General features: G+C 67.7%; 58 protein-coding genes (2 of these 58 only partly in view). 22 read left to right on the top strand and 36 right to left on the bottom strand.

What is annotated here, in order from left to right; genetic code table 11:
- Both qcrC and ctaE read right to left on the bottom strand, forming a co-directional pair.
- Window positions 1-255 carry the 5' end (the start) of a cytochrome bc1 complex diheme cytochrome c subunit gene (gene qcrC, locus NI1_RS35010; protein ID WP_067830152.1) on the bottom strand. The gene continues 609 nt to the left of window position 1, outside the view, so the window shows 255 of its 864 coding nt (coding positions 1-255); its start codon is at window positions 253-255; its stop codon lies beyond the left edge, outside the window.
- An 88-nt stretch (window positions 256-343) separates the two neighbouring features.
- Window positions 344-955 carry an aa3-type cytochrome oxidase subunit III gene (ctaE, locus tag NI1_RS35015; protein ID WP_067717455.1) on the bottom strand — a complete coding sequence of 204 codons (612 nt, stop codon included), beginning with the start codon at window positions 953-955 and terminating at the stop codon, window positions 344-346.
- 176 nt (window positions 956-1,131) lie between these two features.
- Between ctaE and NI1_RS35020 the strand changes: the two genes are divergently transcribed.
- The 3 genes from NI1_RS35020 (at window position 1,132) to NI1_RS35030 (ending at window position 3,131) form a co-directional block, all read left to right on the top strand.
- The gene (locus NI1_RS35020; protein ID WP_067830154.1) at window positions 1,132-1,548 is read left to right on the top strand and encodes a hypothetical protein; all 417 of its coding nucleotides are present in this window, start codon (window positions 1,132-1,134) and stop codon (window positions 1,546-1,548) included.
- Window positions 1,549-1,572: 24 nt separating this feature from the next.
- Window positions 1,573-2,628, top strand: coding sequence for an anthranilate phosphoribosyltransferase (gene trpD, locus NI1_RS35025; protein ID WP_067830157.1), 1,056 nt, complete (start codon window positions 1,573-1,575; stop codon window positions 2,626-2,628).
- Window positions 2,629-2,783: 155 nt separating this feature from the next.
- Window positions 2,784-3,131, top strand: coding sequence for a hypothetical protein (locus NI1_RS35030; RefSeq protein ID WP_157535509.1), 348 nt, complete (start codon window positions 2,784-2,786; stop codon window positions 3,129-3,131).
- 11 nt (window positions 3,132-3,142) lie between these two features.
- Here NI1_RS35030 and NI1_RS35035 read toward each other — a convergent pair whose 3' ends face one another.
- On the bottom strand, window positions 3,143-3,418 hold the full coding sequence (locus tag NI1_RS35035; protein WP_067830162.1) for an Lrp/AsnC family transcriptional regulator: 276 nt from the start codon (window positions 3,416-3,418) through the stop codon (window positions 3,143-3,145).
- A gap of 274 nt (window positions 3,419-3,692) precedes the next feature.
- Between NI1_RS35035 and NI1_RS35040 the strand changes: the two genes are divergently transcribed.
- Entirely contained in the window at window positions 3,693-4,496 is an 804-nt protein-coding gene (locus tag NI1_RS35040; RefSeq protein WP_245663563.1) for a YdcF family protein, read from the top strand.
- Window positions 4,497-4,674: 178 nt separating this feature from the next.
- Here NI1_RS35040 and NI1_RS35045 read toward each other — a convergent pair whose 3' ends face one another.
- A complete protein-coding gene (locus tag NI1_RS35045) occupies window positions 4,675-5,316 on the bottom strand; it encodes a TetR/AcrR family transcriptional regulator (protein WP_067830165.1) in 642 nt (213 codons plus the stop codon).
- Window positions 5,317-5,380: 64 nt separating this feature from the next.
- Between NI1_RS35045 and NI1_RS35050 the strand changes: the two genes are divergently transcribed.
- Window positions 5,381-5,911 carry a VOC family protein gene (locus NI1_RS35050; protein ID WP_084524224.1) on the top strand — a complete coding sequence of 177 codons (531 nt, stop codon included), beginning with the start codon at window positions 5,381-5,383 and terminating at the stop codon, window positions 5,909-5,911.
- On the opposite strand, the gene NI1_RS35055 is transcribed toward NI1_RS35050, so the two are convergent.
- From NI1_RS35055 to NI1_RS35075, 5 genes are all read right to left on the bottom strand, one after another.
- Window positions 5,841-6,293 carry a MaoC family dehydratase gene (locus NI1_RS35055; protein ID WP_067830170.1) on the bottom strand — a complete coding sequence of 151 codons (453 nt, stop codon included), beginning with the start codon at window positions 6,291-6,293 and terminating at the stop codon, window positions 5,841-5,843. The two genes, NI1_RS35050 and NI1_RS35055, sit on opposite strands and share 71 nt — an antisense overlap.
- Complete coding sequence (locus NI1_RS35060) at window positions 6,290-7,774, bottom strand: long-chain-fatty-acid--CoA ligase (RefSeq protein WP_067830173.1); 1,485 nt, start codon at window positions 7,772-7,774, stop codon at window positions 6,290-6,292. The genes NI1_RS35055 and NI1_RS35060 overlap by 4 nt, the downstream gene beginning before the upstream one ends.
- 20 nt (window positions 7,775-7,794) lie before the next feature.
- On the bottom strand, window positions 7,795-8,952 hold the full coding sequence (locus NI1_RS35065) for an acyl-CoA dehydrogenase family protein (protein WP_067830176.1): 1,158 nt from the start codon (window positions 8,950-8,952) through the stop codon (window positions 7,795-7,797).
- Window positions 8,953-9,028: 76 nt separating this feature from the next.
- The gene (gene fabG, locus NI1_RS35070) at window positions 9,029-9,778 is read right to left on the bottom strand and encodes a 3-oxoacyl-ACP reductase FabG (protein ID WP_067830179.1); all 750 of its coding nucleotides are present in this window, start codon (window positions 9,776-9,778) and stop codon (window positions 9,029-9,031) included.
- A 26-nt stretch (window positions 9,779-9,804) separates the two neighbouring features.
- On the bottom strand, window positions 9,805-10,956 hold the full coding sequence (locus NI1_RS35075; protein ID WP_067830182.1) for an acyl-CoA dehydrogenase family protein: 1,152 nt from the start codon (window positions 10,954-10,956) through the stop codon (window positions 9,805-9,807).
- A 117-nt stretch (window positions 10,957-11,073) separates the two neighbouring features.
- Here NI1_RS35075 and NI1_RS35080 point away from each other — a divergent pair, with 117 nt between their 5' ends.
- Window positions 11,074-11,733 (top strand): TetR/AcrR family transcriptional regulator, encoded by a 660-nt coding sequence (locus NI1_RS35080; RefSeq protein ID WP_067830185.1) that lies wholly within the window; start codon window positions 11,074-11,076, stop codon window positions 11,731-11,733.
- A gap of 49 nt (window positions 11,734-11,782) precedes the next feature.
- Complete coding sequence (locus tag NI1_RS35085; protein WP_067830188.1) at window positions 11,783-12,235, top strand: flavodoxin domain-containing protein; 453 nt, start codon at window positions 11,783-11,785, stop codon at window positions 12,233-12,235.
- Between the two features lie 26 nt (window positions 12,236-12,261).
- On the opposite strand, the gene NI1_RS35090 is transcribed toward NI1_RS35085, so the two are convergent.
- Window positions 12,262-12,780, bottom strand: a complete 519-nt coding sequence (locus tag NI1_RS35090; RefSeq protein WP_067830191.1) for a winged helix-turn-helix transcriptional regulator — start codon at window positions 12,778-12,780, stop codon at window positions 12,262-12,264.
- A gap of 58 nt (window positions 12,781-12,838) precedes the next feature.
- Between NI1_RS35090 and NI1_RS35095 the strand changes: the two genes are divergently transcribed.
- The 3 genes from NI1_RS35095 to NI1_RS37605 all read left to right on the top strand — a co-directional run bounded on the left by NI1_RS35095 (window position 12,839) and on the right by NI1_RS37605 (window position 14,046).
- Entirely contained in the window at window positions 12,839-13,291 is a 453-nt protein-coding gene (locus NI1_RS35095; RefSeq protein ID WP_067830194.1) for a nuclear transport factor 2 family protein, read from the top strand.
- An 18-nt stretch (window positions 13,292-13,309) separates the two neighbouring features.
- Complete coding sequence (locus NI1_RS40205) at window positions 13,310-13,510, top strand: Rpn family recombination-promoting nuclease/putative transposase (RefSeq protein ID WP_084524205.1); 201 nt, start codon at window positions 13,310-13,312, stop codon at window positions 13,508-13,510.
- Between the two features lie 203 nt (window positions 13,511-13,713).
- Window positions 13,714-14,046: an RpnC/YadD family protein gene (locus NI1_RS37605; protein ID WP_157535510.1), complete on the top strand. Its 333-nt coding sequence runs from the start codon at window positions 13,714-13,716 to the stop codon at window positions 14,044-14,046.
- Window positions 14,047-14,066: 20 nt separating this feature from the next.
- Here the strand turns inward: NI1_RS37605 and NI1_RS35110 are convergent, their stop codons facing one another.
- From NI1_RS35110 to cysD, 7 genes are all read right to left on the bottom strand, one after another.
- Window positions 14,067-14,594 carry a hypothetical protein gene (locus NI1_RS35110; protein WP_067830200.1) on the bottom strand — a complete coding sequence of 176 codons (528 nt, stop codon included), beginning with the start codon at window positions 14,592-14,594 and terminating at the stop codon, window positions 14,067-14,069.
- Between the two features lie 103 nt (window positions 14,595-14,697).
- On the bottom strand, window positions 14,698-16,044 hold the full coding sequence (locus NI1_RS35115) for a TIGR03118 family protein (RefSeq protein WP_439957332.1): 1,347 nt from the start codon (window positions 16,042-16,044) through the stop codon (window positions 14,698-14,700).
- A gap of 77 nt (window positions 16,045-16,121) precedes the next feature.
- Window positions 16,122-17,258: a sulfotransferase family protein gene (locus NI1_RS35120; RefSeq protein WP_067830202.1), complete on the bottom strand. Its 1,137-nt coding sequence runs from the start codon at window positions 17,256-17,258 to the stop codon at window positions 16,122-16,124.
- A 9-nt stretch (window positions 17,259-17,267) separates the two neighbouring features.
- Window positions 17,268-18,062 carry an SDR family oxidoreductase gene (locus NI1_RS35125; RefSeq protein WP_067830205.1) on the bottom strand — a complete coding sequence of 265 codons (795 nt, stop codon included), beginning with the start codon at window positions 18,060-18,062 and terminating at the stop codon, window positions 17,268-17,270.
- Window positions 18,059-19,261, bottom strand: a complete 1,203-nt coding sequence (locus tag NI1_RS35130) for a hypothetical protein (RefSeq protein ID WP_067830208.1) — start codon at window positions 19,259-19,261, stop codon at window positions 18,059-18,061. Before NI1_RS35130 ends, NI1_RS35125 begins: the two co-directional genes overlap by 4 nt.
- The gene (gene cysC / locus NI1_RS35135) at window positions 19,261-21,123 is read right to left on the bottom strand and encodes an adenylyl-sulfate kinase (RefSeq protein WP_067830210.1); all 1,863 of its coding nucleotides are present in this window, start codon (window positions 21,121-21,123) and stop codon (window positions 19,261-19,263) included. The genes NI1_RS35130 and cysC overlap by 1 nt, the downstream gene beginning before the upstream one ends.
- Window positions 21,123-22,028 (bottom strand): sulfate adenylyltransferase subunit CysD, encoded by a 906-nt coding sequence (cysD, locus tag NI1_RS35140; RefSeq protein ID WP_067830213.1) that lies wholly within the window; start codon window positions 22,026-22,028, stop codon window positions 21,123-21,125. Before cysD ends, cysC begins: the two co-directional genes overlap by 1 nt.
- A 262-nt stretch (window positions 22,029-22,290) precedes the next feature.
- On the opposite strand from cysD, the gene NI1_RS35145 reads away from it, so the two are divergent.
- On the top strand, window positions 22,291-23,172 hold the full coding sequence (locus NI1_RS35145; RefSeq protein ID WP_067830216.1) for a helix-turn-helix domain-containing protein: 882 nt from the start codon (window positions 22,291-22,293) through the stop codon (window positions 23,170-23,172).
- Window positions 23,173-23,218: 46 nt separating this feature from the next.
- Here NI1_RS35145 and NI1_RS35150 read toward each other — a convergent pair whose 3' ends face one another.
- Window positions 23,219-24,409, bottom strand: a complete 1,191-nt coding sequence (locus tag NI1_RS35150; RefSeq protein WP_067830218.1) for a site-2 protease family protein — start codon at window positions 24,407-24,409, stop codon at window positions 23,219-23,221.
- 108 nt (window positions 24,410-24,517) lie between these two features.
- Between NI1_RS35150 and NI1_RS35155 the strand changes: the two genes are divergently transcribed.
- Window positions 24,518-25,051 carry an NUDIX domain-containing protein gene (locus tag NI1_RS35155; protein WP_067830441.1) on the top strand — a complete coding sequence of 178 codons (534 nt, stop codon included), beginning with the start codon at window positions 24,518-24,520 and terminating at the stop codon, window positions 25,049-25,051.
- A gap of 1 nt (window position 25,052) precedes the next feature.
- On the opposite strand, the gene NI1_RS35160 is transcribed toward NI1_RS35155, so the two are convergent.
- Window positions 25,053-25,796, bottom strand: a complete 744-nt coding sequence (locus NI1_RS35160; RefSeq protein ID WP_067830444.1) for an SDR family oxidoreductase — start codon at window positions 25,794-25,796, stop codon at window positions 25,053-25,055.
- An 86-nt stretch (window positions 25,797-25,882) separates the two neighbouring features.
- Here NI1_RS35160 and NI1_RS35165 point away from each other — a divergent pair, with 86 nt between their 5' ends.
- On the top strand, window positions 25,883-26,722 hold the full coding sequence (locus NI1_RS35165; RefSeq protein ID WP_067830221.1) for a helix-turn-helix transcriptional regulator: 840 nt from the start codon (window positions 25,883-25,885) through the stop codon (window positions 26,720-26,722).
- Here NI1_RS35165 and NI1_RS35170 read toward each other — a convergent pair.
- Window positions 26,695-27,270, bottom strand: a complete 576-nt coding sequence (locus tag NI1_RS35170; RefSeq protein ID WP_067830224.1) for a TetR/AcrR family transcriptional regulator — start codon at window positions 27,268-27,270, stop codon at window positions 26,695-26,697. The two genes, NI1_RS35165 and NI1_RS35170, sit on opposite strands and share 28 nt — an antisense overlap.
- Before the next feature lie 104 nt (window positions 27,271-27,374).
- Between NI1_RS35170 and NI1_RS35175 the strand changes: the two genes are divergently transcribed.
- Window positions 27,375-28,547: an FAD-dependent oxidoreductase gene (locus NI1_RS35175; protein ID WP_067830226.1), complete on the top strand. Its 1,173-nt coding sequence runs from the start codon at window positions 27,375-27,377 to the stop codon at window positions 28,545-28,547.
- An 85-nt stretch (window positions 28,548-28,632) separates the two neighbouring features.
- Here the strand turns inward: NI1_RS35175 and ybiA are convergent, their stop codons facing one another.
- Entirely contained in the window at window positions 28,633-29,175 is a 543-nt protein-coding gene (gene ybiA, locus NI1_RS35180) for a riboflavin biosynthesis intermediates N-glycosidase (RefSeq protein WP_245663564.1), read from the bottom strand.
- 94 nt (window positions 29,176-29,269) lie between these two features.
- Complete coding sequence (locus NI1_RS35185) at window positions 29,270-30,757, bottom strand: flavin monoamine oxidase family protein (RefSeq protein ID WP_067830231.1); 1,488 nt, start codon at window positions 30,755-30,757, stop codon at window positions 29,270-29,272.
- 203 nt (window positions 30,758-30,960) lie between these two features.
- Between NI1_RS35185 and NI1_RS35190 the strand changes: the two genes are divergently transcribed.
- The 3 genes from NI1_RS35190 to NI1_RS35200 all read left to right on the top strand — a co-directional run bounded on the left by NI1_RS35190 (window position 30,961) and on the right by NI1_RS35200 (window position 34,796).
- Entirely contained in the window at window positions 30,961-32,538 is a 1,578-nt protein-coding gene (locus NI1_RS35190; protein ID WP_067830445.1) for an alkaline phosphatase D family protein, read from the top strand.
- Between the two features lie 54 nt (window positions 32,539-32,592).
- Entirely contained in the window at window positions 32,593-33,852 is a 1,260-nt protein-coding gene (locus tag NI1_RS35195) for an FAD-binding oxidoreductase (protein ID WP_067830233.1), read from the top strand.
- A gap of 125 nt (window positions 33,853-33,977) precedes the next feature.
- A complete protein-coding gene (locus tag NI1_RS35200; protein WP_067830236.1) occupies window positions 33,978-34,796 on the top strand; it encodes an SDR family NAD(P)-dependent oxidoreductase in 819 nt (272 codons plus the stop codon).
- A gap of 125 nt (window positions 34,797-34,921) precedes the next feature.
- Here NI1_RS35200 and NI1_RS35205 read toward each other — a convergent pair whose 3' ends face one another.
- Both NI1_RS35205 and ctaC read right to left on the bottom strand, forming a co-directional pair.
- Window positions 34,922-35,338, bottom strand: coding sequence for a cytochrome c oxidase subunit 4 (locus tag NI1_RS35205; protein WP_067830238.1), 417 nt, complete (start codon window positions 35,336-35,338; stop codon window positions 34,922-34,924).
- Window positions 35,339-35,351: 13 nt separating this feature from the next.
- On the bottom strand, window positions 35,352-36,347 hold the full coding sequence (gene ctaC / locus NI1_RS35210; protein ID WP_067830241.1) for an aa3-type cytochrome oxidase subunit II: 996 nt from the start codon (window positions 36,345-36,347) through the stop codon (window positions 35,352-35,354).
- Between the two features lie 446 nt (window positions 36,348-36,793).
- On the opposite strand from ctaC, the gene asnB reads away from it, so the two are divergent.
- Window positions 36,794-38,821: an asparagine synthase (glutamine-hydrolyzing) gene (gene asnB, locus NI1_RS35215; protein ID WP_067830244.1), complete on the top strand. Its 2,028-nt coding sequence runs from the start codon at window positions 36,794-36,796 to the stop codon at window positions 38,819-38,821.
- A 98-nt stretch (window positions 38,822-38,919) separates the two neighbouring features.
- Window positions 38,920-40,938, top strand: a complete 2,019-nt coding sequence (locus NI1_RS35220; RefSeq protein WP_067830246.1) for a heavy metal translocating P-type ATPase — start codon at window positions 38,920-38,922, stop codon at window positions 40,936-40,938.
- A gap of 74 nt (window positions 40,939-41,012) precedes the next feature.
- Here NI1_RS35220 and NI1_RS35225 read toward each other — a convergent pair whose 3' ends face one another.
- From NI1_RS35225 to NI1_RS35235, 3 genes are read right to left on the bottom strand one after another with little or no spacing between them, the layout of a single operon-like run.
- Window positions 41,013-41,690 carry a methionine ABC transporter permease gene (locus NI1_RS35225; protein WP_439957333.1) on the bottom strand — a complete coding sequence of 226 codons (678 nt, stop codon included), beginning with the start codon at window positions 41,688-41,690 and terminating at the stop codon, window positions 41,013-41,015.
- On the bottom strand, window positions 41,687-42,781 hold the full coding sequence (locus tag NI1_RS35230) for a methionine ABC transporter ATP-binding protein (protein ID WP_084524208.1): 1,095 nt from the start codon (window positions 42,779-42,781) through the stop codon (window positions 41,687-41,689). The genes NI1_RS35225 and NI1_RS35230 overlap by 4 nt, the downstream gene beginning before the upstream one ends.
- Window positions 42,778-43,677: a MetQ/NlpA family ABC transporter substrate-binding protein gene (locus NI1_RS35235; RefSeq protein ID WP_067830249.1), complete on the bottom strand. Its 900-nt coding sequence runs from the start codon at window positions 43,675-43,677 to the stop codon at window positions 42,778-42,780. The genes NI1_RS35230 and NI1_RS35235 overlap by 4 nt, the downstream gene beginning before the upstream one ends.
- A 116-nt stretch (window positions 43,678-43,793) precedes the next feature.
- Here NI1_RS35235 and NI1_RS35240 point away from each other — a divergent pair, with 116 nt between their 5' ends.
- Window positions 43,794-44,657, top strand: coding sequence for a MetQ/NlpA family ABC transporter substrate-binding protein (locus tag NI1_RS35240; RefSeq protein WP_067830251.1), 864 nt, complete (start codon window positions 43,794-43,796; stop codon window positions 44,655-44,657).
- Here NI1_RS35240 and NI1_RS35245 read toward each other — a convergent pair whose 3' ends face one another.
- The 5 genes from NI1_RS35245 to NI1_RS35265 form a co-directional block, all read right to left on the bottom strand.
- The gene (locus NI1_RS35245) at window positions 44,658-45,107 is read right to left on the bottom strand and encodes a hypothetical protein (RefSeq protein WP_067830254.1); all 450 of its coding nucleotides are present in this window, start codon (window positions 45,105-45,107) and stop codon (window positions 44,658-44,660) included.
- Window positions 45,094-46,317 carry a saccharopine dehydrogenase family protein gene (locus NI1_RS35250; RefSeq protein WP_067830256.1) on the bottom strand — a complete coding sequence of 408 codons (1,224 nt, stop codon included), beginning with the start codon at window positions 46,315-46,317 and terminating at the stop codon, window positions 45,094-45,096. The genes NI1_RS35245 and NI1_RS35250 overlap by 14 nt, the downstream gene beginning before the upstream one ends.
- A 302-nt stretch (window positions 46,318-46,619) precedes the next feature.
- Window positions 46,620-47,498: a PaaX family transcriptional regulator C-terminal domain-containing protein gene (locus NI1_RS35255; RefSeq protein ID WP_067830258.1), complete on the bottom strand. Its 879-nt coding sequence runs from the start codon at window positions 47,496-47,498 to the stop codon at window positions 46,620-46,622.
- 193 nt (window positions 47,499-47,691) lie between these two features.
- Window positions 47,692-48,753: a hypothetical protein gene (locus tag NI1_RS35260; protein WP_169815682.1), complete on the bottom strand. Its 1,062-nt coding sequence runs from the start codon at window positions 48,751-48,753 to the stop codon at window positions 47,692-47,694.
- A gap of 27 nt (window positions 48,754-48,780) precedes the next feature.
- On the bottom strand, window positions 48,781-49,572 hold the full coding sequence (locus NI1_RS35265; RefSeq protein WP_067830264.1) for a bestrophin-like domain: 792 nt from the start codon (window positions 49,570-49,572) through the stop codon (window positions 48,781-48,783).
- Between the two features lie 192 nt (window positions 49,573-49,764).
- Between NI1_RS35265 and NI1_RS35270 the strand changes: the two genes are divergently transcribed.
- Window positions 49,765-51,006 carry an FAD-dependent monooxygenase gene (locus NI1_RS35270; RefSeq protein WP_067830267.1) on the top strand — a complete coding sequence of 414 codons (1,242 nt, stop codon included), beginning with the start codon at window positions 49,765-49,767 and terminating at the stop codon, window positions 51,004-51,006.
- A gap of 58 nt (window positions 51,007-51,064) precedes the next feature.
- Window positions 51,065-51,682: a TetR/AcrR family transcriptional regulator gene (locus tag NI1_RS38595; RefSeq protein WP_169815683.1), complete on the top strand. Its 618-nt coding sequence runs from the start codon at window positions 51,065-51,067 to the stop codon at window positions 51,680-51,682.
- 87 nt (window positions 51,683-51,769) lie between these two features.
- On the opposite strand, the gene NI1_RS35280 is transcribed toward NI1_RS38595, so the two are convergent.
- The 4 genes from NI1_RS35280 to NI1_RS35295 form a co-directional block, all read right to left on the bottom strand.
- Window positions 51,770-52,513 (bottom strand): adenosylcobinamide-GDP ribazoletransferase, encoded by a 744-nt coding sequence (locus tag NI1_RS35280; protein ID WP_067830451.1) that lies wholly within the window; start codon window positions 52,511-52,513, stop codon window positions 51,770-51,772.
- A gap of 13 nt (window positions 52,514-52,526) precedes the next feature.
- Window positions 52,527-54,494 carry a nicotinate-nucleotide--dimethylbenzimidazole phosphoribosyltransferase gene (gene cobT, locus NI1_RS35285; RefSeq protein WP_067830273.1) on the bottom strand — a complete coding sequence of 656 codons (1,968 nt, stop codon included), beginning with the start codon at window positions 54,492-54,494 and terminating at the stop codon, window positions 52,527-52,529.
- A 100-nt stretch (window positions 54,495-54,594) separates the two neighbouring features.
- Window positions 54,595-55,212 carry a LysE family translocator gene (locus tag NI1_RS35290; protein ID WP_067830454.1) on the bottom strand — a complete coding sequence of 206 codons (618 nt, stop codon included), beginning with the start codon at window positions 55,210-55,212 and terminating at the stop codon, window positions 54,595-54,597.
- A gap of 21 nt (window positions 55,213-55,233) precedes the next feature.
- Window positions 55,234-55,428, bottom strand: partial view of a helix-turn-helix domain-containing protein gene (locus tag NI1_RS35295; RefSeq protein WP_067830275.1) — the 3' end only. The gene runs 771 nt beyond the window's last position; the window shows 195 of its 966 coding nt (coding positions 772-966); its start codon lies beyond the right edge, outside the window — the gene reads right to left on this strand; its stop codon occupies window positions 55,234-55,236.

Genomic DNA, 55,428 nt, shown 5'->3' on the forward strand with positions numbered 1-55,428 from the left:
CACACCGTGGCAGGTGACGCAGGAGGTGTCGTAGATCTGCTTGCCCTCGCGGATCAGCGCGGACTGGTCCTCGTGCGCGGTCGCGACCTGCGCCTGCGGAGTCAGGGCCGCAGCCGCGAAGCCGGCTCCGACGAGGCCCATCAGAAGAACCAGACCGCCGGCCAGCTTGCGCCGCATACGACGCTGCTTCCGGGTCTTGGTGGCCTCGCCGTTCCCTTCGCTGGGATCTGGCGCTGACGGGGGAGATGAACTCATCTGTGTCCCTTTGGAGTAGACGGAACCGACTTGTACAAGTTTTGGTGCCGACGGCGGGGGCTGGCTGCCGTCGAAGCGCTCGCCCGGGTTAGCGGACGAAGTAGATCGTGGCGAAGAGCCCGATCCAGACGATGTCGACGAAGTGCCAGTAGTAGGACACGACGATGGCCGCGGTGGCCTGCGCCGGGGTGAACTTGCTGAGCGTGGTGCGGATCAGCAGGAACACGAACGCGATGAGACCGCCGATCACGTGCAGGCCGTGGAAGCCGGTGGTGATGTAGAAGACCGAGCCGTACACGGAGCTGGAGATCGAGGTGCCCTCGGCGACCAGGTGGTAGTACTCGTAGCCCTGTCCGCCGACGAAGAAGGCGCCCATGATCAGCGTGATCAGGTACCAGCGACGCAGACCGAAGACGTCGCCCTTCTCCGCTGCGAACACACCCATCTGGCAGGTGAAGGAAGATGCGACCAGGACGGCGGTCACCGGCACGGCGAGCTTGAGATTCAGCTCGGTCGGCTCCGGCGGCCAGTTCCCGTGGGCCTGAGCGCGGGCGACAAAGTACATGGCGAACAGGCCGGCGAAGAACATCAGCTCGCTCGACAGCCAGATGATGGTACCGACGCTGACCATGTTGGGCCGGTTCAGCGAATGCACTCGCTGGGTAATGGCCGATCCTGGGGTCCCTACTGCGGTCGTCACGCCGGTAAGTATGACTCGTCGTAGTACGACAGGTGTAGGCGGGTACGAAACTTTGTCGCGCGTGTCGGAAAGCCCAGGGCGAGCGTGGCTCTCGCCGACCGCTCGGCGTGTCACGGAGCAGCCTAGATTGCCCAGGTAAGAGGAAGCTGAGCCGTATTTCGGAGGAGTGTGGGTCGATGGCGTGGTGGCGTGGATTGTTCAAGCGCGGCGGGACAACGGAACTGGATGCGGGGCGGCCGGATCTGGTGGTGGTGGCGTCGAGTTTCGATGACGCCGAAGCGTGTTCGGCGGCGCTCGGGAAGGCCCTGAACTGGGCTCCGGACCGGCCGGTCGTTCTCCGCCATCACCTGCGAATACCGTCGCCGCGCGTGAATGAGGTGCAGATCATCGCGGAGCAGCTGGGCTATCACACCGGTTCGCTCGACGAATCCGACCCGGCCAAGCTGGTTTTGCAGCGCGTGCAAGTGCTCGATGCCCTGCACTGCTCCCAGGAGCGCTCCCGGATGGCCGCCATCGCGCATCGGCACGAGGGCGATGTGCTGGGCTGGGACGCGCTGCAACCGGCGGCACGGGAACCAGGGGAAAAGAATTAGCCCTTTCGCACTACGCTTAGCGCCATGAGTGCGCGCAGCTGGCGAGAGATTCTCGGCATCCTCACCGACGGTAATGATCTGTCCGAGGACGAGGCCGCGTGGGCCATGAACGAGATCTTCACCGACAGCGCCACCTCCGCGCAGATCGCGGCGTTCGGCGTGGCCATGAAGATGAAGGGCCCGACCCCCGCCGAACTGGGCGGTCTGGCCGCCGGCATGCTCGCGCACGCGCGCCGCGTCCGGGTCGATGCCGCGGCCGTCGATATCGTCGGCACCGGCGGTGATCGCTCGGGCACCGTGAACATCTCCACCATGTCCTCGATCGTGGTGGCGGCCACCGGAATTCCCGTGGTCAAGCACGGCAATCGGGCGGCCTCCTCCAAGAGCGGCGGCGCGGATGTGCTGGAGGCGCTCGGCGTGAAGATCGCGCTCGGGCCCGAGTCGGTCGCCGAATGCGTGCGCCAGGTGGGTATCGGGTTCTGTTTCGCCCCGGTCTTCCATCCCTCGCTGCGCTTCGCCAGCCAGGCGCGCGGGGAGATCGGCATCCCGACCGTCTTCAATATCCTCGGGCCGCTGACCAATCCGGCCCAGCCGGGCGCGGGGCTGATCGGCTGCGCCTTCCCCGACCTGCTGCCGGTGATCGCGGGCGCGTTCGCCGAGCGCGGGGCTTCGGCCCTGGTGGTGCGCGGCAACGACGGTCTGGACGAGATCACCACGGCCGACACCACCGACGCCTGGGTGGTCTCCGGCGGCGAACGCTACGAAACCACCATCGACCCAACGCGTCTCGGGATCGAGCGGGTCGCCCCCGAGGCGCTCAAGGGCGGCGACGCCTCCTTCAATGCCGTGATTGCCCGAAATATGCTGGCCGGTGAGCGCGGACCCGTTCGCGATGCGGTGCTGCTCAATTCCGCGGCCGCCGTGGTGGCCTACGAACTCCCCGGCACCAACCCCACCGTCGATGTCCACGACAAGCTCGCGGGCGCCCTGGAGCGTGTCGCCGGCGCCATCGACACCGGTGCGGCCGCCGCTCTGCTGGATCGCTGGGTCGAGGTCACCAACAAGCTCGGCGACAACTGACCCATATTGTCATTCCGGCATGCTTTCGGCCGGAATCCGCCGGCAGCGAGTGAGATCCCGGCCGAAAATCATGCCGGGATGACAAAAGCAGCCGATTCCGGCCAGGTGTGTTGTTCTGCCGTGAAATACCTGGTAGCGGGCTACAGTTCGGCCCTATGCGATCCGCGTTGTGGAAGCCTGGCGTGCGCGCCGGGCTGCTGGTGATCGGCGTGGTCGCCGCGGCCGCGCTGCTGATCGCCGGGGTGCCCGCCGGTGCACAGAGCTCACCTCAACCGGCCCGACAGGGCACGGACCTCGGGGCGGTCGTGGTGGACGGCGAGGACTACCCGGATCCGTCCGGCTGCATGACGGTGCGCAGGGTGCCCCGGCGACTGTCGGTCGCCAACAACTCCGGCAAACCGGTCCGCGTCTATCTGCTGCCCGGCTGCAAGGGCGGCGTGACCGATGTGGTCGAGCCGGGCCGCACCGCCAATCCGCTCGGCGCCTCGTTCCAATCGTCGTAGCTGTCCGATAACTACTCGCCGATGGAGAAGCCCGCCTCCACATCGGCCCGCGAGTAGGACTTGAACGCGATATGGGTGTCGGTGCGAATCACGCCCGGCGTCTTGTTGATCCGCCCGGTCACCACTTCGGCGATCTGCTCGTGGTCGCGCACCCGGACCTTGGCGATCAGGTCGACGTCGCCCGCGCACGAGAACACCTCGGTCACACCGTCGATATCGGCCACCGCCTGCGCGGTCTCCGGGATGGCGGCGGACTCGGCGTGAATCAGGACGATCGCAGTAATCATGGGGCCAACTCTAGGTGATCGCGGGAGCGGCCCGTGCCTGCCCAATGGGACAAATCGGATCCTGATTTCGTGAATCCGCCTACCCGGCCCGGCGTTTCGGGCGATCATGGACCGAAAATGTGAACCGGCTTGTGGTCACACTGTGACTACCCAGGGGGTCGCGATGTTCGCACAGCTCCGTGCACCCAAATCCGTACGCCGCGCGCGCAAAGCGGCGTCCAAGACCGCGAAATCCGGCCCACACGCCGGTGCGAAACCCGCAGCACACTCCGCAATGACACCCGCAACAGCCTCCGGTGCGGCACTCGCAGCACGTTCGACCGCGGCATTCGCGGCGCGATCGGGCGCGTCGGGCAGGCATCGCCGCCGAACCACCCGGGTCGACTGGCAGGTGCTGCCCACTTGGCAGTGGCGGGCCGTCGGTGGCCGCCATCGCAAGGCGGAACCGAACTGGTTCCGGATCTACGCCGCCCGCGTCCTCGCCACCGGCGCGGCGGTCACCATGATCGGCACCGCCGCGGCCGTCCCCGCGCACGCCGACACCCGGCCGGACGCGGTCGCCGGCGTCACCAATGACGTTCTCGCCACCATCAATTCGTTCACCACCTTCACCCTCCCCGGCCTCGACCTGCCCGCCCTGTTCTCCCCCGACACCGCCATCGTGGTGCTCGGCTACGGCCTCCAGGACGACGGCGAGATGCGCCCCGAACTCATCAACCGCCTGCACGCGGGCTACGTCTCGGCCCTGCTCTCCCCCACCGCCCCCGTCATCGTCACCGGCGGGAACCCGCAGGCGGGCGTCACCGAGGCGGAGGCGATGGCGAACTGGCTGATCGAGCGCGGCATCGCCGCTTCCCGCATCTTCACCGAGACGAAGGCGAACTCAACCGTCCAGAACGCGGCCTTCTCCGCCGAACTCATGAACGCGATCGGCGCCCACGCCGCCCTCCTCATCACCTCCGCGGACCATATCAACCGCGCCCTCAACAACTTCCGCGCCGCCGGCATCGCCGTCGTCGCCACCATGACCCCCGACCGCACCCCACTCTCCGCCGAACCCTTCGGCCCTGGGCAATAGCCCGCCTACGACAGTCCCCTCGTCATTCCGACGAGCTCTCGGCCGGAATCCAGACGGTTCGTTCATTCCCGCTGTGTGGATCCCGGCCAAGGACATGCCGGGATGACGTGGGCGTCACCTGCCGCGCCGGGATCGGAGCGGTGGCTCCCCCCGGCTCCGGGCGACTGCCCCGCAGTCGTCAGCGCAAGAGCTCGCGTGTCGCACTGTCTCGCAACCACTGTCCGTAATGGGCGGCCGTCCAGCCCCGCCGTCGGCGGAGCAAGCGGAAGACGTGTGGTGAGGCCATTGCGAACAGGACGTCGGCGGCTGTTTCGGCGTCCACGCCCGCGCGCAGGTTGCCCTGATCGGCCAGCGCGCGGGTGCAGGTGAGCCAGAATGCGCGGGTGGCTTCCGCGCCCGCGTCACCCCAGGCACGCAGCTGCGGGTCGGCGGCTTCCGCGTCCACGCCGACCATGATGAGATCGCCTGCGCGCTCGAATAATTCGGCCGTGTACTCGACCAGGCGGCCGACAGCGGCGTGCGGATCGGGGTCGGCGAGGGCGTCGAGCACCTCCGCGCGGTCGGCCACGGCGATCGGTTCTTCATCGCCGACGATGGCCACGTCCAAGGTGTGGCGGAAGAGTTCCAGTTTGCCGGGGAAGGAATCGTAGAGCGTGCGCTCGCCCACTCCGGCGCGCTTGGCGACCGCGCGTAACGGCGTTGCCGCGTAGCCGTTTTCGATGAACAGCTCGGTGGCCGCGCGGCGGATGGCGGCGCGTGTCGCCGCGGCCGATTCGGCGCGTTTCGCCGCCCGGTACGGCCTCTTGACGGAGTCGCTCACGGGGAGGATTCTATCAATATCTACCGCAGTACCGCTGCGGTGAAATTAGGAGAAGGTGATCTCGATGCCCGGACTCACCGGCATTCATCACGTCAAGCTCCCGGTCACCGATATGTCGCGGTCGGTGCGGTGGTATCGCGAAGTGTTCGGCTTCCGGCCGGAGTACGAGTTCCGGGACGGGGACGGCTCGGTGGGCGGGGTGGCGGGCTCGGTGCCGGGGCTCGACGCGACCGAGCTGTGCCTGCGGATGAATCACGCAGCGGCACAGGGGTGTAAGGGTTTCGATCCGGTGAGCTTCGGCGCGCGGGACCGTGCGGACCTCGAGGGGTGGGCCGCACGGCTGGACGAGCTCGGCATCGCGCATTCACCGATCATCGAGGCGTCCATCGGCTGGCTGCTGGTGTTCAACGACCCGGATGGGCTGGAGCTGCACCTCTACACCTGGGCCGCGCACGGCATCGACCAGTCGGGCCGGGCCGGCTACGGCACTGCCATAGCCGACCCGGACTCCTGGCAGCCGTTAGTCAGGCCAGGTAGCGGGCGATGCTCTCGGCCACGCAGGCCGGTTTCGGTTCGCCCTCGATCTCGACGGTGACGGTGCGGACGGCCTGCACCCCGCCGGGGATGTCGGTGACGGCGTCGAGGGTGAAGCGGGCGCGGATGCGCGAGTCCACCTTTACCGGGGTGATGAAGCGAACCTTGTTGAGGCCGTAGTTGATTGCCATGCTCGCGCAGCTGAAGCTCATCACCTGGGCGGTGAGCGGGACGATGAGCGAGAGGGTGAGGAAGCCGTGGGCGATGGTGCGGCCGTAGGGGCCCGCCGCCGCGCGCTCGGCGTCCACGTGAATCCATTGGTGATCGCCGGTGGCGTCGGCGAAGGTGTCGATGCGCTGCTGGTCGATGGTCAGCCAGTCGCTGACGCCGATCTCGGTGCCGGCGGCCGCCCGCAGCTGATCGAAGGTGGCGAAGTCGATCATGCGAAGCGCTCCTTCAGTTCTCGCTTGAGGACCTTGTGGGTGGGGCCGAGGGGTAGTTCGGTGACGAACTCGACGCGGCGCGGGTATTTGTAGCGGGCGACGTGTTCACGGGCGTACTCGACGACCTCCTCCGCACCGAGCGGGCCGGAGGGCACGACCACGGCCAGGATCTCCTCGCCGTAGTTCTCGTCGGGGACGCCGATCACCGCCACCTGGGCGATATTCGGGTGCCGCAGCAGGGCCGCCTCGACCTCGGTGGGGTACACGTTGAAGCCGCCGCGAATGATCATCTCTTTGATGCGGTCGACGATGCGCAGGTATCCGGCCGCGTCCTTGATGCCCAGGTCGCCGGTGCGGAACCAACCGTCGGTGATGACTTCGGCGGTGGCTTCGGGCTTTCCGGTGTATCCGCTGAAGACGTTGTGGCCGCGCACCACGACCTCGCCGACGGTGTCGACGGGCAGCAGTTCGATGCGATCACGCACCTCCGGATCGGCGATCTCGACATCCACACCCCACACCGGATGGCCGACCGTGCCCGCCTTGGGGCCGAGCTCGGGCTGATTCACCGATGCGGTCGGCGAGGTCTCCGACAGCCCGTAGCCCTCCAGAATGTATGCGCCGTAGACGCGTTCGAACTCCTCGAGCACCGACGGCGGCAGGGCCGCGCCCCCGCTGACGCACAGCTTCAACTGGGGCAGGGTCTCCGCTTCGCGCGCGGCCTCCAGCAGCCCGATGTACATGGTGGGCACGCCGTGGAACATATTCACGCGCTCGGCGTTCATCAGCCGGATCGCTTCCGCCGCATCGAATCTCGGCAGCAGCACCAGCGTCGCGCCGACCCGCCAGTGCGAGTTCATCGACACCGTCTGGCCGAAGACGTGGAACAGCGGCAGCGCACCCAGGGCGATATCGTCGCGATGCACCTCGTTGGCGTCGAAGGCATTCACGGTGGCGCACATGACCATATTGAGGTGGCTGAGCTCCGCGCCCTTGGGCCGGCCGGTGGTGCCGCTGGTGTAGAACACCACGGCGGTATCGAGCGGGCTGCGAGTGATGTACGCCGGAATCGGTTCGGCGGTCAGCTCTTTCGGGTTGACACACGCGACACCCACGCGTCCGGCGGCTTCGGTGCCGACCGCGGCCACCATCTCGTGGCAGACCAGCAGCTTCGCCTCGCTGTCGCGCAGCACGTACTCGGCTTCGTCGGCGGTGAGCAGCAGATGCACCGGCACCACCGTCGCGCCCGCCGCCAGAATGCCGAAGTACGCGCGCGGGAAGTCGGCGGTATTGGGCCCCATGAGCGCGACTCGATCCCCGGGCCGCACCCCCAGTTCGATGAGTGCCGCGGCCTGCTCGCGCGCCTGCCGCCACAGCTCGGCGAAGGTAATCCGTTGCGCCCCTTCGATGAGCGCGAGATGGTCGGGCCGCCGGCGCGCCGGTTCGGCGAGAATCGAGGCCAGGGAGAGAGTCGCGTTCATGAGAACTCCTATGTTCCGAGCTAGAGGCCCATGTCCTTGGCGATGATCATCTTCATGACCTCGCTGGTGCCGCCGTAGATGCGGTTCACCCGGTTGTCGGCGTACAGGCGGGCGATCGGGTACTCGTTGATGAACCCGTAGCCGCCGTGCAACTGGAGACACCGGTCGATGACGCGGGCAGCCACCTCGGTGCAGAACAGCTTGGCGGAGGCGGCATCCGCGGCGGTCAGGGTGTCGTTGTCGAGGGCCTCGAGGGCGCGGTCCACCACGGCTTCGGCGGCATCGGTCTCGGCCTGGCAGGCGGCGAGCTCGAACTTGGAGTTCTGGAAGCTGGCGACCGGCTGCCCGAACACATTGCGCTGCCGCGTGTATTCCTTGGCGAAGCGAATGGCGGCCTTGGCCTGGGCGTACGCGCCGACGGCGATGGACAGGCGTTCCTGCGGCAGGTTCTGGCCGAGGTAGGAGAAGCCCCGGTGCGGCTCACCGAGCAGATCCTCGACCGGCACCTTGACGTCGGTGAAGTTGAGTTCGGCGGTGTCGGAGACCTTGAGGCCGAGCTTGTCGAGTTTGCGGCCGACGGTGTAGCCGGGCGACTTGGTGTCCACCACGAACAGCGAAATGCCGTGGCGGCGATCGGTTTCCGAGGGGGCGTCGGTGCGGGCGCAGACGATCACCCGATCGGCGTGCACGCCGCCGGTGATGAAGGTCTTGGCGCCGTTCAGCACGTAGTGTGTGCCGTCCTCGGAAAGCTTTGCGGTGGTGCGCATTCCGGCGAGATCGGAGCCGGTGCCGGGTTCGGTCATGGCGATCGCGAACATGATCTCGCCGGTGGCGAAGCCGGGCAGCCAGCGCTGCTTCTGCTCGGGGGTCGCGAGGTGCTTGATATAGGGCAGGCACAGGCCCACGTGCACCCCGGAACCGCCGAAGGAGACGCCGGCCCGGGCGGTCTCCTCCAGCAGGATCGCCTGGAACTTGAAGGATTCGATGCCCGCGCCGCCGAACTCCTCCGGCACTTCGATGCCGAAGATGCCGAGTTCGGCCAGCTTGTAATAGAACTCGCGCGGCACGATGCCCGCCGCGTACCACTCGTCGTAGACGGGGACTACTTCCGATTCGATGAACGAGCGCACCGTCTTGCGGAAGGCATCGTGATCGGCGTCGAAAACTGTTCTCTGCATGGGAAATCAACCAACTTTCGGTGCGCCCGCGCGCCGGGGTGGCCCGGCGCGCGGGAAAGTTCTCGGACCTGCCGGGTCAGAGACGGCGGCCGCCGTCGACGTAGATGGTCTGGCCGGTGACGAAGGAGGCGTCATCGGAGACCAGGAAGGACACCACGTTCGCGATATCGGCGGGCTCGCCCACCCGGCGCAGCGGGGTGATCTTGGCGGCTTCCTCGCGGAACTGCTCGGGGGTCGCGCCGACGCGGGCGGCGGTGGCATCGGTCATCTCGGTGACGATGAAGCCGGGGGCGACGGCATTGACATTGATGCCGAACGGGCCCAATTCCATTGCGAGCGTGCGGGTCAGACCCTGGATGCCCATCTTGGCGGCACTGTAGTTGGCCTGCCCGCGGCTGCCCAGCGCGGAAACGCTGGAGGTGTTCACGATCTTGCCGGACTTCTGCTTCACCATGTGCCGCTGCGCCGCCCGGGTGCACAGGAACGCGCCCTTGAGATGCACGCCCATCACGATGTCCCAGTCCTCGACCGACATCTTGAACAGCAGGTTGTCGCGCAGCACGCCGGCATTGTTGACCAGCACGTCGATCGAGCCGAACTCGGCGACCACGCCGTCGACGGCGGCATCGACCTGCGCCTCGTCGGTCACGTTGCAGGCCACCGCGACCGCCTTGCCGCCGTCGGCCTTGATCTTCTCGACGGTCTCCTGACAGGCGGCCGGATCCAGATCGGCGATCACGACGGTGAACCCGTCGGCGGCCAGCCGGGCGGCGGTGGCCGCACCGATCCCGCGCGCCGCACCGGTCACGAAGGCAACTTTCGACATTCGAATCTCCTTGTCCGAGAATGGTTTCAGAGGAAGGCGTTGATGCCGGTGAGGGCGCGCCCGATGAGCAGTTTCTGGATCTGGCTGGTGCCCTCGTAGAGGGTCAGGACGCGGGCGTCACGCAGGTACTTGGCGGCGGGGAACTCGTCGATGTAGCCGTAGCCGCCGAAGACCTGAATGGCATTGTTGGCGGCCTTGACCGCCGCTTCGCTCGCGAACAGCTTCGCCACCGAGGCTTCGGTGCCGAACGGTTTGCCGCGCTCCACCAGGTCGGCCACCCGCCAGGTGAGCAGCCGCGCCGCCTCCACATCGACGGCGATATCGGCGAGCAGTTCCTGAACCAGCTGGTAGGAGGCGATGGGTTTGCCGAACTGCTCGCGCTCCCGAGCGTATTTCACCGCGGCCTCCAGGCAACCGCGCGCGACGCCGACGCAGCCGGCGGCGACACCCATGCGGCCCTTGTCCAGCGCGGCCATGGCGATCTTGAAGCCCTGACCTTCCGCGCCGAGCCGGGCGCTGTCGGGCACGCGGACCTGGTCGAGCACCAGTTCGGCGGTGGCCTGGCCGCGCAGGCCGAGCTTGCCCTTGATCTCGGTGCGCGTGAAGCCGGGCGCGTCGGTGGGCACCAGGTAGGCGGTGACGCCCTTCGGTCCGGGACCGCCACTACGCGCGAAGACGATCGCGACATCGGCCCAGGTGCCATTGGTGATGAAGATCTTGGTGCCGGAGATCAGCCAATCATCGCCGTCCCGAACGGCTTTGGCGGTCAGGTTGCCCGCATCGGACCCGGTGCCCGGTTCGGTCAGCGCGAAGCAGCCCAGCGCTTCACCGGCGCACAGCCGGGGCAGCCAGGCGCGCTTCTGCTCCTCGGTGCCGTAGGTCTTGATCGACTTGCCGACCAGGCCCAGCGATACCGACACGATGCCGCGGACCGAGGAATCCCCGCGCCCCAGCTCCTCGAGCAGTACGCAGTAGTCGGTCGCGGTGCCGCCCGAGCCGCCGTACTCCTCCGGGATCTCGATGCCCAGGAAACCCATCTCGCCGAGCTTGCCGACGATGGCGGTATCCACCGATTCGGCCCGGTCCCAGGCCGCGGCGAACGGGATGACCTCTTTGTCCACCCAGGCGCGCGCGAGATCGCGCAGTTCGCGCTGGGAGTCGCCGAGTTCGAAGTCCATGAGCGAATGCTCCTTAACCAAACGTTGTTAGGTTTATGTGACCCACGCTATCCTAACGATGTTCGGTTTATCAAGGGTGGGGTGATAACTTCAGCCGAGACAGGTGAGGGAGGTGTCATGGCGCGGCCGAAAGTGCCACTGCTGAGCCGTGATCGCATTCGCGACGCGGCCATCGACCTCATCGACCGGGACGGGCTGGCCGAGCTGTCCATGCGCAAACTCGCCACCGAACTGGGGGTCCAGGCGGCCTCGCTGTACGGCCACTACCCCACCAAGGACGATCTGTACGACGAGATCGCGGGGTCCATCATGGCGGCGGTCGACACCTCCGGTTTCGACTCCGGCGATTGGCGGGCAGGACTCATGTCCTGGGCCCGGTCCTACCGCGACGCGTTGGTCGCGCACCCGAATTTCGTGCCCTATCTGGCCGCCGGGCCCGGCAAGCGGGACGAGAACCTGCGGCACGCCGATGCCGTGCACGGCGGATTGGTCGGCGCCGGCTGGCCGCCGCGCGAGGCGACCATGATCGGCGCGGCCACCCGGTACCTGGTCATGGGTGCGACCATCGGATCGTTCTCGCGCGGCTTCGTGGACGACGTGCAGGTCTACCGCGACCGCTATCCGCATCTGGAGCAGGCGCACCTGCTGCGCGCCAAGGCCGACGAAATAGACTCGGAGAGTTTCGAACTCGCGCTCACCGCGTTCGTGGACGGCCTGTCGCTGCGCTTCGAACCGTTCTCGAAGAAGAGCCGCCGCAAAGCAGCACCCGAAAACTGAGACCCACAAGTTAGGATAGGCTCACTTACCTAACCGAAGGGAGCCGTGTGTGCGCGTCGTAATTCTGTTCGGAACCGAACTGGGCACCGCCGAAGTCGTCGCCGACTGCATCGCCGACGAACTCTCCGGCTGCGATGTGTCGATCTACGACATGATGGACTTCGACCCCGCCGACCTGACCCCGGAAGAGTTCCTGATCGTCGTCTGCTCCACCTACGGCGACGGCGAATTGCCTACCGGCGCAGAGCCTTTCTTCAACACCCTCGACGCCACCCGGCCGGACCTGACCGGCCTGCGCTTCGCGGTTTTCGGGCTGGGCGACAGCGTCTACGGCGACACCTTCAACCGCGGCGGCGAGATCGCCGCCGAGAAACTCATCGAACGCGGCGCGATCCAGGTCGGCGAGCACGCCCGGCACGACAACTCCACCGAGGTGAAGCCGCGCGATATGGCGCGCGAATGGGCTGCGGCCCTGCCGATCCCGGTGCCCCAGGCAGGCTGAGCCCCGGCGCACCGGCCCGGCCGCCGTCACCGGCCGGGCCCGCGCTCCTCGTTCCCGGCCAGCAGCCCCCCGATGAGCGCCGCGCCCGGTCCGCCGCGACCGCCCGGACCGGGCCGGTACTCCACCGCGTCCGCACTCAATCGCTCCCCACAGTGCGCGCAGGTGACCGCCGCCGAGGTGAGGTGATCGCACTCGTGGTGCCGCACCAGCAGCGGCGGCCCGTCCGCACCCGATTCCCACCGATCCCCCCAGGCCATCAGCGCCAGCAGCGCGGGCACCAGATCCCGTCCCTTCTCGGTGAGCCGGTACTCGAACCGATCCGGCTGCCTCGCGTACCGATCCCGTTGCAGCACTTCGGCATCCACCAACCGCTGCAATCGATCACTGAGGACGTTGGTCGCCACCCCCAGATCCCGCTGCAACTCGTCGAACCGATGCAACCCCACCGCCACATCCCGCACCACCAGCAGCGCCCACGGATCCCCCACGATGGCCGCCGACCGCGCGATCGAGCACGCGATCGCCCCGAAGTCCGTCCGAGCCACGGCCGCCCCTTTCAACAGTCCCTTGCTAAAAGCAAGTCAGCAGCTTAACGTGCATTATATGTACCACGCTATCGTGCGATACCTGGTCCGTAGAACCTGGCGCCGAGCAGGCGCCGGCGATTTCGACGCCGCCGTGGCCATGGCCGCCCCCGACGTCCACTTCCGCTTCCTCGGCGACACCGCCCTCGGCGCCGACGTCCACGGCCGCGAAGCCTTCCGCGCCTGGTTCGACACCTTCGAACGCCACCTCCCCGGCCTCCGCCTCGAACTGGAAGACGTAGTAGCAAACGGCTGGCCCTGGAACACCACCGTCGCCGCCCGCCTCCGCGTCACCGGCACCCTCGCCGACGGAACCCCCTACCGCAACACCGCGATCCAATGGCTCACCCTTCGCTGGGGCAAACTCACCGACGACCTCGTCCTCGAAGACACCCTCACCCTCTCCACCGCCCTGGCCCGCCAGGCATCCGCGCGTGTCGACTCGGATGTCACCCCCAAAACAACTGCGTAGCCACAGAAATCGACTACGTTGCGCAACCATGGCCGAGGAGCCGAACAACCCACACGACGCCTGCGGCTGCTGGAGTACATCATCGGCATCTGGAACCACTATCTGAATCAGCACCCGAAAGCTGAGCGATTACCAGCCGTAATTCCCTTGGTCGTCCACGCGAGCCCGACAGGTCGCCACTGGAACACCCCACGAACCTGTCCGAACTCATCGACATAGACCCCACCACCAGCACCGCACTCGACAGCTATCTTCCCCGATTCCAGTTCCTGCTCGACGATCTCACCACCGTCGACCTGCCCGCCCTGCGTGCTCGCGATCTCACACCCGCGACCCGATTGATGCTGATCGCGCTGAAAGTCGCTCCCGGTAGTCAGCACCTGGGCCAACACCTACTGGCTGTGCTCGAAGATCTTCACGCGATGACGACCAACGGCCAGCTCGAGCCGCTGGTGACGTACATTCTTACTGTCGGGAAAACCAGTGTGGCCGACCTGGGACCGGTCATCGACCGGCTCGGTCCTCGAGCCAAGGAGGTCATCATGACGACTGCGGAACAGCTCCGCGCCGAAGGCGAAGCTCTAGGTGAGGCCAAGGGACGGGCCGAGACTTTGATCGAGCTGCTGTCGTTGAAGTTCGGGCCGCTGACCGACGCGACTTCCGCCGCCATTCGCACCGCGGATTCCGCGCAATTACGGGCCTGGACCGCTCGCGTATTGACGGCCGGCAGCGTCGAAGAGGTCTTCGAAGCGTAGCGGCCGATTTCGGGCTGGGGTCAGCTCCAGCGGGCGAGGGTGGTCTTGCGGTCGACGATGTACTCGATTTTGGTGGGGCGGGCGGTGCCGGGGTCGGCGAGGAAGATCATGCAGGTTTCGATGCGCTGGCCGACCGTGACCTCGTTCAGGAAGGCGTCGGAGTTGCATTTGTCGAAGACCTGGCGCTTCACGTTGCCCCGGTCGGAGAGGTCCAGGCGGGACTGGACGCTGAGGCGGGTGAGCTGGCTGTCGCCGGCGTAGGCGGCGAAGTCACCTTTGGCGTGTTTGTCGCCGACCCGCTTCACCACCACGTAGTGCACGTAGTACGGGGTCTTGCCGGTGTATTTGGCGGCGTTCTCGAGGGTGGAAAGGTCTGCGTTGGAGCCGGTTTCGATGCTGGTGATGCCGATGCCGACCTTGCCGTTGTCGTAGGCGTCCACGTCGATGGTCTCGCCGAACTTCAGGTCCTTGGCGTCGTCCTTGGCGGAGCAGCCGGCGAGGGCGATGAGGACGGCGGCGATGGCCACGCCGAACTTGGTGCGCTTCATGTGAATTCCCCCGGCTGCTCCGAAACTTCGGGGGTCACACTAACTCACGAAACGCGAGCGCCCCGAGCCGGAAACGGCTCGGGGCGCTGGAATGTGGGCGGGATTACTTCAGGCGGAGGCTGCCGAAGAGGCCGTCTTTCTCGTCTTCGGGGCCGGCGGTGAAGTAGAGGGCGTTGGCGTCGCCGAGGCTTTCACCGTTACCGAAGAGCAGGCCCCACAGGCCCGCGATCTCGACCGGCTGGTTGACGGTGTTGCGGAGGTAGTCGACGAATTCGCCGGTCTTGTCGTCGAGGACGACGATGCGGCCGGAGCCGCCGAAGTTGCCGACCAGGAGCTTGCCCGACAGCGGACCGAAGTTGTCGGGGGCGATGGCGACACCCCAGGGGGCGTTGAAGCGGTCGGCGCCGTCGAGGGTGCGGACCAGTTTGCCGGTGGCGTCGAATTCGGCGATCTTGCCCTTGGCGGGCTTGAACTTGGCTTCCTTCTCGGCGGCGGCGTCGAGGGAATCCTCTTCGCCGGCATCGATCTTCGACGGATCCTCTTCGCCGGGCTTGCTGGTGGCGTAGGAGATGAAGACGCGCTGGCCGAGGGTGGTCACGTTCCAGGGGGCGGGATCGCCGGGCTTGACCTTCTTGCCCTTCGCGGCGTCGGCGGCGTCGATCGCGTCACCGGTGGCGAAGGGGTTGGCGAAACCGGTGGTGGGGACCAGTTTCCAGTTCTTGTCGAAGGTGCGGATCTGAGAGTTCTCGCCGAAATCGGCGGCCAGCAGCTTGTCGCCCGACGGGGCCAGGGCGATGCCGAAGAACTGCATCTTCTGGTCCGAGCCGTCGAACATCAGCGGCGCGGGGCCGTCGTGGCGGACGATCGCGCCGCCCGCGCCCTGCTCGGTCCAGGCGGAGATCTTGCCGGAATCGGTGGCGAAGATGAAACGCGCGGAGCCGGTGAGCTTTTCGTTCTTGCCGTCGTAGCTGACCGGCTGATCCTTCACCACGAACAGGTCCGAGGTGATGGGCGCGCCGTTGAAGACGACGCCGGTGGTCTTGCCGACGCTCTTGTCCGAGGTGTCGGAGTCCGCGCCCGGGACGGTGACCAGCTTCAGCGGATCTTGGAACAGGGTCTGCAACTTGGGATCCGGCGAGGCGGTGACATCGCCGACGAATTGGAAGGAGAACCCGCCGCCGCCGACCCAGAAGTGGCCGCCCGCGCCCTTGGGCCGATCCGCGATGCCCCAGGCGTTCACCATGTCGGGGAAGGTGAACTGGGCCTTGTACTTGTCGGCATTGGCCGCCAGATTGGTCTGCGCGTAATGATTGCCGTCGATGGCCTTGACGTCGTCGGTGTCCGACGAGGTACTGCTGCACGCAGCGGCGACCATCAGCGCCGCGCCGAGTGCCGTCGCGCGCAGAGCGTTCTTGCGCAGCGACGGCATCCCGTTCCAGCGTCCGTTCATTGCCTTGGTCCTTCCAACTCAACACCCGCGATGGCGTTAGGTGACGCTAACCATAGCTGGAAGGTTTTCCGGGCGCGTCAGGAGATCTGGAATTCCGCTCTGACCTGGTCTTCGGTCAGCCCGTAATCGGCCAGAGAATACTTGTGGGTCGGTTTGCGATCACCGGATTTGCTCTCCTCGTCCAGGGCCGTCATCGCGTTCCTGGCGGGCTCGTCGAACGACAATCCGAAAGCAGAGTAGATGCGCTCCACGGTGCCCAGCGGATCCGCCCGCAACTCCTCGAACTGGATATCGAGGAACTGGTCCGGGTTGTACTTGGCTCGCGCGTTATGGAACTCGCGCAGACCTCGCGACCACAGTTCCAGCTGGGTCTCACCGATCCGCTCCCGGGTGAAGGCCGTCGACCAGCCGCGCGCCGCGTGCTCGGACAGGCTGCACGAGGATCCGACGATGGTCACCGGATCGCGATGCGTCTGGATGATCAGCGCATCCGGGTACACCTCCATGAGCGCGTCGAGCGCGAACAGATGGCTCGGGTTCTTCAGCACCCAGCGCCGCTGATCGCCCAGCCCGATGAGTTGCAGGTTCTTCTTGTGCCGCTCATAGGCATTCGTCCAGTCCTGCTTGCGCAGCCACTGCGAGTACGTCGGCAGATAGGCGAGGGACTCGTAGGAGATGGACTTGGCCGTCTGCCGCAGCAGCTGCCAGCACTCCTCCACATCGGCGGCGCTCATGTAGTGCACGCCCATGAAGTCCGGGTTCTCCACCCGATGCTGCGCGAACCCGGCATCGATCCCCTGATACACCGGATTGCTCGCCCAGCTCTCGCGCGGCGGCCGCGGCTGCGGGAACTCCGCCAGCCACATCTCCAGGGCCTGATGCTGCGGATCGGCGGCCAGCAGCCGATGCAGCGCGGTGGTCCCGGTGCGCGGCAGCCCGGTCACGAAAATCGGCCGGCTGACCGAGGTTTCGGCATATCCCGGATTCGCTTTCCAGGACGCCTCGCTCAAGGCGCGCGCGACCAGCGCCCCGCGCAGGAAGTACCGGCTCATCTTCGACCCGAGTTCGGTGAGCCCCGCATCGCGCTGGTAGGACTCGAGCAGCACGCTCAAACCCTCGAGGTGATCATCGGACCCGAAATCGTCGAGCCCGGTGAGCTTGGTGGCCGAGGCGTGCAGATCCTCGACGGTGCCGACGTTGGTACGCCCGCTCATTCGTGCTCCTTAAACGTGGTATTCGCCGCAGTTGACGTCGAGGGTCTGCCCGGTGATGGCATTGGCCCACGGCGAGGCGAGGAAGATGACCGAGTTGGCGATCTCGTCGGGTTCGGGCAGCCGCTTCAGATCGGATTTCGCGGCGGTGGTCTCGTACACCTGCTCGGCGGTGATGCCGTACTTCTTGGCGACTTCGCTGAAATACCACTTGAGCTGATCGGTGTGAATATAACCGGGGGCGACGGTATTGACCCGAATCCCCTTCTCCCCCAGCTCGGTTGCCAGCGTCTGCGACATGGCGAGCAGCGCCGATTTGGCGACCTTGTAACTGCCGTAACGGGGTTCGGAGTGCCGCAGCACCGCCGAGTTGATCATCACGACCGCGCCCTTGGTTTCGGCGAGCGCATCGGTGAACGCCTGCGTCATGCGCAGATTGCCCAGCACGGTCAGCTCCAGGCTGTCGGTGATCTGCTGGAAGTCGGTGCGCGCGAACGGTTTCATGGACGGCACCGCGAAGGCATTGTTGATCAATGCGTCGACCCGCCCGAATTCGGCGAGGGTGCGCTCCACCAGGTTCCGCACGGCGGCATCGTCGGTGATGTCGGTGGGCACGCAGAGCGTGGTGCCACCCATCTCCTCGATCTCGGCGGCCACTTCCTTCAACCGCGATTCGGTGCGTGCGGCGAGCACGACCTTGGCTCCGGCAGCGGCGGCCTCGAGGCAGATGGACCGGCCCAGTCCGGGACCGACACCACTGACCACGATCACCTTGTCAGCGAGCAGTCCTGTTTGCAGACGGGTCATCCGAGCATCCTCTCAGCGAAGGCCCGCTGACGGTCGGCGATGCGTGCGCGCCAAGCGGTTTCGTCAATCTTGTTGGTCTCGTGGAAAGGCAGCCGTTCGGCGACCTTGTCGAAGGGGACGAGTTCGATGGCGGGGCCGTCGGCCTCGGTGATCGGCCGGCCCACCCGCTGCCAGCGGAATTGGAGAATGCCCAGCTTGCGCCCGGTGGTCTCGATCCAGTTGGTGACACCGGGATTGCGCGCCGATACGACGAGACGGATGTTCCCGTCCGGATCTACTTGCGACTGCGCGGAATTCAACGATGTCTGATGGTTCACGTAATCGAGCGAGGTGTACCAGCGATTGCCCAGCTGGAAACCCTGATACGGCGCATCGGATTTCGGCACCGTGATGATCAACGCCTGATCGTCGGCCAGCTCGTAGTGCCCCACCGACGAGTACTGCGTGCTCAAACCCCCCGGCGTCAACCGAGGTTCGGTCAGCGTATTGACCGGCAGATTCAGATAGAACCACTTCGGAAAGTTGAACCAGGTGTGCACGCGGGTCAGCAACATCCGCCCGGCCGCCCGATACCGCTTACGCAGTTGCGCCGCATCGGCTTCCACCGGTGCGGTGCCGATGGTATCGACCCGCTCGATCCGAATCCGCCCCTTGCGCTCAGTGGCCCAGTCCCCGTACACCTCGCGCACCGCGAGCATGGACGCGCCCTCGCCGAGCTGGAAGTAGTTCGGCTCCGGATTCTCCTTGGGCGGCCCGAATCGCAGTGTGTAACTGCCGTCTTCGGCGATCTCCAGCCGCCGATCGTCGAACGCGTCCTCCCCGCCCGGCACATCGGTGGCGGTGTAATCGCCTTTGAGCACCTGGAAGCTGAGATCCACGGTGCTCCCGCGCACCCCCGTGAGCAGGTACTCCGCCCCCGGTTCGATATTCGCGTGGTAGTACAGCGTGTCCGGATTATCCAGGCCCATCTTGGTGTAAGGCCCGGTCGAAGTCACGAAGTACGGATGCGAGGTCCCGTGCGCCCGTGACAGTTGCAAGACCGCGGCGATACTGCCCTGCAAATAGTCGTACCCCTCGGCGAGGTCGTGCTCGTCGCGAATGAAATCGGCTGCCGCGATAAGCTTTTCGGCTTCGGCGACGGCGGCCAGGAACGGCTCGGTGAGCGGTAACTCGGCCTGTTCGATATGCGGCTGGTTCATCAGCTATCGGTGATCCCTAATTCGGTGCGGATGAGGCGGGCGATATCGGCCGGGGTGCCGGCCGACGGAGTGATGGTGAGCTCGGCGAATTCCGGTCGCTCATAGGGCGAGTCGATGCCGGTGAACTCGCGCAGTTCCCCGGCGCGCGCCTTGGCGTAGAGCCCCTTGGGGTCGCGCAGTTCGCATTCGGCCAGGGGCGTGTCGATGAAGACCTCGCGGAACGGCAGCCGCTTCTCGTCGTGCAGCTTGCGGGCGTCGCGGCGTTGCGCCCGGAACGGGCTGATCAGCGAGACGATGGCGATCATGCCCGCGTCGGCGAAGAGCGCCGCCACCTCGGCGACCCGGCGGATGTTCTCGCGCCGGTCGTCATCGGTGAAGCCGAGGTTGCGGTTCAGCCCGTGCCGCAGATTGTCGCCATCGAGGAGGTAGGCGGGCTGCCCGGCGGCGATCAGCTGCCGCTCCAATTCCACCGCGATGGTGGACTTCCCGGACCCGGACAGCCCGGTCAGCCACACCGTGGCACCCGTGCTCAAGCGCTGTGTGCGCTCGACGGCCGAGCGATGCCACACCACATTGGAGGCCTTGTGCTCCACCTTCGGCGCACCGGTGGAGCGCCCGGTGATCATGCCCGCCGCGACGGTCTGATTGGTGGCCTCGTCGACGAGAATGAAGCTGCCGGTCGAGCGATTGTCGCGGTAGGGGTCGAAGAGCAGCGGCTGCCGCGACTTCACGATCACGCGCCCGATGTCGTTGAGCCCCAGGCGATCCGCGTCGGTCTGCCGGTGCAGGGTGTTGACGTCGAGCCGGTAGTCCAGCTCGGCCACCTCCACCTTCGAGGTCTGCGCGGCGGTGCGGATCAGATACGAATTGCCGGCCCGCAATTCGGTGTCGTCGGAGAACCAGCACACCATGGCGTCGAGTTCGCGATCCTGATGCGGCTGATTGCCGGGGCGCGCGAGCATATCCCCACGGCCGATATCGATTTCGTCGTCGAGGGTGAGGGACACGGCCATCCCGGTGAAGGCTTCCTCCACCTTGCCGCCGCCCGGACCCCAGATCTGGGCGACCTTGCTGGTGCGCCCGGACGGCAGCACCACGACCTCGTCGCCGGGTTTGAAGATGCCGCCCGCGACGGTGCCCGCGTAGCTGCGCTGCGATTCCCCGTGCGGCCGGATCACGTACTGCACCGGCAGGCGGGTGTCGATGAGGTTGCGGTCCGAGGCCACGTGCACCTCTTCCAGGTGCCGCAGCAGCGGCGGCCCCGGATACCAGTCGCTCATCTTCGCCGAGGTGTCCACCACATTGTCGCCGAGCAGCGCCGATACCGGCACGAAGCTCAAGTCGCCGACATCCAGTTTGGTGGCGAAATCGGCGAATTCTGAACGGATTTCCTCGAACCGCTGCTCGGAGTAGTCGACCAGGTCCATCTTGTTCACGCACAGCACCAGGTGCCCGACGCCCAGCAGCGAGGAGAGGAAGGCGTGGCGGCGGGTCTGTTCGGAGACGCCCTTGCGCGCGTCCACCAGGATCAAGGCCAGGTCGGCGGTGGAGGCTCCGGTCACCATGTTCCGGGTGTACTGCACATGCCCGGGGGTGTCGGCGATGATGAATTTCCTGCGCGGCGTGGCGAAGTAGCGGTAGGCGACATCGATGGTGATGCCCTGCTCCCGCTCGGCCCGCAGCCCGTCGGTGACCAGCGACAGATCCGGCTGGCCGGCCCCGCGCGCCACGCTCGCCTTCTCGATGGCATCGAGCTGATCGCTGAACAGCGACTTGGAGTCGAACAGCAGGCGCCCGATGAGCGTCGACTTGCCGTCGTCCACGCTGCCCGCGGTGGCGAGCCGTAAAAGGTTGCGGCGCATCAGAAGTAGCCCTCTCGCTTGCGATCCTCCATGCCGGAGTCCGAGATGCGGTCGTCGGCGCGCGTCGCGCCGCGTTCGGTGAGCCGGGTGACGGCGGTTTCGGCGATCACTTCGGCGGGGGTGGCGGCGGTGGATTCCACGCAGCCGGTGCAGGTGGCGTCGCCGACGGTGCGGAAGCGCACGGTGGTCTCGAACGGCTTCTCGTCCGCGCCGACGGTGAGGAACCGGTTGTCCGCCAACAGCATTCCGTCGCGTTCCAGCACGGTCCGCCGGTGCGCGTAGTACAGCGACGGCAGCTCCACGCCCGCCTGGTCGATGTACTCCCAGATATCCAGCTCGGTCCAGTTCGACAGCGGGAACACCCGGATGTGCTCGCCCTTGGCGTGCCGCCCGTTGTACAGGTTCCACACCTCGGGCCGCTGCGCCCGCGGCTCCCAGCTCCCGTACTCGTCCCGGAAACTGAACACCCGCTCCTTGGCGCGCGCCTTCTCCTCGTCGCGGCGCGCCCCGCCGAACACCGCATCGAACCGATGCTCCCTGATCGACCGCAGCAAAGTGGTGGTCTGCAAGCGATTGCGCGTCTCGCCCGGCTTCTCCACCGCCCGCCCCGCGTCGATATCCTCCTGCACGCTCCCCACCAGCAACTGCGCGCCGAGCTGGGCAGCGGTCCGATCCCGGAAGTCGATCACTTCGTCGAAGTTGTGCCCGGTATCGATGTGCAGCAGGGGAAACGGCAGCGGTGCCGGCCAGAACGCCCGCCGCGCCAGCTCCAGCATCACCGCCGAATCCTTGCCGCCGGAGAACAGCAGCACCGGCCGTTCGAAGGTGGCCGCCACCTCCCTGATGATGTGCACCGACTCCGCCTCCAGGGCGGACAGGTGCGACAACTCGTATCCCGCACGCATCAACGTCACTCACTCGCCGCGCCGACCCGCCCAACTTGCGTTGTCGAATATTCGACGCTATCGTTCGATAATGTGACACCGACGATAGGTCGGGCGACCAGTGGCGGTCAATACCCCGCCCCACATTCCGCGGTCATGCCTGCTCACGCCCCCGCCGCACCGGCATCCGGGGCCGCTCCGACGCCTCGGCCTGGCCGCCGGACCCAGCCCCACGGATAATTGCGTCGCCTCGCCCCCGACGAACAGGGATGGACCCACCCGAATGACCACCGCCGCACCGACATCCGAGGCCGCCGCCGACGCCGCGACCTCGCCGCCGACCCGCCGCGTGGTCCAGGCCATCGAATTGCTGTCGCGCCATCCGGCCGAACGCCTGTCGCTGGCGCGCATCGTCCGGGCCACCGGCATGTCGCGCGCCACGGCGCACGCCGTCCTCACCCAGCTCACCGCCGACGGCTGGACCACCCGCGACGACGCCGGCAATTACGCCCTCGGACTGTCGCTGCTAGCCGTCGCGCGGCGTGCCGAATCCGCGTTCCCCCTGCGCCGCCTGGCCGCCGCCCCCTTGCGAGAGCTGCACGAAAGCTTGGCGGTCCCGGTCTTCCTCGCCGAACGCGAGCAGGACACCATCGTCATCACCGAAGTCCTCGGCACTCCCTCGGTCCCTTGGATCCGCACCGGCCGCCGCATGCCCCTCGCGCCCCCGGTCACCCGCGAATTCATCGCCTGGGCACCGGAATCCGAGCGCCGGGCCTGGCTGGACGCCGCCGACCCCGCGCACCGCCCCCGCCTCGAAGCGGTCCTCGAAGCCACCCGCACCCGCGGCTATACCGTCGAACGCCTCGCCGACGACTCCGGTCCCATGCTCGAAGCCCTTGCTTCCCTGCGCAATTCACCGGTCACCGACCCCCTGCGCCATCGGCTCAGCGCCCTCATCACCGACCTCATCACCATCGACTACCTCCCCGACGAGCTGACCGACCACAATGCGGTCGTCTCGGTCTCCGCCCCGATCTTCTCCCCCGAGGGCGCGGTGACCGCCTCGATAGTCGCCTGCCCCGACTCGCAGCTGACCGCCGCCGCTCTGGAATCCCTAGCCGCCGCCACCATGGCCGCCGCCCGCGCCGTCACCCGCTCGCGCTGACCGAAACCGGGAAATGGTTGCGGCATCGGCCGAGTAGCGGCCGCATTCAGTTCCCGGTGATCGCCTGTCCAACCGGCTTCGGGCTGCCCACGATGGCGCGGACTGCTTCCCGCACGAGGTCACCGGCTCGATCGAGCGCGACCGCCGCCCGCAAGTGGTCCTGAGCCGGGACTCCGAGAGCGTGGGCAGCGAGCGCTCGAATCGCATGGACATCAGCCAGTTCGACAGCGGTCAGCTCCCGCTGACCGACTGCGGCGGATCGGGGCTCGGCCGGAATGGCTTCGGGGCGTTGGAATTCGGCGGAAGGGGGAGCTGTGGGCGGCGATGCGCCGGGTCGAGCTTCATCGTGTACGGCAAGCGCGCGGCCCACCGCGAAGGCTTCGTCGTGCTTGCCGTCATCCATCGCGCCGGCGAGCACCGAATCCCCCGTGAGCGCTTCGCCGCACAGCGCCTCGGCCGCCTCGGGGCGGTCTGCGCGCAATTCGGCCAATGCCAGCACCCGCATCAATCGTGGTGTGCGCGCGGTGTTGTCGCTCAGCCATGCCAGGCGCTTCGCGGTGAGTTCCCGGTCGGCCGCATCGCGGGCGGGCGCGGTGAGGGAGCGCCAGCAGACCGCCAGGACCGTGGCGGCCAGGGCGGCGCGATCGGCCGGGCCGGCGGCGGCGGGCAGGGCCAGGGCCGGGATGCCGAAGTGATGGTTCAGCGTCGGAGGTTGGGGTTTCGGAGCCAGACCGAGCAGGTGCGCACCGTCGGACCAGAATCCACTCCTGCGATCACGCGCCGGAGTAAGACCGACCGCGAGCAAGGCGGCCGGGGGCACGCAGAGCGCGAAGCGGATCAGGCCGGGGAGGGGAACCGCGAGCGCGAGCGCCACTTGGATCAGGTTCACCGCCGGTCCCGCCGCGAAAATCAGCCGGGGCCGCGCGACCGCGTGCAGCGCGGGGATCTTCGTCCACCCGCCCGTGCGCCAGCCGAGAAAGACCCGCGCGCCGCCGATTCGGAAGCCGGCGCTGACACCGGGCCGGTCCGGATCTCCGCCCACGTAGATCGCCTCGACACGAGCGCCGAGGGCCCGGGCGGCCGCGAAGTGGCCCAGTTCGTGCAGCGCGATGGAGATCATCAGATACGACCAGAGGATCCACGGCGCGACCGCCAGCCGCGCATCGGTCTGCCACAACACCACGCTGAATCCGGCCATGACGGCCGCGGTCGCCGCGACGGCACCGTTCACCCGCATCAGCAACCTCCGTTCGGTACCGACCGAATCGTATGCACCGCTGGTCAGACCCGCACGCCGAACGGTTCGATCTTCGAACCCGGGCCGGTCATGGGGCAGGATCGGGGCATGGATGCCATTTCCTCGCGCGAGGTGTACTCGAACAAGTGGATTACGGTGCGGGAGGACTACATCCCGGGATGGGATGGGCAGCCGGCGCTGTATTCGGTGGTGGAGAAGTCCGATTTCGCGATCGTGGTGCCGTTCGACGGCGAACGGTTCCAGCTCGTCGAGCAGTACCGGTATCCGATCGACCGGCGTAGCTGGGAGTTTCCCGCCGGGACCGTGGCCGATGAGGTTTTCGACGCGGAGGCGGTGGCGCGGCAGGAGCTGCGGGAGGAGACGGGGCTGCGGGCGGGGCGGATGACCTTACTGGGGAAGCTGGCGGTCGCGCCTTCGGTGTGCAGCCATTGGGGGCACGTGTTCCTGGCGACCGCCCTGTCCGAGGGCCCGCACGAACGGGAATCCTCGGAGCAGGACATGGTTTCGCGCTGGTTCACCCGCGCGGAGCTGGAGCGCATGATCCGGTCGGGCGAGATCGTCGACGCCGATACCGTCGCCGCCTACGGCATGCTGCTACTGCACGAACGCGGCGCGGAGTGAATCACCAAGCGAGACGGCCGTATTCGTCCGCGCCCCACAGGTAGCCCCAGAGTTCCCCCGACGGGCCGTCGGCGGGCAGGGTCGCCAAGTGAACCGACGGGTGCGCGCCCTGTTCGGCGGTGCGGAAGCCGGTGTTGTGGTTGAGGTCGGTGGCGCAGTAGCCGGGGTTGGCGGCATTGACCTTGATCGGGGTGTCCCACAGTTCTTTCGCGTACATGACGGTGACCATGTTCAGCGCGGTCTTCGAGGAGGGGTACGGGATGGCGGCCATCGGCCACATGGGACCGGCCTGATCCGACATGCCCGCCAGCGAACCGACCTCGCTGGAGACGTTCACGATCCGGGCGGCCTCGGCCCGGCGCAGCAGCGGCAGCATGGCGTTGGTGACGGCGACCACGCCGAACACATTGGTCTCGTACACCGCCCGCAGATTGGCCAGGCCGGTGGAGGACGGTTTGCCGTCCCCGTCGAGACCGCCGGTGATCCCGGCATTGTTGATCAGAATGTCCAGGCTGCCGAACTCACCGCCGATCCATGCGGCGGCCCGCTCGATGGATTCCCCGTCGGTGACATCCAGCTGCACGAAACGCGCCTGCGCGCCTTCGGCTTTCAACTTCTCGACGGCAGCCTCCCCCAACCCGCGGTCGCGGGCCGCGGCGAGCACGGTCATGCCGCGGGCGGCGAGCTGGCGGGCGGTTTCGTATCCGATGCCCTTATTGGCTCCGGTGATCAGTGCGATGGTCATGAAATCCACCCTCGCACCCGGTGAATTCGCGGGGGAGGAACAACTTGTACCACCCACGAATCGCCGACAAGGCCGACACTGGAGGTATGGCGGATCGGAGTGAACTCGCGGATTTCCTACGCACCCGGCGAAATCGATTGCAGCCCAGCGATGTCGGCCTGCCGGACGGCCTGAACCGGCGCGCGCCCGGATTGCGCAGGCAGGAGGTCGCTCAACTGGCCGGTATCTCGGTCGACTATTACATCCGCCTGGAGCAGGCGCGCGGGTCCCGGCCGTCGCGGCAGGTGCTGGGCGCGGTGGCGCGGGCGCTCATGCTGACCGCCGACGAACGCGAGTACCTGTACCGGATGGCGGGTGAACATCCGCCGTCGATCGCCGGGCCGAATCGCACGGTGCCCCCTGCTGTTCGCATCATCCTGGACAGCCTCACCACCCCCGCCTTCCTGGTCGACGCCACCTACGAGGTGCTGGCCTGGAATCGCGCGGCGGTGCCGTTCCTCGGCGATCTGGACCGGGTGCCCAGCCACGAACGCAATATGATCCGCTGGATGTTCCAGCAGAGCCCCGACCATCCGCAATGGTCGGAGGCGGACACCCAGCGCTTCGCCCAGTCCAGCGTCGCCGACCTGCGCGCCGCCTACGCCCGCTATCCCGGCAATCCGGCGCTGGCCGCGCTGGTCACCGAATTGCTCGGCACCGCACCGCGTTTCGCCGAGATGTGGCGCACGCACGATGTCGAGGTGCGCCGCGGTTATCACAAGCGCATCCAGCATCCCGAGCTCGGACAGCTGGAATTCGACTGCGAGGTGCTGCACGTCTCCGACACCGATCAGCGCATGATCGTCTACTGCCCCGCCCCCGGTTCCCGCACCGCGGCGGTCTTCCATTCCCTCGCCGGTCAGGCCGCGGGCTCGGAGGAGAGGTAACGCTGGAGGGTGGGGGCGATATCGGCCAGCAGTTGCGCACGGGTCAGCGCGACCACCGGCGGAATACGAAGCACGTAGCGGCACAGCGCGATTCCCAGCATCTGGCTGACGATCAGCGCGGCCCGCCGGGGCGCGTCCGCGGGTTCGCCGAAGCGCAGCACCGCGGGCATCACCTGCTCGGCGAAGACCCGGCGCACCCGTTCGGCGACGGCCTCGTCGGTCACCGCCGAACGCAGCAGGGTCAGCATGATCTCGTTGCCCGGCGGGGTCTCCCACAGCTCCAGGAACCGCCGCACCAGCAGCTCGCCGATCGAATCCGCCGGCACCGCGGCGAGATCCGGCATGCCCAGCTCGATCTCCACCGCGGCCGCGAACAACCCGTCCTTGTTGCCGTAGTAGCGCATCACCATGGCCGGATCGATCCCCGCGTCCGCGGCGATGGCGCGAATGGTGGCTTTACGGAAGCCGTCCTCGGCGAACCGCCGACGCGCGGCCTCGAGGATGGTGGCGCGAGTGGCGTCGGAGCGCCGCGGGGCAGGTTCACTCATGACAACAACTGTAGGCCAACAAGTGTTGACAGACACGCACCGCGGCCCTATCTTTAAGTCAACAGCCGTTGGCCAACAAATGTTGGCAAGCTAGAGGAGTCATCGTGAACGCCCTCCCCGCCACCGCCCAGGTCGTCATCGTCGGCGCCGGCCCCGCCGGTCTCACCGCGGGCATCGCACTCGCCGACGCCGGAGCGGACGTGGTACTGCTGGACCGCCTGGCCGAAGGCGCGAACACCTCGCGCGCCGCCGTGGTGCACGCCCGCACGCTGGAAGTGCTGGAAGAGTTCGGGGTCACCGCCGAACTGCGTGAACGCGGCATCGTGGTACCGAATTTCGTGCTGTGGGACGGCGACCGCGCCCTGGCCCGCCTCGACTTCTCGGACCTGCCCACCGACTACCCGTACACGCTGATGATCGGCCAGGAGACCACCGAAGCCCTGCTGCTGGCCCGCCTCGAGAAGGCCGGCGGGCAGGTGCACCGCCCCTACGAGGTCACCGCCGTCACCCGGGACGCCGCGGGCGCGACCGTCGAATACCGGGACGGCGCAGGCGAAACCGGTTCCATCCGAGCCGATTACGTGATCGGCGCGGACGGCATGCACAGCCGGGTCCGCGAAGCGGCCGGCATCGGCTTCACCGGCTCCACCTACGCCGAATCCTTCGTCCTCGCCGACGTCCATATGGCCTGGCCGGACCCGCGCACCCAGGTCTCGCTGCATCTGTCCCCCGAAGGCGTCACCGTCGTCGCTCCGCTCCCCGACGAGGCGGGCACCCGCTACCGCGTGGTCGCCACCGTCGCCGAAGCCCCCGAACACCCGGACCTCGGCGACGTCCAGTCCATCCTGGATGCCCGCCGCCCAGGCGCCGGCGTGAAAGTCCAGGAAGTGCTGTGGAGCAGCCGCTTCCGCGTCCACCACCGGGTCGCCGACGCCTACCGCGCCGGCCGCCTCTTCCTCGCCGGCGACGCCGCCCACGTGCACAGCCCCGCCGGCGGCCAAGGCATGAACACCGGCATCCAGGACGCCGCCCTGCTCGGCACCCTGCTCGGCCGAGTACTGAACGGCGAACCGGCGACGCTGCTGGACGGCTACGAGAAGACGCGCCGCCCAGTGGCATTGGGTGTCGTCGCTTTCACCGACCGCATCACCCGCATGGCGACGCTGCGCGCCCGCCCCGCCCGCACGGTGCGGAATCTGTTGATCAGCAACGTCACCCGGGTACCGGCGGTGCGGAACGCGATCGCGTTCCGGCTGTCCGAGCTGGCCAACAAGTAGTCGAGACCCCGGACTTTCGCTCCACTTTCACCGCCTCCCGTGACTTTTCCGACGAACAGCGGGCGAGAGTGGAGCAAAAGTCCGGTCACACCCCCAACGCGGTACGCGCCTCCATCAACGCGAACCCCAGCAGATTCTCTCCCCGCCACGTCGCCGGATGCGCGGCATCAGGGTGCTCCGCCCCCAGCCCGATCCCCCAGATATTGTCCCGCGGTGCGGCTTCCACCAGCACTTTGTCGCCGGTGGCCAGCAGGAACTCCCGCAAGGCCCGGTGCTGGCCGAATTTCGCGATGCTCCCGCGCAGCACGATGTCGTAGCGATGCGCCTCCCACGCATCCTGATCGAATCCGCGCACCGCCCGCCCCAACCGCTTCGCATCGGCCGGCGTCTCGCTCGCGAGCACCTTGCCGCGCATCTCCTCGTCACCGAAGAGGCGCGCCTTCTCCCCCATCATGAAATGCTCGGCGCTGCGGTAACTCTGGCCGTCGACGGTGAACTCGATCGGCCACCATTGGCTGAGCACCCACTTCCCCACCTCGTGCCCCGGAGTCCGGGTGTGCCCCCAGAAATACAAGAACTCCGGTCTACTGCCATCCGCCATTTCAGCTGTCAGCTGCGCCCTGTCCACGCCGCCCGACCCTAGTGGACCCCGGTGACGAAGTCCCTTCCATAGCCGGCCTCGCGCACGACACGCCGCCGCGCACATCGACTCTGCCGAGAGGTCATGACAGGACTTCCCGCGCCGCGCGCTCGCCGCTGCGGATCGCGCCGTCCATGTACCCCTGCCAGTAGTCGGCGGTTTCGGTTCCGGCCCAATGGATTCCGCCGACCGGGGCGCGCAGGGCAGGGCCGAAGCGGGTGAGGATGCCGGGGCGGGTGGTGGCGGTCGGGCCGCCCCAGGAGAAGGGGTCGTGGTCCCATTTCTTGAAGCCGTAGTCGAGCACGCGGGTGCGGGCTTCCGGGCCGAAGTAGCGCACGAAGCTGTCCAGGCTCTCCTCGACCAGGTCTCGGTCGGGGCGGGTGTCGAGATCGGCCATGGCGTCGGCGGAGATGAAACCCATCAGCAGGTGATGGCCTTGGCCGTAGCTTTCGTAGGTGACGTCGATGGGGGTGCCGTCGCCGACGACCTGGCCCGTCAAGCCCTGTTCACGCCAGAAGGGACGGTCGTAGACGGCGAGGAATTTGGCGATGCGGCCCATCTTGTAGCCGCGCGTCAATTCGATACGGTCGGAGGGCAATCCGGGGCGGTACTCGATGCGGTCGCAGATGGCCGGGGACATGGCGACTATCACCTTGCCCGCCCGGAAGGTCCCGCGTGTGGTGGATACCTCCACCCCGGAACCGGTTTGGTCGATGCACCGCACCGCCGCCCCGTAAACGATGCTCTCGGAGAGCGATTCGGCCATGCGCAGCGGCACCAACGCCGCGCCGCCGTCGAAGAACCGTTCCTGCGCGCCGCCGTCCACCCCGAGCAGGCGCTCGAAGGACCCGGGCGAGTTCTCGTTTCCGGCGGAGGCGAAGTAGTTCATCATGAACAGCGCCGACAGCTCGTGCGGCCGCACCGACAGCGGAGCCGATTCCGACAGGGCGAGAAAGAGTTTCCCCTCGTAGGTGGCGGCGTGCGCGTCTATCCAGTCCTGCCAGGTGATGGAATCCAGGTAGGCCGCGTCCGGATGCTTCCACGGCTCGCCCACCGGGAAGCCCAGCGCGGTGGCGTCGATGAGCGCCAATGCGGCGGCCGTCTCCACGGTGCCGGGCAGCACCGGCAGCGGTAACGCGGCCGGGACCCGTTGTGCCGCACCGTTGATCCAGAACAGCGATTCGCCCTGGTTGTAGGTGGGCAGTGTCGCCACCCCGTACTCCGCGGCCAGTGCGGCGATCCGGTCCTGGGTGGGGCCGAGGAACTCCGCCCCGCCGTCGATGCTGATGCCGCCCCGGGTGACGGCATTGTGCACGCGCCCGCCCGCGCGTTCGCGCCCTTCCAGCAGCAGCACGCGCAGCCCCGCCGCCCGCAGCTGCTTGGTGGCGGCCAGTCCGGCCATACCCGCGCCGACCACGATCACCTCGGCATCCCGGTCGGTCGCGGCGGGCCCGCGCCGCGGCGGGGCGGCCGAACCCGTTGCGGTCAGGCCGATTCCGGCCGCGAGCCCGGCGGCGGAGAGCGTGGCTCCGCGCAGCAGGGTGCGGCGGCTGAGATGTCTCGGGTGCACGAGCGGTCCTTTCGAAGCTTGGGCCGGGAGGCTACATCCCGTTCCGCACCCATACTGGACAATTGACCAATTCAGTCGGTTTCCCGCCGGTCTCGACTTTGTTAATCCTCGCTCACCCCGACACGCCGCACCGTAGCCGAGCATTCGCTGACCCGTCCGGCACAGTTCAGCTGATGTTGAGCTGGCTGATGAAAGGTCGGCGCATGGCACCGCATTCGACACCACGGCAATCCGGCTTCTCGCGCCGCACCCTGTTGCGCAGCACCGCGGCGGGACTGGTCATCGCACCCGGACTGGTCGCCTGCTCCAAGGACAACGGCCCGGCGCTGGTGCGGCAGCGGCCCACGCTGACCCACGGCGTCGCGGTCGGCGACCCGCGCAGCGACGGCGCGCTCATCTGGGCGCGCTCGGATCAGCCCGCCAAGCTCATCGTCGAAACCGCGGCCACCGAATCCTTCACCGACGCCAAGCGTTTCGAAGGCCCCATGCTGACCCCCGACAGCGACGGCACCGGCCGGGTGCGGGTCAACGGCCTGCCCGCCGGATCGCAGGTGCACTACCGGGTGACCCTGGAAGGCGACGGCGGCGCGACCTCCGAGGCCGTCACCGGCGTCTTCCGCACCGTGCCCACCGCCGCCTCCGATATCAGCCTGCTCTGGTCCGGCGACGTCGTCGGCCAGGGCTACGGCATCAATCCGGATCTGGGCGGCATGAAGATCTTCTCCGCCATGGCCGCCCGCGACCCGCACTTCTTCATCCACTCCGGCGATTCCATCTACGCCGACGGGCCGCTGAAAGAATCGGTCACGCTCCCCGACGGCCGCATCTGGCGCAATACCGTCTCCCCGGCGAAAAGCGCTGTCGCCCAGACCCTCGACCAGTTCCGCGGCAACTACGCCTACAACCTGACCGACGAGAACTACCGCCGGTTCAACTCCACGGTCGCGCAGATCGTGCAGTGGGACGACCACGAGACGGTCAACAACTGGTACCACGGCGGCCAGGTCGCCGAATCCAAGGGCTACACCGAGCGCAGCATGGACACCCTGGCCACCCGCTCCTGGCAGGCCTTCCACGAATGGATGCCCCTGGAACCCAAGGAAGCCGTGGACGGCCGGCTCTACCGCAAGATCTCCTACGGCCCGCTGCTGGATGTGTTCGTGCTGGACATGCGCGCCTACAAGGACAAGAACAACGAGAACCGCTCGGCCGACGGCAAGATCTTCGGCGCGGCCCAAACCCAATGGCTCATCGAGGGTTTGCGTGATTCCAAGGCGACCTGGAAGATCGTCGCGAATGATCTGCCGCTCGGCTTGGTGGTCAAGGACGGCGAGCAGAAGGATCGCACCGCCTTCGAGGGCCCGGCCAACGCCGATCCGGGGCTGCCGTCCGGTCGCGAGGTCGAGATCGCCAGGGTGCTCGGTGCGATCAAGTCCAACAAGGTGTCCGGTGTGGTGTGGCTGACCGCGGACGTGCATTACACCGCCGCGCACCACTACTCCCCCGAACGCGCGGCGTTCAAGGACTTCGATGAATTCTGGGAGTTCGTCTCCGGACCGCTCAACGCCGGTGCGTTCGGCCCCAACGACCTGGACGGAACCTTCGGCCCCGAGGCCGTTTTCGTGCACGCGCCGCCGACCCAGAACGCATCGCCGCTGGACGGCGCCTTCCAGCACTTCGGTGAAGTCCGCATCGACGGCAAATCCCGCGAACTCACGGTGAACCTGTGCGATGCGACCGGGAACGTGCTGTTCACGCAACGTCTCTCCCCCGCACACTGAGACGGCTGTCCAACTACGAGCGCGACGGGCGCGACTATGGTTAGCTGTAGCGCCATGAGCATGCCCGTCTCCACGCTCCCCGAAGAATTCCTGCCCCGCGATACCGCGGATGTGGTTCGTACCGTTCGGGATTCGCGCAAGAATACGAAACCCCTGATCATCCGGGGTGGGGAGCGACCAGACGAGGAGCTCCACCTGCCCGATCACGGGCAGGTGCTCTCGCTGCGCAAGATGAACCGCGTCCAGGTCGTCGACGCGGATGCTCGCACGGTGCGGGTACAGGCGGGCGCCAAATTGTCCGATATCGACAGAACCCTTGCAGCGCACGGGCTCGGGCTGCCGGTGGTCGGCGACCATCGGGATATCACCGCGGGCGGGTTCGCGGCCGTCGGCGGGCTCTCGGCGGCCTCGCACAAGTACGGCATGTTCAGCGACAATGTGGTGGAGCTCGAATACGTCGATCAGGACGGGCGTTTCGGCACCTGCGGGCGCACCCATCACGTGGAGCGGTTCCGCAAGATCCTGGGCGGGGGCGGACGCACCGGGATCATCACCGCGCTGACCCTCGAGGTGAACACGGTCGACAAGGACCGCACCTGGCTGACCTCGGACGCACACCGCTTCCTGGACTTCGACACCTTTGTCGAGCAGTCCTACAAGGCGATTCAGTCCCCGGGCGATTCGCTGCTGCAATCCGGCCGCTGGGTCGATACCGCGCCCCTGAAAGTGTCGCGACCGGTCGGTACCGGTCACGTGCAGCTCGGCACCGTCCGCTTCGGCCAATGGTCGAGCCTGCACCCCACCACCCCCAACCTCTCGCTGCGCGCCCGCCGCGAGGTCGGCGCCCGCGCCCGGAAATCCTTGGGCGCCATCGCCTCCTCCGCCAGCGGCCGCGCCGGTATGCCGGTCCGCAATGCCGCCGCCGGCGCCCTCATGTTCGCTCCGAAGGTGCTGACCCTGCGCGATGCGGAGTACCTGGCCGATACCGTCATCAGCTCCTCGGAGCGCGGACCGGCTTACCGCGTCTCGCTTTTCGCGCCCATGTCGTCCTATACGCGCGTTTTCCACGGCCTGCACGACCTCTTCTCCGGCCATCGCGAACGCACCGGCTGCTTCACCGTCATCTCCGCCATGACCTATGGCGTGCGCTCCGGCTACCTGCGCGAACTCGATAACGAGGACCACGCCTTCATCACCTTCACCTGCCGGCTGCGCCCGGCCGCGCTGCCCTCGGAACTGTTGCGGGACATCGTTTCCTCGATCGACGAGATCTGCGTCGCCGAACGCGCCCGGCGTTATGACCCGACCGATTAGAATGTGTTCCGCCGCACTCCCAGCAACCGGTTAGCAGCCGGGAGCGGGTGCGGCGGTATCGGTACTGTCGGCGGGGTGCCGGTGCATGGTTCAGCTCATTCTTTCCAGCGAAGGTTGCCTGTCCCATGATCGAATTCCGTGCTGCCCGCCGTCCCAGACCCACCGGCTCGCTACCGGGCAAACAGCCCATAGCCGGTAAACGCGTAGTCGTCACCGACGCCTGCTCCGATATCGGCCGCGCCACCGCGCGGCTGCTCACCGCACAAGACGCCGAAGTAATCCTGGTGTCCCGCAATGGCGCCCAGCTCGTCGAGGACTGCGCCGCCCTCACCAAATCGGGTGGCCGCGCCCACTGGTACCGCTGCGATCTCTCCGCCCTGGGCGATGTCGACCAATTCGTCGAATGGCTGCTCACCGAATTCGACAGCATCGACGTGCTGGTCAACAATGCCGGCCGCCCCGCCCGCCGCCCCGTGCTCCAGTCGCTCGACCGCTTCCGCGACTATCAGCGCATGATGGCCGCCAACTACTTCGGCCCGCTGCGCCTCACCCTGGGCCTGCTGCCCGCCATGCTCGCGGGCGGCTCCGGCCACGTGGTGAACGTCGGCCCCTGGAGCCTCACCACCGGCGCCGCCCCGAACTATGCCTCGTACGCGAGTTCCCAAGCCGCCTGGACCACTTTCGGCCAATGCGCCGACGCCGAGCTCGCCCCGCGCGGCATTCACGTGACGACCGTGCACTATCCGGCCTTCCGCCCCGACGCCAGCGCCCCGACGGCCTACATCGAACAGCCCATCCTGAACCCCGACGAGGCCGCCCGCTGGATCGAGACCGCGATCCGCACCCGCCCCACCCAGATTCAGCCCCGCTTCCCCCGCGCCCTGCTCGGTCTCGCGAACATGGCCCCGCGCACCACCCGCCTGAAACACGCGCTCGGCATCTGACTTCCGGTATCCGATGAGGGGAAGGCGGGTCGCCTACCGCGTGGGCGACCCGCCTTCTTGTGTGAACAGCGAAGCGCCCCATCCGAATCCGGATGGGGCGCTTCGTCAACTACTGCGATCGAGCGTCAGTGCTTCTCGGGGCCGAGGTGGTACTCGAACACCAGGCCGCCGGCGGCGATCAGCACGCAGACCACGCCGGTGCCGATCAGCCAGAACTCGAAGAACGCGAAGCCGAGGGCGGTGATGGAACCCGCGCCGGCCAGCAGGATGGGCCAGAACGAGCCGGGCGAGAAGAAGCCCAGATCGCCGGCGCCGTCCACGATTTCGGCCTCTTCGTAGTCTTCCGGACGCAGGTCCAGGCGACGGGCGACGAAGCGGAAGTAGGTGGCCACGATCAGCGCCAGGCCGGCCGACAGGACGATGGCGGTGGTGCCCGCCCACTCCACGCCGGTCCGGGACTGGCCGGTGAAGTAGCCGTACACGACGGCCACGATCACGAAGAAGACCGTGATCAGTTCGAAGATGCGAGCTTCGACCTTCATATCAGTTCAGTCCTCACTTGGCTTCCGCGCGCTCGTTACCGCGGGCGGTGCGCTCGGTATTGAACGGCTTGGTGGTGATGGCGACCGGGGACTCACCGATGCTCTCGAGCGCCTCGGCATTGGTCTTGTTCGCCTTGCGAGCTTCCAGGTACTTCTGGAACTTCTCCGGCGAGACCGCGCGGACCTCGAAGTTCATCATCGAGTGGAAGGTGCCGCACATTTCGGCGCAACGGCCGACGAACGCGCCTTCCTTCTCGATCTTGGTGATCTGGAAGACGTTGTCCGAGTTGTTTTCCTTCGGGTTCGGCATCACGTCGCGCTTGAACAGGAACTCCGGCACCCAGAAGGAGTGGATGACGTCCGCGGCGGCCAGCTGGAACTCGATGTTCTTGCCGGTGGGCAGGACCAGGACCGGGATCTCGTTGGAGGTGCCGACGGTCTCGATCTTGTCGTAGTGCAGGTAGGAGATGTCGTTCGCGGGCTTGCCGTTGTTCGGGCCGGGCTGCGGGTGACCGTCCTCGGTGCGCTCCTTGTAGCGCTCGTCGATTTCGGTGTTCATCTCCTGGCGATCGGTGTCGACGCCGTTGTAGACCGCGGTGCCGTCCTTGAGATCGACCTTCTGGTAACCGAACTTCCAGTTCCACTGGAAGGCGGTCACATCCACGGTCACATCCGGGTCCGCGACCTTCTCGTGCACGTAGTTCTGCACGACCACGGTGAAGTAGAACAGCACCGCGATGATCACGAACGGAATGGCCGTGTAGCTCAGCTCCAGCGGCACGTTGTAACCGGTCTGGCGCGGGAACTCCGGCGAATTCGCCTTCTTGCGGTGGAACGCGATGGTCCAGAAGGTCAGACCCCACACCAGCACGCCCATCGCCAGCGCGGCGATGACGGACCAGGTCCACAGTTCACGCATCCGGGTGGCCTGCGGCGTGACGCCCGAGGGCCAACCGAACCGAAGCCACGGGTTGTCGATCGAGCAACCCGAGACGAGCATCGCGGTCATCCCCAAGGACACCGCCAGCCCGGCCCGCCGAAGGATACGGCCTCGCCGACCCTGGGCGGGTCGTGCCCCTATCGCCTCGCTCGCCTTGTGCGCCACGCTCAACGCCTTCCTGGTCGTCTATCCGACTCGGCATCGCCCGGACTCCCTACCGCCGGGCGACGCAACTACAGCACGTTCTGGGAATTCTGAGAAGGCCGTGCGCGAACGCACAACCGACCCTGAGAGTTTCCCAAGTACTACGCAGCGTAGACCAAACCCCCGGCCACGTTGTGCCGGGGTCGACTTCGACACTCCGATAAACACATACACAGAGGACAGAGCCTCTCGCGGCGCGATCGGCGGGCGTGCGGCATACTCGGACAGTACGTTTCGCGTCCCGCACGCCCCGCTCACGCCCGTGATGCGCGGCGACCATCCCCGACTCCGGAAACGAGGTTCTCGGCGCAGTGTGTGGCCTGCTCGGATTTCTGACAGCACAGACGGCTTCAACTCCGGATGGACGGACGGTGGAGACCACCGCGGCGCAGGTGTACGAGGCGCTGCACTGCCAGCGCCATCGCGGGCCCGATGAGAAGGGCACCTGGAACGACGAGCGGATGATCTTCGGCTTCAACCGCCTGTCGATCATCGATATCGAGCACTCGCACCAGCCGCTGCGCTGGGGGCCGCCGGAGAACCCCGAGCGGTACGCGCTCACCTTCAACGGCGAGATCTACAACTATCTCGAGCTGCGCGAAGAGCTGAAGGCCGAGCACGGGGCCGAATTCGGTGATCAGCCGATGTTCCGGACCGAAGGCGACTCCGAGGCCATCGTCGCCGCATTCCACTACTGGGGCGCCAAGGCCGCGAGCCGGCTGCGCGGCATGTTCGCCTTCGCCATCTGGGATACCGAGCTGAACAAGCTCTTCATCGCGCGCGACCCGTTCGGCATCAAGCCGCTGTTCCTGGCCACCGGCCCCGGCGGCACCGCGTTCTCCTCGGAGAAGAAGTCGATCCTGGAGCTGCTCGGCGACCTGGAGCTCAGCACCGACCTGGATCCGCGCGCGCTCGAGCACTACACGGTATTGCAGTACGTGCCCGAGCCGGAGACCCTGCACAAGGACATCCGCCGCCTCGAATCCGGTTGCTACGCCTGGGTGGAGCCCGGGCAGCAGCCGCGCGTCACCCGGTACTTCAACCCGCAGTTCCGGGTCGTCCCGTTCGGCAAGGCCGACGAGGTCACCGCGCACGCGCCGACCACCCGGCCGCGGCCGGCGGGGCAGCGGCCGAACACGCCGGCCAGTCGATACAAGGAGATCGCCGAGGCGCTGGAAGACTCGGTCGCCAAGCACATGCGCGCCGATGTCACCGTCGGCTCGTTCCTGTCCGGCGGCATCGACTCCACGGCCATCGCCGCCCTGGCGATGCGGCACAACCCGAACCTGATCACCTTCACCACCGGATTCGAGCGCGAGGGCTACTCCGAGGTGGATGTGGCTGCCGAATCGGCGGCGGCCATCGGCGCGCGGCACGTGGTGCGCGTGGTCGGGCCCGAGGAGTTCGCGGCCTCGATCCCCGAAATCATCTGGTACCTCGACGATCCCGTCGCCGACCCGGCGCTGGTGCCGCTGTACTTCGTGGCCAAGGAAGCGCGTAAGCACGTCAAGGTGGTGCTGTCGGGCGAGGGCGCAGACGAGTTGTTCGGCGGCTACACCATCTACCGGGAGCCGTTGTCGCTCAAGCCGTTCGAGTACCTGCCCAAGCGGGTGCGCAAGCTGGCGGGCAAGCTTTCGGAGCGAATTCCCGAGGGCACGCGCGGTAAGAGCCTGCTCAATCGCGGTTCGATGACCCTGGAAGAGCGCTACTACGGCAACGCCCGCAGCTTCAACGACGCCCAATTGCGTTCGGTGCTGCGGGAATTCCGGCCCGAGTGGACGCATCAGGATGTGACCGGTCCCATCTACGGCATGCAGGGCTATCACTGGGATCCGGTGACCCGCATGCAGCACCTGGACCTGTTCACCTGGCTGCGCGGCGACATCCTGGTCAAGGCCGACAAGATGACCATGGCCAACTCGCTGGAACTGCGGGTGCCGTTCCTGGATCCCGAGGTCTTCAAGGTCGCCGAGAAACTGCCGTACGACCAGAAGATCACCAAGGAGACCACCAAGTACGCGCTGCGCCAGGCTCTGGAAGGCATTGTGCCCGGCCATGTCCTGCACCGCGCCAAGCTCGGTTTCCCGGTGCCGCTGCGGCATTGGCTGCGCGGACCGGAACTCTTCGACTGGGCCCGCACCCAGATCACCGAATCCGGCACCGATCACCTGATCGACAAGCCCGCCGTCCTGGCCATGCTCGAAGCCCACCGCACCGGCCCGATCGACCACAGCCGCCGCCTGTGGACGCTGATCTGCTTCATGGTGTGGCACGGCATCTTCGTCGAGAACCGCATCAAGCCCGAAATCCAGGAACCGGTCTACCCGGTCAACCTGTAGTCCGAGAACGGCGGCAATCCCCCGGTCAGGGGAGGGTCGCCGTTTTCTCAGCAAGAACACATGCATAGATACGCATGTATTAATGTAATCTAGGGCGTATGGAGACCAGAGATCGCAAGAACGACGGCCATACGCACGGTGGTCCGCTGTCGGGGGCGCGCGTGGAGATGGGGTTCGCCCTCACCTCGGGTGTCACCTACGCGGCGGGCATGATCGCCCGGTATCTGGTGCACGCACCGGACGCGGTATCGACCGGGCTGTTCGTGGCGACCTGTTTCTTCGGCGGATTCTTCACGGTGCGGGCCGCCTACGAGTCGATCCGGCGCGGGCGGTTCGAGGTGGACTTCCTCATGCTGGTCGCGGCGGCCGGCGCGGCGGCGGTTGGCAAATGGGCCGAAGGATCGGTGCTGCTGTTCCTGTTCAGCCTCGGGCACGCGCTCGAGGAATACGCGATGAGCCGGGCGCAGCGCTCCATCGAGGCGCTGGGTGAACTCGCGCCGCGGACCGTGCTGGTGCGCCGCGGGAGCGGGCCGGTCGCAGAAGTGCCGGTCGACGAGCTCGAGGTCGGGGATGTGGTTGTGGTGCTGCCGAATTCGCGGCCCGCCGCGGACGGCATCGTGATCGCGGGCAGCAGTGCGGTGGACGAATCCTCGGTCACCGGTGAGAGCATTCCGGTCGAGAAGCGCGCGGCCGAGGATCCGGCGGGACTGGCCGGGGCGCGAGTCGTGCCCGAGGAGCACCGGGTGTTCGCGGGCACGCTGAACGGGTCCGGAGCGCTCGAGATCCTGGTGACCAGCCGGGCCGAGGACTCGACGCTGGCGCGGGTGATCGCCATGGTGCGCGATGCCGACGCCACCAAATCACCCACGCAGCGGTTCATCGACCGGTTCCAGATGTTCTACGTGCCGGCGGTTCTGATCGGTGTGGCGGCCGTGATCGGGTTCGGGATATTCCTGCTGAACGAGCCGTTCGGGGACAGCTTCTATCGCGGCATGGTGGTGCTGGTGGCGGCGAGCCCGTGCGCGCTGGCCATCGCGACGCCCAGTGCCGTGCTGGCGGGTATCGCGCGCGCCGCGCAGGCCGGGGTGCTGGCCAAGGGCGGCGGGCCCCTGGAATCGCTGGGACGGGTGAAAGCCATCGCCTTCGACAAGACCGGTACGCTCACCTGGGGTCGTCCGCGGGTCACCGATATCGTGCCCGCCCGTGCGGAGCTGCGCGACGAGCTGATCGGCACCGTATTCGCCGTCGAGTCCTTCAGCGATCACCCCCTCGCGAACGCCATCACCCGCGATCTCGCCCAGCAGGTTCCCACCGGCACCGAAGCCGAAGCGTCCCAGGTGAATTCGGTGACCGGGCGCGGCGTGACCGCCCTGGTCTCCGGTCACCCCACCGAGATCGGCAATGCCACCATGTTCGCCGAACTCGATCCGGACGGCCTGCCCGCCTCGATCGCGGCGATCGTCGAGGACCTGCACGCCCGCGGGCGCACCACCATGATCGTCCGACGCGGCGGGGCATACCTCGGCGTCATCGGCGTCATGGACGCGCCGCGCGCCGAGGCCGCACCCGTCATCGCCCGGCTGCGCGAGCTCGGCATCGAGGACATGGTGGTGATCTCCGGCGACCATCAGCGAGTGGCCGACGCGGTGGCGGCGGGGCTGGGCCTGGACGCGGCGCACGGCAACCTGCTCCCCGAGGACAAGGTGAGCATGATCGGCCGCCTGAATGCCCGCGGCGGCACCGCCATGGTCGGCGACGGCGTCAACGACGCCCCCGCCATGGTCAACTCCTCCGTCGGAATCGCCATGGGCGCGGGCGGTTCCGCGGTCGCGCTGGAGACCGCCGATGTGGCGTTGATGAGCGATGACATCGGGCGGCTGCCCTTCGCGGTCGCGCTGAGCCGCCGCACCGCGCGCATCATCCGCCAGAACCTGACCTTCGCCCTGGTGATCGTCGCGGCCCTGGTCCCCGCCACCCTGATCGGCCTGCCCATCGGCCCGGCGGTCTTCATTCACGAGGGCTCCACCCTGATCGTGGTGGCGAATGCCCTGCGGCTCTTACGCTTCCGGCGCGGCACCGAGCACGCGGGGATCGACCACGAGCCCCGGCCCGTGTAGGAGACGACCTGCCGCACTCCCCCCTCACCGAGAGTGCGGCAGGTCGAGGCATTTTCACCCGAGCCGGCGGAGCGTCAGCGCCGCAACACCTTCCGGGCCAGATAGTTGCCCGCGAACTGGATCACCTGCACGCCGGCGATGATGATCAGCGTGGCCACCAGGGTGACCTGCCAGTCGAAGCGCTGATAGCCATAGACCAGCGCGAAATCGCCGAGGCCGCCGCCGCCGACGGTGCCCGCCATGGCCGACATGTCGACGATGGCGATCACCACGAAGGTGTAGCCGAGTACCAAGGGGCCCAAGGCTTCCGGGATGAGCAGGGTGAGGATGATGCGCAGCGGGCCCGCGCCCATGGAGCGCGCGGCCTCGATCACGCCCGGATCGACGGTGACGAGATTCTGCTCGACGATGCGCGCGATGCCGAAGGAGGCCGCCACGATCATGACGAAGGCGGCGGCATCGGTGCCGATGGTGGTGCCGACCACCTCCAGGGTGATCGGGCCGAGCGCGGCCAGCAGGATGATGAACGGGATCGGGCGCACCACGTTCACCAGGAAGTTCAGCACCAGGTTGACGGGCGCGTTGGCCAGCAGGCCGCCCTTGCGGGTGGTGTAGAGCAGGGTGCCCAGGCTCAGGCCGATCAGCCCGCCCACAACGAAGGTGAGCAGCACCAGGTACACCGTGGTGCCGATGGCCTCGCTCAGCACCGGCCGCAGCTTGTCCCAATCGGTCTGCACCGCAGCGACGTTCATGCGCTCCTCCGTTCCTCGCCGTCAGCCGGCAGCAACGCGGCATCGGCGGCGCGCGAGGACCCGCCGTCGTCCGCGCGCGCGGCGGGGCTCGCTGCGAGCTCGGCCGCGACCCGTTCGACGGCGTCGTCGGGTCCTTCGAGGGCCAGCGTCAGGCTGCCGAAGGTCTTGTCCTGCAACGCACTCACGCCACCGAACACGATCTCGAAACCGACACCGGCGCGGGCGGCGGTGGCCAGCGCCGCACCGATCCCGCGTTCGTCGGCGATATCCACGGTCACCAGCCGACCGGAATGCCGCTCGCCCAGCCTGCGCAGTTCGTCGGGGGTGGGCCGGTTGTGCAGCACCGTCTCCACGAAGGAGCGGGTGGGTGCGGCCTGCGGGGCGGCGAAAACGTCGAAAGTCCTTGCCAGCTCCACGATCCGGCCCTCGGCGAGTACCGCGACCCGGTCCGCCACGGACCGGATCACATCCATTTCGTGGGTGATCACCACAATGGTCACCCCGAGCTCCCGGTTCACCTTCTTCAGCAGCCGCAGCACCTCACCGGTGGTCTCCGGGTCCAGCGCCGAGGTCGCCTCGTCCGCGAGCAGCAGCGCGGGTGAGGTGGCGAGCGCCCGCGCGATGCCGACTCGCTGCTTCTGCCCGCCGGAGAGCTGATCCGGATAGCTGCGCGCCTTGTCCGACAACCCCACGAACTCCAGCAGTTCGGCCACGCGCTCCTTGCGCCGAGCGCGCGGCCAGCCCGCCACCTTCAGCGGATACTCGATATTGCCTGCGGCGGTGCGGGATCGGAAGAGGTTGAACTGCTGGAACACCATCCCGATATCGCGCCGCAGCTGCCGCACCCGCGACTCGGGCACCCCGGTGATAGGTTCGCCGCCGATGAGCACGGTGCCGGAGGTCGGCTTCTCCAGCGCGTTGACCAGCCGCACCAGCGTGCTCTTGCCCGCCCCGGAGTAGCCGATCACCCCGAAGATCTCCCCGCGCTCGATGCGCAGATCGATCTCCGAGAGCGCGGTGTGGCGCTGCTTGCCCGCCTCGAAAACCTTGGTGACCGAACGGAATTCGACCGCCGCGCTACCCTCGCTCACTTCTTCTCGCGAATGGTCTGCTGCACCTTGCCCAGAATCGTCTCCAACTCCGGCCCGCTGCGCTGCACCTCGACGGCGGTGCCCTTGGTGTTCTCCTGGACGGCCTGCTGCACCTCGGCGCCGTGCCAGATCTCGACCAGCTTCAGATAGGTCGGATTGGTCTTGTCGGCCGCACGGGTGACGAAGGCGTTGATGTACGGTTCCGCGCCCGGGCTCTTCGGATCATCCTTGAACAGCGCGGTTTTCGGGTCGATGCCGGACTTCTGGAGGAAGGTGTTGTTGACGACCGACCCGTCCACCGACTCCAGCGACAGCGCGGTCTGCGCGGCGTCGACCGCGGTGACCTTGACCTTGGACGCGCCCTTGTCGATATCGGCCGGGGTGGGCTGGCGGACATCGGCCGAGGACAGCTTCAGCAGTCCGGCGGCTTGCAGCACGAACAGCGCGCGAGCCTGATTGGTCGGATCGTTCGGAATCGCGATCTCGCCGCCCTGCGGGATCTCGCTCACCGACTTGTGCTTCTTGGAGTACAGCCCGAGCGGCACCACCTGCGTCGCCCCGATCGGCGTCAGATCCTGGTTGTTGGCCACGTTGTACTGCCCCAGGAATTGCAGATGCTGGAACAGATTCACATCGATCTGCTTCTGCGCCAGCGCGGTGTTCGGCTGCGAATAGTCGGAGTAGTGGGTGATCTTCAGCGTGATCCCCTGCTCCTTGGCCTTCTTTTCGAACACGTCCCACTGCGGGTCGGTCTCGGTGGTCCCGATGCGCACCGTATTGGCGTCGGTACTCTCGTTCTTGCCGCACGCCGTGGCCGTGAGGGTGAGGCCCGCGACTGCCGCTACCAGGACCGGGATCGCCAGTACCCGATGGAATTTCACTCGATGCTCCCGCATGATCGTCGTAACTGAACCCGGCAATGGAACCGTTACGGCAATCCCCCGGCAATGGTTGCGATCCGGTGGAGCGAAACACTCGCTTCCCGCCGCCCGGGCCGCCTATCTTGCGTGAAATGCGAAAACTGCGCCGCCTGCTGGTGATTCCTCTCCTATTAGCGCTGGTCACCACCGCCGCATGTGGCAAGGACCACCCCGCCGATGTGGTGCGCATCGGTGTGAACGATCTCGCGTTGCCGCACTGGGACGTCTACAAGCGCAAGGCCGCCGAGGCGGGCATCACCGTCGAGTTCACCAACTTCACCGACTACAACCAGCCCAATCCGGCGCTCGCCCAGGGGCGGGTGGATCTCAACAAGTTCCAGCACGTCCGCTACCTGGCCAATTACAACGCGCGCAATAACGACACCTTGGTGCCGATCGGCGCGACCGAGATCTTCGCGCTCACCCTGTACTCCAAGAAACACAAGTCGGTCGCCGACATCCCGCAGGGCGGCGAAATCACGCTGAGCAACAACCCCGCGAATCAGGTCCGGCCGCTGCTCAGCCTGGCCGCCGCCGGATTGATCGTGCTGAAGGGCGGCGGCACTTGGGATTCCAAGCTGGAGGACGTGGACAAGTCGGCGTCCAAGGTCCGGCTGACGCCCATCGATCCGACGCTGACCGCGCAATCGCTGGAGAGCGTCGACGCGGCATTCGTGGACGACACCTTCGCCGTGCCCGCCGGCCTCGGCAAGAAGGACACCATCTACACCGACGACCCGAACCGCGCCGACCTGAAGCAATACATCAATATCTTCGCCGCCCGGGCCGCCGACAAGGACAATCCCACCTACCTGAAATTGGCCGAGCTCTACCATGATCCGGAGGTGGAAGCCGCGATCCGGGCCGAAGCGGGCTACGACGGCATCTTCAAAACCAATTCCGCCGCCGATCTGCAAAGCACCGCGACGGAACTCGAAGCGAAGTTCCGCAAGTAGTCAGCACCAGCTCGCCTGCGGACGGCAGACCGTCCAGCCGTCGCCGCCGGCGCGGGGGCGGACGGTCCAGCGCGGCTGATCGCCGCGGCCATCGGAATCGGTGCGGGACGGGCCGTGGTGGCCGCGATGCTTGTCGTAGGTGTCACCGTTCGGGCGGGGACGCAGGTGCGGATCTTCTTCGTTTCCCGCCGGCCGGATACCCTTGCCGGCGACCAGGTTTCGCAAGGATGTCCAGGCTTGCGCGGGGCTCGGGGCGGGTACCGGAGTCGAGACGGCCGCCTGGACCGCGGCGGAGGTCGCCTCCGGGGCGGTAACTGCCAGCCAGACGCCGATTCCAGCGGTCAGGGCGGCGGCGGTGACGGCGGCCGCGATGCCGGTGGCGGTGCGGGCGGGCTCGGGTAGTGAGCGCATGATGTCCTCTTCGAAGTGCGGGTGGTCAGCGGTCGGCAAGCGGTGCGAGAGTGGAGCGTTCGATGACGACGGCGGCCGTCGCGTCCGGGTCGCCCAGGTGCGCGAGCAGCCCGGCGAAGAACCGATCCGGGTCGATGACCGCCTCGGGCGGGTGCACCCCCGGCCGGCGGATGCCGGCGCCGATGAGCTGAGACAGGCCGAGCGCCAAGGGAATTCCGGTGGCGGTGGCCATATCGGTGGTGACCGCGAAGGTTTCCAGGCCGCTCGACAGCCGGGCCAGCACGGTCTCCGGGCGGTCGTCGCGGAGCCCGGTGGCGACGGCGAAGAAGGGCGGGAGGGTGCCGGGCGACTCGAACCGCAGCGCCGAGATCAGCGATCGCACGCCTCGCGACAACGTCGGTTCGGCGATCAGGGCGGCGGCCTGCTGATTGGTCAGCGCCCCGGCGTCGATATCACGGCGCAGACCATCCAGGTAGGCGACGGTCGGTGACCGGATGACCATGAGATTGACCGCGTCGCCGGTGATTTCGAGGCTCCGATGCAGGGTGACCGGCTCGGGGTGGCCGACGGTGTAGGCGGTGCCGCACCGATCCCCGGGCAGGACCAGCCGCAGCGGGCGCAGGGGGCGCTGTCGCAGCAACCGGCCGTCCGCCACCGTGGCGATGGTGCCGCTGATCTGCTGCATCCAATGCACGGCCGCGGCCGACGGGCGGCCGTCGGGTCCGATGAGCTGGGCGCGGTCATCGTCCGCGCCGGCGACATCGACCGGCCACGCGGTGTAGACATCGTGCACGCGGTCGAGGGAGCGGGCCGCCGACAGGGCGAGCAGATTGCTCACACCCGGGCTGGCCCCCATGCCGACGATCGCGCACACGCCCGCCGCCCGCGCCTCGGCGTCGAGGGCGAGCATGTCGAGGGTGGGTTCCCAGTCGTCACAGATATCCAGGTAGTCGGTGCCGGTCTCGATGGCTGCTCGCAGCACCGTGAGGCCGAATCGGTAATACGGCCCGACGGTATTGAGCACCACGTCGGCCTGCTCGAGTGCCGCGTGCAAGCCGTCGCTGTCGGTGACGTCGACCTGCGCGACCCGCACCGGTGCCGTCACCTCCGGCAGGCGATCCGAGAGTTCCTGCGCCGCACCGATATCCCGGTCGGCGATGACGATCTCGTCCACGTCCGGGAACTGCGCCGCGATCCGCACCGCGGCGGCGCCCATGGCGCCCGCTCCACCCAATGCCAGCACCCTCATGACGTCCTCCGACCGATCCGTAAACGTTCATATTCCATACGATCGAATCGTAAATGAACGATACTGAGGATGTGCTGAGAAAATCCCGCGCCGCCTTCCGGCACCCGTCCAGCTGGGATCTGTTACGGGATGCCGGTTTCGGCCGCGGCCTCGTCGTCGATGCCTGCGGGCAATCCGGGAAGCGGGTGGCGGCACGAATCCATTTGCGGCCCAGCCGTTCCGCACAATCCGGCCACGGTGGCCGCGACGACGGCACAGCCCCGCGGCGGCCGGGCTACGCCGATCTCACCGGCCTCGGCGGCTCAACGAGCTGCGGCGGCCTCGCGCAACACGTCCGCGTAGACCCGGAACAGGCGAATCGAACCGGGCTGTTCGACCCGCAGCAACTCCGACCAGCATTGCGCCACAACGGCTCTGGACTCGGCCCCGATCCACGGCGTGGGCAGCAGCTCCGGCGGCAGCAGCGGATCCGGGTCCATCACCCGGCTGAATTCGGCGGCCAGCTCGACCGCGATGGTCAGCCGCTCGGTCTGGGACATCGACTCCACCGCGTGCAGCCGATCCAGCTGCCGCCGGGCGACCCGCAGCAATCGCTCGTGCTCCGCCGCCAGCCGCTCCAACGGCCACAGCCGCGCGGCCAACTCCCGCGGCTCCGCCAGCGCACCGATCCGCAGATCCGTGGTCGTCATCGTGGTGATGTACTCACCCACCTCGAATTCCCTTGCCGCGTCCGCGATCCGGGACTCCCACGCATTGGGCGACACATACAACCCGCCCTGGATCGCCGCCCCACCGAGATAGACGATCGCATCCCGCATGGCATCACGCCCCTGCCGCACGCTCTCGGGCACCGCGAACGCCACCGCATGCCACACCCCGTCCCACGGCGCCGCACCCCGGTCCTGCGCATACATGTACCGGATGTACTCCGGCTCCGGCTCGATCGAGCGCCGCATGCCGTCACCGGCCCGCAGCAACGCCTTGCGCCCCCGCCCCTCCTGCGTGAACTGCCCCTCCCCCACCAACCGCCGCACACACAACCGCACCTGCTGATCGCTCATACCGAGCGCATTGCCCACCGCATACAACTCCCCCGCATCGATGCTCGCGTCCTCCCGGATCATGCTCTCGACCAGCGTCCGCGTCGGAATCCCCGCCCCGTCCACCTGGTCGCCCACCATCCACCTCACACCCTCGCGGTCAATGTCGCCGCCATCCTACGTACGCACCACCTCCGGCCCCGGACCGCGTACACGAACAGCCCGATCCGGCGGCCCCAGCAACTCGGGGGAATCAGCAGCCCCGAGCGATGCTGCCGGCGAGCCATCCCCGTGCACGCCGGGAATCGGCAATGCGTGCGGCGTGGGCGACGTGTCAGGCGCGGGAGCGGCTGCTCTTGACGCGGGCGGCGGCGATGATGGTGATCACCATGACGGTCATCATCTGGAGGGCGGACCAGTTCGTGGGTTCTTCGGGGACCGGCTGCACGGCAATGGGATACGCGCGCACGGGTGCGGCCGCGAGCACGGGCGCGGGCACCGGGGGGACCACCTCCGGTGCGGGGATCGGGGCGATCGGTGCGGCAGCCGGGGTGACAGGTGCGGGAATCTCCAAGGGGATGCCGGGTTCCGGGGTCGGGGGAACCGGGAGGAGGAGCAGGCAGGTCATCAGGGCGCTGCCGGTGACCGCGCTGCCCACCACCACGCTGCCCGCACCCGCGGAGCCGGGACCGACCAGTCCGCTGGAGCCGGGGATGAATCCCGGTCCGAGCAAACCGGATCCGGAGACGCTGCCGGTGGCGAGGCCGAGCAGGATCGCGCCGATGCCGACCACGGCGCTGCCCGCGCAGGCGGTGAGCACGCTGCCGGATTCGAGGCCGAGCGTTTCACCGAGGGTGCTCGGGCCGGCGACGGGTGTGCCGCCGAAGGCTTCGCTGATCTTGCCGACGGCTTCGTGCCCCGCGCTGCCGGTGAAGCCGCTGCCGGTGTTCAGGTAGGCACCGCCCGCGTCCGTGCTCGGTCCGACGCCGAGCGCGCTCCCGGTGGCGGCTCCGGCCACGGGGTCCGGAATCCCGTCCAGCGCACTACCCGTCCCTGCCCCCGCCACCTGGCCGGGGGTGCCGACCGAGCTGCCGGTGCCGGCCTGGGCGGCGCTGGGGCCGAGGCCCAGTGAGCTTCCGCTGTTCGCCCCGCCGTCGCCGCTGCCGGAGTACGAGCTGCCGGTGCCGATTCCGACGCCGCTGCCGGAGGGCGCGGCCACGTCCGCGGGGGATTCCGATCCCGCACTGCCGGTGATGATTTCACCGAGGGAGGGTAGGTCGGGGTCGGCGGTGGCGGGACCGGCGGCGATCAAGGCCGCGGCGATCGGCACCACCGTCACCGCCGCGATTCCCTTGGCGGCTCTGCGATTTCGGCCATCCCTAGATGCGGGCGCCATGGGCGGATCCCTCCGTGCGTGCGAGCGTCAGCGCGGCAGCGCGTTGACGGTACTGGCGGACGTGATCTGCTGGAATCGCGAAAGCGCCAGCTCGTAGGCTTCCTTGGAGACGGTGTTCCCGCCCGCGAACGGCTGATCCAGCTGGTAGATCGCCACGATCACCCCGCCGATCACCAGGCCGAACAGCGCGGTCATGAGCACGCTGCGCTTGGTGACCATCACCCCGGACAACACGGTGCCCAGCAGCAGCATGACGGTGCCGAACCAGAGCGCGACATACAGGAACCCGGGCAGCCGGTACTCCGCGTCGAGCGCCCGGTCGTAGCGCGCCTCGGCGACGATATCGAGGGCGGCATCGGCCTTGTCCTGCACGGCTTTCACCTCCGGATCGGTGCCGGGCACGGCGGAGACGTTCGAGCGCAGATCGTCGAAGGTGTCCTGCGCCTCCGGGCTCAGCCGCCGCTCGGAATCCATCACCGACCATTCCTCGCCGACCACCTGCTTGGTGTATTCCCTTGTCAGACCCTGGATCTGGATGCGGTAGTCGTCGGGCAGATCATTGGCCGCCTCGTACACGGTCACCAGCCCTTTGGCCTCGGACACGGTGTGCGCGTGGGCAGTGTCGTACTGCTGCCACAGAATCACCACCACGAACGCCACAATGGCCGCGAAGAACATATTGACCAGGTCCAGCACCATCGTGCTCGAGGCTTCGTCGTCCGAGTGCCGCCACGACTTGGGCCGCAGCTTGTCGCCGACGATGAACACCACCACCGCGACGATCCCGAACAGCACGAGCACGCCCAAACGCAAAGCCATAGCGCGACTCCATCTCCAGACCCGGGCAGATTCGTTCGGAAGGTATTCGCCGCCGAGAGCGGGTTGGATTGCGTTCGGCAAACAATCTGTTACACCGCACTTTTCCGGCGGGCGGCGATTCGGCCGAACTCTAGTTACGGCTCCGTAGTTACGGTACCGTACAGGGGTCATCAGCACTGACGAGAGGGCACCATGCTTCCTCCCCATCGGCCCGGCGACCCCTGTGTGGTGGTCGGCGCGGGGCCCGTCGGACTCACCGCGGCACTGACACTGGCCCGGCACGGGCTGTCCACGCTGGTCCTGGAATCCGAACCGCGGCAACGGGTCCGGCCCGGCAGCCGGGCGATCGCACTGGCCTTTCCCACCCTGCGGCGGCTCGAATCGGTCTTGCCCGGTTTGGGGCGGGCCATCGCGGCGGACGGCATCGGGCTCAGCGGGTACGACGCCTATTACGAAAAGCAGCGGATCTTCCATTTCCGCTCCGGCAGTGGAGTGTTCGGCCGGATCGCACGCGCCGACAAGTTCGTGACCAGCTTGCCGCAGCGGGTCACCGAGCGGCATCTGTACGACGCATGCGTGCATGCGGGCGTCGAATTCCGATGGGAGGCAGGGGTTTCGGAGCTGGAACCGCACCCGAGTGGGGTTCGCATCGTCCTGAATTCCGGCGGCACCGTGGACGCGAGCTATGTGATCGGCGCGGACGGGGCGCGCTCGGTGGTGCGGAAAGCCATCGGTGCCACCATGATCGGGCACACCGACGACACTCCGTTCATCATCGTCGATGTCCTGGAGCACCCGGACGGTTCCACCCCCGGTACGCCCGGGCACTTCTACTACCGTCACCCCGATATGGACGGCCGCAACGTCATGCACATGCCGTTTCGCGGCGGCATGCGAATCGACCTGCAATGCCATCCCGGCGACGACGCGGAACACCTTGCCACTCCCGAAGGCATCCGCGAATGGACCGCCCCGATCGTGTCGCCCTGGTACGCCGAGCACATCAGCTGGATCTCCACCTACCGCTTCCACCAAGTGGTCGCCGACTGCTACACCGACCCGCACCGCCGCGTCCTGCTGGCGGGCGAAGCCGCGCATCTCTTCGCGCCGTGGGGCGGTCGCGGGCTCAACTCGGGCGTGCTGGATGCCACCGACGCGGCGAATGCCATTGCCGCCGCGATCGATTCGCCCTCTCGCGCCGCCGCACACCAGGCCATCACCCGCTGTGCGAACGACCGCCGCGCCTGGGGCATCCGCAATCGCGACGTCTCGTCCCGCGCGCTGCACATCATGCGCGCCCCCGATCCCGGCATGCGCCGCCGCCGCACCATCGCCGCCCGGCTGGCTCCGGTCTGCTGGCCCGCCGGAGCCTGGCTCGCGAACGGCCCCCTCCAGCTCACCCCGCCCCGGCTGGGCAGCACCGATTTCTATTGAGCGCCCGCCACGTTGTGCCCGTGCTCCCGCCCGAAAAGTCGTCCCCTACCGTGAACTCGTGCCAGATCGCCGCCCCCGCCAGCCCCGCATGGATCTAGAGGTCCGCCGCGAGCAGATCCTCGACGCCACTCTGCGCCTGGTAACCCGCGACGGCTACGCCGCCACCACCATGGAAGCCGTCGCCCGCGAAGTCCAACTCGCCAAACCCCGGGTGTACGCGGCATACCCGGGCCGCGGCCCGCTGCTGCTCGCTCTGCTGGAACGCGAACAACACCGTGTCCTCTCCCAACTCGACACCGCCATGCCCGCCCCCGCCGACCGCACCGGCTTCGCCGCCACCCTGGCCACCGCCGCCGCCAATATGCTCCGCGCCGCCGCGACCCACCCCGACTCCGCCCGCCTGCTGATCCTCCCCGCCCAGGACGCCCCGCCCGAAGTCCGCGAATACTCGACGCGCGCCCGCGATTTCGCGCTGTCCAACCTGCGCGCCCTGATCGACTGGGCGGCGGAACGCGCCGACGGCCCCACCGGACTCGACGCCGAAGTCCTCGCCATCGCCCTGCTGGCGGTAGGCGAACAGTTGCTCCGCTCCACCCTCACCGATCCGGACCGCTACCCGCCGGCGCGCCTGATCGACTTCGTCGAAACGGCAGTGGGCCAATTGGTCCCGCAGTGAGTTGGAGTTTTGCTCCACTTTCAGCTGGTTTCGGTCAGTTTTCTGACGGATGGGGGGCGAAAGTGGAGCAAAACTCCGACCTTCCGATCAAACGTTCAAGCTGAATACCGCACCGGCAACCGTGACGCCCACCTCCAGCGCCGCACCGAGCACATCACCGTTCAACCCGCCGAACCGCCGCACACAGTGCCGCACCAGAACCGCCGCGACCAGCAGCGCCGCCAGCACACCCACCGGCCCCCGCCAGTCACCGGTCGCGAAAACCCCAGCGACGACACCGATCCCACCCCAAAGCACCCCCACCACCATCGGCTGCGTCCCCGCCACCAACGCCCCGAACCCGGCACCGGGCGCAGCCTCGATCCCCCTCCGGCAAGCCAGCACCACGGCCACCCGCCCCACGGCTACCGCCAGCACCACCGCACCCCAGTGCCCGGCAGCACCCAACGCCCCGAACGAGGCAGCCTGAATCCCGATCACGAAGATCAGCGCCGCCACCCCGAACGGCCCCGCCCCACCACTTTTCATGATCTCCCGAGCCCGCTCCGGCGGCCCGTAACTCCCCAGCCCATCCATGGTGTCGGCGAGCCCGTCGATATGCATCCCCCGAGTGATCAACGCCAGCCCCGCTACCGCAACGAACCCGCCGAGCAACCACGACGCCCCCGCGGCCGCCAACCCCCACAACACACCGGCCGCACCCACCCCGAGCAGCACCCCGACCACCGGCGCCCAGCCGATAGCCCGCCCGGCCGCCCGCCGATCGACCTGATCCGGCCCGCGCACCGGCAACACGGTCAACCACGAAATCGCCAGCCGCGCACCGTTCACCGCCGCACCGGGGTCAGGCACCAGCGTCCACGGTGCTGACTTCGTCGGCGGTGCTCACGCCCGCTTCGGCGAAGGTCGCCATATCGGCGAGGGTGGCGACGGCGGCGCGGAGGATGGGGAGGGCGGTCAGCGCGCCGGAGCCTTCGCCGAGGCGCATTTCCATGTCCAGCAACGGTTCCAGGTTCAACCGGCCGAGCGCGATGGTGTGCGACGGCTCGCTGGATCGATGCCCGGCGACCCACCAGTCGCGAGCGCCGGGCGAGAGCAGGTCGGCGACGAGGGCCGCCGCCGTGACGACCACGCCGTCCAAGATGACCGGGGTGCGCCGGGCGGCCGCGCGGGCCAGGAAGCCCGCCATGGCGGCCAGGTCCGCGCCGGATGCGGTGCGCAGCAAGGCGACCGGATCCTTGACGTGCGGGCGCGCCCGCCACATGGCGTCCCGGATGGCGGCGGTCTTGCGGATCCAACCGGCATCGTCGACGCCGGTGCCGCGACCGACCGCGACCACCGGTTCGGTATCGGTGAGCGTGGCGATCAGCACGGTCGCCGGGGTGGTGTTCCCGATCCCCATCTCCCCGGCGATCAGCAGATCCGCCCCGGAGTCGATCTCCTCATCGGCGATGGCGGCCCCCGCCGCCAACGCCGCCTGCACCTCCGCCTCGCTCAACGCATCCTCGCGATCGATGGACCCACTCGACCGCCGCACCTTGAACCGCGAAATCTCCGCCGCCGTATCCCCCTGCACCGCAATGTCTTCCACCCGCACGGTCGCATCCGCCAACCGCGCCAGCACATTCACCGCCGCGCCGCCGTTCCGGAAATTGGCGACCATCTGCCCGGTCACCTCACTCGGATAAGCCGACACCCCGTGCCGCGCCACGCCGTGATCCCCCGCGAACACCACCACCCGAGCCCGCTCGAACTGCTTGGGCGGCACCACGCCCTGACAGGCCGCCACCCAATTCCCCAAAGCCTCCAACCGCCCCAGCGCCCGAGCCGGCTTGGTCAACTGCCCCTGCCGCTCCTCCGCCGCCGCCCGCACCACCGCATCGGGCCCATCCACCGGCCCGAACTTCACCCGCACCTTCGAAAGATTCGCCGCCCCACCGGCGACAGCGGAGTCCGCGAGCGAATCTCCCTCGGCCGCACCCGGTTCCCCGAGGCCGGCGCCCGGAGTACCCGCCGGCAACCCGGCGCTCGCAGCGACGGTTGCTGACGCCATGCTTCCGGTCATCGGCACCGCGCTCTCGGGCGTGGCAGCAGCGAGCGCATCGGAGGATGCGGCTGCCGGGTGGGCCTGAGCAGGGGCGAGATCCGCCGGTGTCTGGGCGAGGGCGCCGAAGGAGGCGTTGGCGACGGCGTCGGTGAGGGCGGCGCGGTCGGGTTTGATTTGCAGGGCTTGGCCGGCGACGACGAGGTAGACCTCGTCGCAGATGGCGGCCAGGCGCTGGTTGAGGGTGCCGAGTTCATCGCGGAACAGGCGGCCGACGGGGGTCGGCGGAACGACGCCGAGGCCGGTTTCGGGAGTGACGACGACCAGGCGGTGCGGGTAGGCGGTGACGGCGGCTACCAGCGCGTCGATGTCGGGAGCCACGGTGCCGCGGGGGGATTCCCAGGCGGCGCGGGCGTCGATGCGCGCGGCCAGCCAGGTACCGAGGTCGTCGATCAGCGTCGCCGGCACCGATCCGCCGGCGACGTCTGCGGCGTCGGCGGCGATCTGCGCACTGCTGCGAGCGGTCGTTTCGGTCAGCGCCGCGGCCACATCGCCTTCGACGACCGCCCATTCGGCGGGGCGGCGGGCGCGGTGTGCCGCGATCCGTTCCGCGAAGTCGGCGTCGGTGGGGTCGAGGACCGCGGTGGCGATGTACCGCACCGCTCCCGAAGCAACCAGGTGTTCCGCGAAAGCCGACTTGCCGGAGCGGGCTCCGCCGAGCACCAGTGTCCGGAGCGGCTTATCGGATGTTTGAGCAGTGTGCGACACGTCAGCACGTTATCAACCGCAGCCGGATGACGGCGGAGTCGGCACGGTCGGAGCGAGCGCGCCGTTGCGGCTCGCCTGCTCCGGAGGGAGCGACGCGGCGTTACTGGTTCTGCACCGCCAGGCGTCCGGCCAGGGCGACGAAGGAGACGCCGAAAACCCGGCGCATCCACGCCACCACGACGGGACGGGAGATGATGTGGTTGCGGACGGCCGCGGCGCACGCGCCGTAGACGGCGAAGACGATGAAGGTCGCGAGCATGAACAGGCCGCTCAGTTCGAGCATCCGCGGCAACGCGTCGACCGACCCGGCGGGCACGAACTGCGGCAGGAACGCGAAGAAGAAGATCGTCAGCTTGGGGTTGAGGACATTCAGCAGGATCGCCGAGAGGATCACCCGCCCGGCCGACGGGGCGGCCGCAGTGGTCTCCTCGGGAACGGCCAGCGCGCCCTTGTCCCGCAAGGTGTTCCAGGCCATGTAGAGCAGGTACGCCACACCCAGGTACTTCAAGGTCTGGAAGGCGACGGCGCTCGCGTTGAGCAGCGCGGCCAGACCCGTGATCGCCGCGAGCATATGCGGCACGATGCCCAGCGTGCACCCGAAGGCCGCGATCACACTGGCTTTCACCCCGCGCGACAACCCGGCCGCCAGCGTGAACAGCACCCCCGTGCCCGGCGTCGCCACGATGACGAGCGTCGTCAGTAGAAACTCGATACTCATCCCCCACACGCTAACAACCGTCTACGACACCCGCGCCCCGAATCGTCGCCGATACTCCACCGGCGCGATCCCGACCAAGCGCTGAAAGTGATGCCGCAGCAAGGCCCCCGACCCGAACCCGCAGCGCGCGGCGAGCGATTCCAGATCCAGATCGGTCTCTTCGAGCAGCTGCTTGGCCAGCAGAATCCGTTGCCCGGTCAGCCATTTCACCGGCGT

The sequence above is a fragment of the Nocardia inohanensis NBRC 100128 genome (genome assembly GCF_001612945.1).
GTDB lineage: Bacteria > Actinomycetota > Actinomycetes > Mycobacteriales > Mycobacteriaceae > Nocardia > Nocardia inohanensis.

Bases quoted from the DNA above. Each gene is read 5' to 3' on its own strand.
- NI1_RS35120 (WP_067830202.1), bottom strand. From the start codon at position 17,258: ATGAGCGGGCGTACCAACGTCGGCACCGTCGAGGATCTGCACGCCTCG.
- NI1_RS35080 (WP_067830185.1), top strand. From the start codon at position 11,074: ATGGCGCGGCCGAAAGTGCCACTGCTGAGCCGTGATCGCATTCGCGAC.
- NI1_RS35030 (WP_157535509.1), top strand. From the start codon at position 2,784: ATGCGATCCGCGTTGTGGAAGCCTGGCGTGCGCGCCGGGCTGCTGGTG.
- NI1_RS35235 (WP_067830249.1), bottom strand. From the start codon at position 43,677: ATGCGGGAGCATCGAGTGAAATTCCATCGGGTACTGGCGATCCCGGTC.
- NI1_RS35270 (WP_067830267.1), top strand. From the start codon at position 49,765: ATGCTTCCTCCCCATCGGCCCGGCGACCCCTGTGTGGTGGTCGGCGCG.
- NI1_RS35190 (WP_067830445.1), top strand. From the start codon at position 30,961: ATGGCACCGCATTCGACACCACGGCAATCCGGCTTCTCGCGCCGCACC.
- NI1_RS35225 (WP_439957333.1), bottom strand. From the start codon at position 41,690: ATGAACGTCGCTGCGGTGCAGACCGATTGGGACAAGCTGCGGCCGGTG.
- NI1_RS35205 (WP_067830238.1), bottom strand. From the start codon at position 35,338: ATGAAGGTCGAAGCTCGCATCTTCGAACTGATCACGGTCTTCTTCGTG.
- ctaC (WP_067830241.1), bottom strand. From the start codon at position 36,347: ATGACCGCGATGCTCGTCTCGGGTTGCTCGATCGACAACCCGTGGCTT.
- trpD (WP_067830157.1), top strand. From the start codon at position 1,573: ATGAGTGCGCGCAGCTGGCGAGAGATTCTCGGCATCCTCACCGACGGT.
- NI1_RS35130 (WP_067830208.1), bottom strand. From the start codon at position 19,261: ATGAACCAGCCGCATATCGAACAGGCCGAGTTACCGCTCACCGAGCCG.
- NI1_RS35125 (WP_067830205.1), bottom strand. From the start codon at position 18,062: ATGACCCGTCTGCAAACAGGACTGCTCGCTGACAAGGTGATCGTGGTC.
- NI1_RS35145 (WP_067830216.1), top strand. From the start codon at position 22,291: ATGACCACCGCCGCACCGACATCCGAGGCCGCCGCCGACGCCGCGACC.
- NI1_RS35035 (WP_067830162.1), bottom strand. From the start codon at position 3,418: ATGATTACTGCGATCGTCCTGATTCACGCCGAGTCCGCCGCCATCCCG.
- NI1_RS35055 (WP_067830170.1), bottom strand. From the start codon at position 6,293: ATGATCGACTTCGCCACCTTCGATCAGCTGCGGGCGGCCGCCGGCACC.
- NI1_RS35060 (WP_067830173.1), bottom strand. From the start codon at position 7,774: ATGAACGCGACTCTCTCCCTGGCCTCGATTCTCGCCGAACCGGCGCGC.
- cysC (WP_067830210.1), bottom strand. From the start codon at position 21,123: ATGCGCCGCAACCTTTTACGGCTCGCCACCGCGGGCAGCGTGGACGAC.
- NI1_RS35165 (WP_067830221.1), top strand. From the start codon at position 25,883: ATGGCGGATCGGAGTGAACTCGCGGATTTCCTACGCACCCGGCGAAAT.
- NI1_RS35240 (WP_067830251.1), top strand. From the start codon at position 43,794: ATGCGAAAACTGCGCCGCCTGCTGGTGATTCCTCTCCTATTAGCGCTG.
- NI1_RS35150 (WP_067830218.1), bottom strand. From the start codon at position 24,409: ATGCGGGTGAACGGTGCCGTCGCGGCGACCGCGGCCGTCATGGCCGGA.
- NI1_RS35220 (WP_067830246.1), top strand. From the start codon at position 38,920: ATGGAGACCAGAGATCGCAAGAACGACGGCCATACGCACGGTGGTCCG.
- NI1_RS35170 (WP_067830224.1), bottom strand. From the start codon at position 27,270: ATGAGTGAACCTGCCCCGCGGCGCTCCGACGCCACTCGCGCCACCATC.
- NI1_RS35250 (WP_067830256.1), bottom strand. From the start codon at position 46,317: ATGAGGGTGCTGGCATTGGGTGGAGCGGGCGCCATGGGCGCCGCCGCG.
- NI1_RS35020 (WP_067830154.1), top strand. From the start codon at position 1,132: ATGGCGTGGTGGCGTGGATTGTTCAAGCGCGGCGGGACAACGGAACTG.
- NI1_RS35255 (WP_067830258.1), bottom strand. From the start codon at position 47,498: ATGGTGGGCGACCAGGTGGACGGGGCGGGGATTCCGACGCGGACGCTG.
- NI1_RS35265 (WP_067830264.1), bottom strand. From the start codon at position 49,572: ATGGCTTTGCGTTTGGGCGTGCTCGTGCTGTTCGGGATCGTCGCGGTG.
- NI1_RS35110 (WP_067830200.1), bottom strand. From the start codon at position 14,594: ATGAAGCGCACCAAGTTCGGCGTGGCCATCGCCGCCGTCCTCATCGCC.
- NI1_RS35050 (WP_084524224.1), top strand. From the start codon at position 5,381: ATGCCCGGACTCACCGGCATTCATCACGTCAAGCTCCCGGTCACCGAT.
- NI1_RS35195 (WP_067830233.1), top strand. From the start codon at position 32,593: ATGAGCATGCCCGTCTCCACGCTCCCCGAAGAATTCCTGCCCCGCGAT.
- NI1_RS35040 (WP_245663563.1), top strand. From the start codon at position 3,693: ATGACACCCGCAACAGCCTCCGGTGCGGCACTCGCAGCACGTTCGACC.
- cysD (WP_067830213.1), bottom strand. From the start codon at position 22,028: ATGCGTGCGGGATACGAGTTGTCGCACCTGTCCGCCCTGGAGGCGGAG.
- NI1_RS35155 (WP_067830441.1), top strand. From the start codon at position 24,518: ATGGATGCCATTTCCTCGCGCGAGGTGTACTCGAACAAGTGGATTACG.
- NI1_RS35065 (WP_067830176.1), bottom strand. From the start codon at position 8,952: ATGCAGAGAACAGTTTTCGACGCCGATCACGATGCCTTCCGCAAGACG.
- NI1_RS35260 (WP_169815682.1), bottom strand. From the start codon at position 48,753: ATGGCGCCCGCATCTAGGGATGGCCGAAATCGCAGAGCCGCCAAGGGA.
- fabG (WP_067830179.1), bottom strand. From the start codon at position 9,778: ATGTCGAAAGTTGCCTTCGTGACCGGTGCGGCGCGCGGGATCGGTGCG.
- NI1_RS35200 (WP_067830236.1), top strand. From the start codon at position 33,978: ATGATCGAATTCCGTGCTGCCCGCCGTCCCAGACCCACCGGCTCGCTA.
- NI1_RS37605 (WP_157535510.1), top strand. From the start codon at position 13,714: ATGACGACCAACGGCCAGCTCGAGCCGCTGGTGACGTACATTCTTACT.
- NI1_RS35095 (WP_067830194.1), top strand. From the start codon at position 12,839: ATGTACCACGCTATCGTGCGATACCTGGTCCGTAGAACCTGGCGCCGA.
- NI1_RS35160 (WP_067830444.1), bottom strand. From the start codon at position 25,796: ATGACCATCGCACTGATCACCGGAGCCAATAAGGGCATCGGATACGAA.
- NI1_RS35075 (WP_067830182.1), bottom strand. From the start codon at position 10,956: ATGGACTTCGAACTCGGCGACTCCCAGCGCGAACTGCGCGATCTCGCG.
- NI1_RS35115 (WP_439957332.1), bottom strand. From the start codon at position 16,044: ATGAACGGACGCTGGAACGGGATGCCGTCGCTGCGCAAGAACGCTCTG.
- NI1_RS35290 (WP_067830454.1), bottom strand. From the start codon at position 55,212: ATGAGTATCGAGTTTCTACTGACGACGCTCGTCATCGTGGCGACGCCG.